Here is a 49,527-nt window from a genome sequence, read left to right on the forward strand (position 1 = left end):
ACGGGGGCATGCGAGGGTCCTGGCGGCTCATTGCAGGGTAAAACAGGTGTCATGCACGCGTTCGGGTTCATGACGGCTGGCCCCATTGTGGTCCCGAACGCCCTGGCGTGGAAGCCCCTGCGCTCCGGGCAGGCAGTCCTCCCCCTCAATCCTGCATGGGCCGCATGTTCAGCGCCATGCGCTGACGGCCTGAAGCCCCGTATGCAATAGTTGCGCCGCCCGTTCGGGGCTTGCGGCCTCCACATACACGCGCAGTTCCGGCGCGTTGCCTGATGGGCGGAGGTGAATGACCTCGCCCCCGTCAAAGGTCATGCGCAGGCCATCGGTTTCATCCACATGGTCCAGCGCGCCGCAGGCGCCGGTCAGGCCCAGCGCGTCCGCTCCCTGTACCGGGTCATGGCTCAGGGCGGCAATATGGGCGGCGCTCTGCGCGGTGGGCATGTCCTTTAGCCGGTCGCTCAGCGTAAAGCGGCGGGGCAGGGCGGCGACAAGTCCGGCCAGGTCCGTGCCCGCCTCGCGCGCGGCCACGAGCGCGCAGAGCATGGGCAGCACGGAATCCCGCGTGGGCAGGGCGGTGAGCGTGCGGCCGCCGCGCGTGACCGGGCTTGCCAGCAGGAAGCCGCCATTGGCCTCATACCCGACCGAGGGCTCATGCCCCGCCTGCGCGGCCTGCGTCATGGCCGCGACCACATAGGGCGAGCCGATGCGCGTGCGCTGCACCGTGTGGGCAAAGCCAGCCTGCTCCAGCGCCGTGTTGCTGCTGACCGGGGTGGCCACGGCACGTGCGGCCAGGAAACGGGCGGCCAGAATGCCCAGCACATCGCCGCGCAGCCACGCGCCATGCCGGTCGGCCAGCAGCGGGCGGTCGGAATCGCCATCGGTGGTCAGGATGGCATCGAGCGTGCCGTCGGCGGCCCATTGCCGGGCGAGGGCGGCATCCTCGGGGCGGACGGCTTCGGTATCGACGGGGATGAAACTGTCCATGCGGCCCAATGGCACGGCGGTGGCGCCAAGCGCCTCGACAATCTGCACCAGCACGTCGCGCCCCACGGCGGAATGCTGGTAGATGCCCAGTTTCAGCCCCGCCAGTGCATGGGCGCCAAAAAAGTCACGGTACCGGGCCACGAAGCCGGGCACCACATCGGTCACGGGCGGCAGGTCGGGGGGGGCGGTCAGCGTGCCCTGCGTATCGAACCAGCCTTCGGGCAGGCTTACGTCAAGCGCGCGCATTGCCGCCTCATCGGGCTTGAGGAACTCGCCATGCGCGCGGTTGAACTTGATGCCATTGCGATCCGCCGGGATATGGCTGCCCGTGACCATGAGCGAGGGCATGCCATGCGCGAACGCATGCAGGCACAGGGCCGGCGTGGGCACATAACCGCAAAAGACCGGCACGCCGCCCATGTAACGGATCGCGGCCGCACAGGCGCGCAGGATGCGCGGCGTGCTCGGGCGCAGGTCGCCTGCCACGGCCACCGATGTGCCGGGCGCGAACTCGCCCAGGGTGGCGAGGTGGCGCAGGTAGCCCACGGTATAGGCGAAGCAGACCGAATCCTTCATGGCGCTGACAAGGCCGCGCGCGCCGCTCGTGCCAAACGCGACACCGGAATGCTGCATCCACTGGGCTATCTTCATGGGTTCTTTCTCGCTCCTGGCCAATCCTGCGCGGGCTTTCGCGCCTGCCTGCACAACGCAGGCGCGCGGGCAGGCGTTTATACAAACAATCGTGCCCTGTCGCGGCAGGGGTCATGTTTGCCCCCGCCACGCGGGCCAGCGTGGGGCAGGGGCATGGCGCAAATAAGGCGGCCCGGACGCAGGGCATGAAGCGGGATATTGTATTTGTGGCTGGTCTGTACTGTGTTTTTTGGGTTTGTTCATAAAAGCATAATAAAAATGTATCGAAAACATAACACATGCAGGCGGGTGCGGCGGCTAGAGGAAGGGGAAGTGATTAAGGAACGATGAATATGGCCTGCCGGTGCGTTGCGTCATCATGATGGGCCCGTGTGTCATGGGTCCGTACATCGATTGCCCGCGGCCCCGGTTTTCGGGCCGGTGGGGCAGGCTGCCCTGCGCTTTGTGAACGCTGGCGCAGGCATGGCGCCCGCCGCTTTGAAATGGTTGTGGAACATTGCATGATGAACGATATCGCCGCCCCGCCAGCCCCTTCGGCCTTCATGACCATGGGCGATATCGCCTGCAAGGGGCCGGTCATCGGGCCGGATGCGCTGGGTGAGCGGCTGTTCGAGCTGTTTCACAATGACCCCGCGCTGATGCTCGTGGCGGTGGTGGACGGGCAAGGCACGCCGGTGGGGCTGGTGGAGCGGCAGGCCTTCTTCCTCAAGGTATCGGGCCGGTTTGGCCATGCGCTGTTCAACCGCCGCCCCGTGGCGCTGCTGATGGATGACCGCCCGGTCATGATCGATGCCGATATCCCCGCCGCCGAGTTCACGGCGCGCGCGCTCATGACCCAGCCCTCCGACCTCATGCGCGGCTATATCGTGACAAAGGCGGGGCGCTATCACGGCACCGGCTCGGCGCTGGACCTGATCAACGCCTCGCATTCCCACGCCGTGGCCTCCGCCTCGGGGCTGAAGGCGGCGGCGGAAGACCTGCGGCGGGCCAATAAGCGCATATTGCGTGACAAGCTGTTCATCGACACCATTGTCGAGAACATTCCCTCCGCCCTGATCGTGCGCTCCCTGCGCGATGACCACCCCGTTCTGGTCAACCGCGCCGCCGAGGAGATGATGGGCTGCACCCGCGACCTGCTGCTTGAGCGCAGGGTGGATGACGTGTTCGATGCGGACGAGATCGGCCATCTGCTGCTCAATCGTGCGGCAGGGCGCGCGCAGGCCGCCGAGCAGGTGCTGTGCGACCACCATGGCACGGCGCGCGCCATTGCCACCCGCCATGTCACCATTACCGATGAGCGTGGCGGCGCGCGGTGGGAGATGTGCGTGGCCGATGACGTGACCGAACAGCGCAGCGCCCAGCACCGCGTCGAGCAGCTTGCCCATTACGACCCGCTGACCGGGCTGGCCAACCGCGCCCTGTTCTCCGCCCGGCTCGAGGCCACCTGCACGCCCGGGCAGATGGCGACACTGCTGTGCATCGACCTTGATTACTTCAAGACCGTCAATGACGTGTACGGCCACGCGGCGGGCGATACGCTGCTGCGGCTGGTCTCCGCCCGCCTGCTGGCCTGCAGCCGCCCCGAAGACCTTGTGGCAAGGCTGGGCGGCGACGAGTTTGCCATCATCTGGCCCGATGTGCCCGACCCGGACGAACTGACCGGCCGCGCGCGCGAGATTGTCGAGACCGTCAGCAGACCCTACATCATTGACGGGCACCATATCGTCATAGGCGCCAGCATTGGTGCCGCGCTGTACCCGCAGGATGGCGAGAATGCCGAAATGCTGCTGCAACATGCCGATATTGCGCTGTACCGCGCCAAGTCGCTCGGGCGCAACGGCTTCCAGTTCTTCGATGCCGACCTGCGCGATGAAATCCAGACCCGCGCGCGCCTGGGCAACGAACTGCGCGCGGCCATTGCGCATGATGCGCTGACCCTGCATTTCCAGCCGCTCTATTCCATGCCGGCCAACCGCATCAGCGCGTGCGAGGCGCTGGTGCGCTGGCACCACCCCGAGCGCGGCATGATCCCGCCCGACCAGTTCGTGGGCCTGGCGGAAGAAAACGGCCTGATCCACGACCTTGGTGAATGGGTGCTGCGCGCCGCCTGCCGTGAGGCGGCGGGCTGGCCCGAGCAGGTGCGCATTGCGGTCAATGTCTCGCCCATCCAGTTGCGCAACCCGCGCTTCCTCAGCATTGTGGAAGGGGCCTTGGCGTGTTCCGGCCTTGCCCCCGCGCGGCTCGAGATCGAGATTACCGAGAACATTTTTGTGCAGAACAGCGCCACCAACCGCGACATCCTGCACCGGCTGGGCCAGATCGGGTGCAGCATCGTGCTGGATGATTTCGGCACCGGCTATTCCTCGCTGGGCTACCTGCGCTCGTTTCGCTTCCAGAAGATCAAGATCGACCGCTCCTTCGTGCAGGAACTGCCCGAGCGCGGGGCGGCAGGCATCATCCGCGCCATCATCAGCCTGGCGCAGAGCATGGACATCCCCATCACGGCGGAAGGGGTGGAAACACAAGACCAGTGGGCCCATCTCAACGAACTGGGCTGCAACCAGGTGCAGGGCTTCCTGCTTGGCCGCCCGCAGCCATCGGAGATGATCCGCCAGAGCATCCTGACCCATGCCTGAAGGCAGCGGCCGCGGGCAGGGGAGGCGTTGCTGGCGCAGATGTGAGCGGCGGTGCCCGTAGCGCCAGCCTGCATGGTCTTGCAACCGTAACGGAAAACACGTAAAGCTGCTGCCAGCATCAGGAGTTGGGGCGACGCCCAACGCCAACCTGCCGTTCCGGGCAAGGTGGCGCTCCCGCAAGGGAGGATGTGGCCAGGCCGGCAACCAAGCGGATCATGCCACGTAGCGCGTCATGCCCCTCGCAATTGAGGATGGACGTGGCAATGCCCATAAGAATACCCGATGACCTGCCTGCACGCGGCACGCTTGAAGCCGAGGGCGTGATGGTGATGGGCGAGACCGACGCCATACGGCAGGACATCCGCCCGCTGCGCATCGGCCTGCTCAACCTCATGCCCAACAAGATCCGCACCGAGACCCAGATCGCCCGCCTCATCGGGGCCACGCCGCTGCAGGTGGAACTCACGCTGGTACGTATGAGCGGGCATGTGCCGCGTAATGCTTCAGCCGATCATATGACCTCCTTCTACCGCGCGTGGGAGGATGTGCGCGGCGCGCGTTTCGATGGCTTCATCATCACCGGGGCCCCCGTCGAGCGCCTGCCCTTTGCCGAGGTGACATACTGGGATGAACTGCGCCGTGTGTTCGACTGGACCCGGACCAACGTGCACCGATGTTTCAACATCTGCTGGGCCGCCCAGGCCGCGGTGCACCACTTTCATGGCATGCCCAAGCACGCGCTGGCCCGCAAGGCGTTCGGGGTGTATGACCACCGCATCCTGGCACCGGCCTCGCCCTACCTGCAGGGCTTTGCCGATGACCTGTCCATTCCCGTCTCGCGCTGGACGGAGGTGCGGCGCGCCGACCTGCCGCGCCATGCCGGCATGACCGTTCTGGCCGAAAGCCCCGAGACCGGGCTGTGCCTGCTCGACGACCCGCGCCACCACGCGCTGCACATGTTCAACCACCTTGAATATGATTCCACCTCGCTGGCCGATGAATATTTCCGTGACCGCGCGCGTGGGCTCGACATCGCGGTGCCGCACAACTACTTCCCGCATGATGACCCGGCCCTGCGCCCCATCAACCGCTGGCGCGCGCATGCGCACCTGCTGGCAGGCAACTGGATCAACCAGATCTACCAGACCACGCCGTTCGATATCGCGCGCATCGGGCATGAAAGCCGCCATCCCGAACTGGTATGCGCCTGAGGGCACACGGATGCGTGATGGCGGCATGGCTGTTCGCGCAAACGTCAGGCCATAAGAAGAATGGCGTCGAGATGGGGTATTCTCCCCTGTCGCCGGAGATGCTAGGAAACAGGCAAGGCCATGATCCGCGGCTCTTTATTGCGGTAAAAAACCGACATAGTTACAGGCATGACATTGCATGGCATGAAGATCGGCTTTCTGTTCAATCACGACTGTATCCACCAGGTTTCGCATACGGCGCCCATCATCTGCCAGCTTGTCGCGTTGGGGCAGGATGTGACGGTCATTACCTCATCGGTGGAGCAGGAGGCCCATGTGCGCCGCACGGTGGCAGGCTGCGCGCAGAATGTAACCTTCGTGCGCATCGACATCAGCCTGCTCGCGCGTGCCATCAATGTGGTGGCCCGTTCCTTCCTGCCGTTCCGCCGCATTGCCAACCTGCGCGAGAATATCCGCCTGTTCTCCCGCTTTGACGCGCTGGTGGTGCCCGAGACCACATCCGCCCTGCTCAAGAGCCATTTCCGGCTTGATATCAAGCTGATCTACTTCCCCCACGGCGCGGGCGACCGCTCCATCGGGTTTCGCGACGTCACGCGGTTTTTCGACCTGGTGCTGCTGCCCGGTGAAAAGACGCGCGAGCGCATGCAGGCCGGCAACCTGATCCGCCCCGATGCGCATGCCGTGGTGGGCTACCCCAAATTCGACATCGTTGACCTGTCCAGGCGCCCCCGGTTCTTTGATAATGACCGCCCGACCGTGCTGTACAACCCGCATTTCGATCCGGTCCTGTCCTCATGGTGGGACATGGGGCTGGAGGTGCTGGACTGGTTTGCGCGGCAGGATGACTACAACCTGATCTTCGCTCCCCATGTCATGCTGTTCAGGCGCAACCTGCATACATCGGTCGAGCACCGCAGGCTGCGGCTGCGGCGGATGATACCGCACAAGATCCGCAACCTGTCACATATCCTGATCGATACCGGCAGCCCGAACTCGGTCGACATGTCCTACGTGCGCGGGGCCGACATCTACCTTGGCGATGTCAGCAGCCAGATCTACGAATGGATCTACCAGCCGCGACCATGCATCTTCCTCAATTCGCACCGGGCGCAATGGCGCGACAATCCCAGCTATGCCCACTGGAACATGGGGCAGGTGATCGACCGGGTGGACCAGTTGCCCCATGCGCTCGCCGTGGCGCAGGCGCAGCAGGCGCTTTACGGGCCACGCCAGCAGGCGGCATTTGCCGCCACGTTCCACACCGTGCCCAATGAGAGTGCGGCCAGCCGCGCCGCCCGGGACATTGTGTATTTCCTCTCGCATGGTAAAACATCCGCCGCCTGAAAGCCAAGAGAACCCATGACCATCGGTGTGGGAGGAGAGGGTCATGCGGATCGCCTATGTCATCAACACGTTCGAGGGCGGTGGCGCTGCCCTGCCCATACCCGATATCGTGGAGGTATGCCGCGCCAACGGGCACAGTGTTGATGTCGCTGCACTCTCCCCGCGCAATGGCCGCGCCATGCCCGCCCTGCGCAAGGCCGGGCTGAAGCCGGTGGTGCTGGCCCAGGATACATCATCCCACGCGCTGATGCTGCACCGGCTTGATGCCTGGGTGCGCGCGGTGCGCCCGACCCATATCTGGACATCGCTCACCCGCGCGACCCTGCTCGGGCAGCTTGTGGGGCTGCGCCAGGGCATTCCGGTGGTGAGCTGGCAGCATAACGCCTTTCTCAAGCCTGCCAACCTTGCGCTGCTGCGGCTCATGCGCAACCGCAGCCGGTTGTGGGTGGGCGATTCAGGCTACGTGACCGAACTGACCCGCCAGCGCCTCGGCCTGCCTGCCGATCGGGTCCTGTCATGGCCCATCTTCCGCATCGATCCTGATCTTGCACCGGCCGCGCCGTGGCAGCCGGGCGAGGGGGTGCGGATCGGTTCGCTGGGGCGGCTTGATCCCTCCAAGGGGTATGATGTGCTGTTCCGCGCGCTGCTGGCGCTGCGTGATGTGCCGGGCCTGCCGCCTTACACCGTCACCATAGGCGGCGAGGGGGCGGAGCAGGCGCGGCTGCAGGGCTTCTGCCAGCGCCACGGGCTGGATCAGGTGCATTTCGCGGGTTATGTCGAGGATACGGCAGCCTTCCTGCGGGGCTGCCATATGTATGTCCAGCCCTCGCGGCAGGAGGGGTTCTGCATCGCCGCCCACGAGGCCATGAACATGGGCCTGCCGGTGCTCGGCAGCGCCGTGGGCGAAATGACGCATTCCATTACCGAAGGGGTCAGCGGCTGGCATGTCCGCCCCCGCCGCCCGCACGAACTGGCTGGCAAGCTTGAACTGGCCCTGCGTCAGCCCGAACGCCTTGCCGCGATGGGGCAGGCGGCGCGGGCCTATGTGGCCGGGCATTTCAGCCCGGCGGCCTTCATGCAGGCCGGGAGCGCGGTGTTGCAGCGCATGGCGGCGCTGGCATAGCGCCGTCAACCGGCTAAAAGCGAAAAAGTAAACGTTTTTGGGTGCCGCCTTTGTTTCAAAAAGGCGGCGATCTTCTGAAGCTTTTTGAAAGAAGCTTCACCAAAAACTTCTTTCCCTCAGGGGCAGGGTGGTCAGAGGATCTCGTCCGGCGGGGTCTGCTTGGTCAACTGGTCATAGCGCAGCAGGGTGCCCAGCAGGTCTTCCATGGCTGAAAGCGGCAGCATGGTCGCGCCATCGCTCGGGGCCGTGTCGGGGTCGGGATGGGTCTCGATAAACAGGCCCGCCACGCCAATGGCCAGGGCCGCGCGCGCCAGGATGGGCGCGAACACCCGCTGCCCGCCCGAGGCCGAACCCAGGCCACCGGGCTGCTGAACCGAATGCGTGGCATCATAGATTACGGGATAGCCCGTGCCCGCCATGATGGGCAGGGCACGCATGTCGTTGACCAGCGTGTTGTAGCCAAACGACGTGCCACGCTCGCACAGCATGATGCGCGCATTACCGGTCGAGGCGACCTTGGCCGCCACGTTCGCCATGTCCCACGGGGCAAGGAACTGCCCCTTCTTGATGTTGATGGCGGCCCCCGTCTGGCCGGCTGCCAGCAAAAGGTCGGTCTGGCGGCACAGGAAAGCGGGGATCTGGAGCACATCGGCCACCTCGGCCACCGGCGCGCACTGGTCTGGCTGGTGCACGTCGGTCAGCACCGGCATGCCGAAACGCGCGCGCACCTGCGAGAGGATATCCAGCCCCTGCGCCATGCCCACGCCGCGCGCCCCGTTGATGGAGGTGCGGTTGGCCTTGTCGAACGAGCTTTTATAGATCAGCCCGATGCCAAGGCGCCTTGTCATGCCCTGCAGGGCATCGGCCACCTCGGTCGCATGCTGGGCGGACTCGATCTGGCACGGCCCCGCAATCAGCACGAACGGATGTTCGTTGCCGACCGTAAGCGTGCCGATATCGACCGTGGCGTGCGTTGTCATCGCTTGCTTGCCGCGTGTGCCACCGCAGCGGCGATGAAGCCGGAGAACAGCGGGTGCGGGTCAAACGGCTTGGACAGCAGCTCGGGGTGGTACTGCACCGCGATGAACCACGGGTGGTCAGGGTATTCCACCACCTCGGGCAGGATGCCGTCAGGCGACATGCCCGAAAAGCGCAGGCCGGTCTTCTCCAGTTGCTCGCGGTAATGTACGTTGACCTCGTAGCGGTGGCGATGGCGCTCGCGGATGTCGGTGCGGCCATAGGTCTCGGCTGCCCGTGAGCCTTCAGCGAGCTTGGCGGGGTAGGCGCCAAGGCGCATGGTGCCGCCAAGTTCGCCGCCTTCGCGCCGACGCAGCAGTTCGTTGCCGCGCGCCCATTCGGTCATCAGCCCCACCACCGGCTGGTCGGTCGGCCCGAATTCGGTCGAGGACGCATCGGTAATGCCCGCAAGGTTGCGCGCGCATTCCACCACCGCCATCTGCATGCCAAAACAGATGCCCATGAAGGGGATGTTGTTCTCACGCGCATAGCGCACGGCGCGGATCTTGCCTTCCGAGCCACGCTCGCCAAACCCTCCGGGCACCAGGATGGCGTCGCTGCGGGCCAGCATGTCCACCGCGTCATCCGGTTTCTCGAACGTCTCGGCCTCGACCCAGTTCAGCCGCACGCGCGCACGGTTGGCGATGCCGCCGTGCTGCAATGCCTCGATGAGCGATTTGTAGCTGTCGAGCAGGGCGGTGTATTTGCCCACCACCGTCACCACCACCTCGCGGTCGGGGTGGCGCACGGCGTCAACGATCTTCTCCCACCGCGACAGGTCGGGCGCCGTATCGGTCGGCAGGCCGAAATGGTGCAGCACCTCGGTGTCCATGCCCTCGGCATGGTACGAGATGGGGCAGGCATAGATCGTGTCCACATCGCGCGCGGCAATGACGGCCTGCGGGCGCACGTTGCAGAAATTGGCGATCTTGCGGCGCTCGTTCTCCGGTATTTCACGGTCCGAGCGGCAGACGAGCATCTGCGGCTGGATGCCCACGTTCTGCAGTTCCTTGACCGAATGCTGCGTGGGCTTGGTTTTCAGTTCACCCGCGGCCGCGATCCAGGGCAGCAGGGTGAGGTGGATGAACATCGTCTGGTCAGGTGCCAGGTCGTTGCGCAGCTGCCGGATGGATTCGAGGAAGGGCAGGCTTTCGATATCGCCCACCGTGCCACCGATCTCGACAAGCACGAAGTCGAGGTCCTCGGTATCCGCCACGATCGTTTCCTTGATCGAGTCGGTAATGTGGGGAATGACCTGCACGGTGGCACCAAGGTAATCGCCACGCCGCTCGCGCGCGATCACGCCGGAATAGATCTGCCCCGTGGTGGCATTATCCGCCTTGGTGGCGGGCACGCCGGTAAAGCGCTCGTAATGCCCGAGGTCGAGATCCGTCTCCGCACCGTCGTCGGTCACGAAGACCTCGCCGTGCTGGTAGGGGCTCATGGTCCCCGGATCGACATTGAGATAGGGGTCAAGCTTGCGCAAACGGACCCGATAGCCACGGGTCTGGAGCAGGGCAGCAAGGGCAGCCGAAGCGATGCCTTTGCCAAGGGAGGACACCACGCCGCCGGTGATGAATACAAACCGCGTCATGGATGGCCTTCCTACACTGCTTGCAGCCTACGCGCAAAGCCTACCTGCGGGCTGAGTGAAAAAATAAAAAGGCCCCCGTCCGCACGGAGCGGAGCGGGGGCCGTAGCCGTTGCCCCGAAGGGGCGGGCTTACTTGCCTGCGGGGGCCGATGTCGCGGGCGGCTGGGCCAGGATATCGTGGCCAACGCCGCTCGAGGCACCGCGGTTCATGACCGCGAGCGTGAGCGAGAGCACCATGAACGCCGTGCCGAGCACCGCGGTCGAGCGGGTGAGCAGCGTTGCCGTGCCGCGCCCGGACATGAAGGAGCCCATGCCCTGCGAGCCGCCGATTCCAAGCCCGCCACCCTCGCTGCGCTGGATCAGGATGGTGCCGATCAGCGCGATGGTGACGAACAGGTGCAGTAGAAGAAGAACTGTAATCATGCGTCTTTCCAGTAGATCCCCGCAGGCCGCGCGGCAATCACGATGCGCGGGCGGCGCGGACAAGCGGCACGAAGGACTCGGCCTTCAGGCTGGCATTGCCCACCAGCGCCCCGTCAACGTGTTCGACAGGCAGGATATCGGTGACATTGCGTGCGTTAACGGACCCACCATAAAGGATTCGGATCGTTTTGCCAGCTTCACCGAACTGCCGCACCAGTTCGGCGCGGATAAAGGCGGACATATCGGCAATATCCTGCTGCGATGCGGCCTGCCCGGTGCCGATGGCCCAGATCGGCTCATATGCCACGATGCCGGTAAAGCCCTGTGGCAGCGAGCCCTCGAGCTGCCAGCCCACGGTAGCCTGCGAATCCCCCGCTGAGCGCTGGTCGTCATTCTCGCCCACGCACACGATGGGGGTCAGGCCGGCGGCCATGGCGGCAACCGCCTTCTCGCGCACCGTCTCGTCAAGCTCATGGTGCTCGGCGCGGCGCTCGGAATGGCCAAGGATGACATATTCCACCCCGAGGTCGACCAGCATGGGGGCGGAAATATCACCCGTATGCGCGCCCGATGCATCCTTGTGGCAGTCCTGCGCGCCCAGCGCGATGCCTGCCGCCCTGAGCCCGGGCGCAAGGCGGGCAAGCTGCGTAAAGGGCGGGCAGACCACCACGTCGGCGCGGGTGGGCAGGGCGGCCAGTTCCGTGGCCAGCCCCGCTACCAGCGCGTCGGCTTCGGCGCTCAGGCCGTTCATCTTCCAGTTGCCAACAATGATCTGTTTCATGTTTCCCCTCCTGGCCATGGCCCGGTCGTGCGGCCTGCGGGCGGCACGGGGCATGGCGATGATGGCGCCAAGCCTACACCACGGCTGTCGCGGCGTTGCAACCCGCACGCACCGCGCAACCGGCCCGCATGCATGCTAGTGCTGGTCAAACCGCCCCCGTGACCGTATGGTGCCCGACCGGAAAACAGGGCCGCCCGCACGGCGTACGGGGTGCGCGGGTCTGATCCGTCCGCCTTTGTCTTGGTCCTGGTGCAGGGTTTTTCATGCTGTCTTTTCTGTATCGCGTGTTTGTCGATTCATGGGTGGGGCGTATCGTCGCCGGGCTGTTCTTCCTGGCCTTCATCGGGTTTGGCGTGGGCGACGTGCTGCTCAATATCGGCACCGAGCGTGCCGACGTGGCCGCCCGCGTGGGCAACCGCCCCATCTTGGTGCAGACCTACCAGAACGCATTGCAGACCGAGATGCCGCAGGTGGCGCAGTCCATGCACCTTGCCGACCCCTCGCAAATTCCCGCCGCCACGCGCGAGCAGGTGGCCCAGCAGGTGCTCGGTCGCCTCATGCTGCAGGCCGAGATTGCCGAGGCGGCTGACCGCCATGGCCTGATCGTGCCCGATTCCGTGGTGCGTGACGAGATCTTCTCCATCCCCGCCTTCAAGGGGCGTGACGGGCAGTTCGACCGCGCCCTGTTCAATGACCGCCTGCGCCGCACCGGCATGACCGAGGGCCGCCTGATCGAGCTGGTGCAGCAGGAGCAGGCCTCCCGCGTACTGCTCCAGCCGATTCGTGATGGCGTGGCCGCCCCCGATGTGATGGTGCGCCGCGTGTTCGACTTCGAGGCCCAGACCCGCACCATCGACCTCGTGCGCGTGCCCTTTGCCGGGCAGGCCGTAACCGCCACCCCCACCGCGGCCCAGCTGGCCCGCTACCAGGCCAACCACCCGTGGGAATTCACCGTGCCGGAATACCGTCATGCCCGCATCGTGGTGCTGTCGGCCGATACGATTGGCCAGCGGCTGGATGTGACCGATGCCGACCTGCACCAGGCCTATGAGGCGCAGGCCCAGACCTTCAACCAGCCCGAGCGGCGCAACGTGCAGATCGTGACCGTGCCGACCGAGGACCGCGCCAGGGCGCTCGCCGCACAGTGGACGGATGGCGGCGCCTGGGCGGGCGTGCAGAAAAACGCGGGCAAGGACGCGGCGGCGGTGGAACTGCCGGGCATCAAGATGAGCGACGTGCCCTCGGCCGATCTGGGCAAACAGATCTTCACTGCCCCCGCCGATGCAACGCAGGGCCCCATCAGGAGCGAAGGCGGCTGGGTGGTCTTTCGCGTCACCAGCATCGCTGCCGCCCATGTTACACCCTTTGATGAGGTGAAGCAGGCCCTGCACGACAGGCTGGCGCATGAACGCGCCCAGGCGCTGCTGCCTGACCGGGTGCAGAAGCTGCAGGATGCGATTGCAGGCGGCGGCCTTGATTCCATTCCAGCCGATCTTGGCGCCACCGCCGTTTCGGGTGATCTGGATGCGCAGGGCCAGACCCATGAGGGCACGCCCGCCCCCGTTCCCGGCAGCGATGCCGCGCGGCAGGCGATCATCGCGCGTGTGTTTTCGCAGGCCAAGGGCGCGAACCCCGAGCTGGTGCAGGGGCCTGATGGCGTGTGGTACGCCGTTGCGGTTGATGGCGTAACGGCGGGCCATGTGCAGACCCTGGCCGAGGCCGGGCCGAAGGTGGCCACCGCGTGGCAGGAAGCCGCGCGCCGGCACATGGCGGACCAGCAGGCCACCGCCTATTACACGCAGGCGGCGGCCCAGGGCGGGCTTGGCCATGTCAGCCCCGCCATTGCCGGGCTTGAGCACAGCCAGCCGATCTCGCCCATGCAGCCCGCGCCCGAAATCCCGCGTGAGGTGGCGGCCCTGATCTTCCGCCTGTCGCAGCCGGGGCAGAGTGTCATGACGCAGGCGGGCGATGCATATGTCGTGGCCACGCTGACCGCCATCAATCACCCCGATCCCGCCACCCAGAAAAACCTGTATGACCAGGTGCGTGCCGGGCTGGGCCAGTCGATGGGCGATGATATTGAAATGAGCTATGGCGCGGCGCTTGAGGGCATCGTCAAGCCCAAGCCCAATAACGGTGCCATTCAGGCGGTCATGGCGGAAGTGACCGGCCATCAGAATGCGGGAGCAGCACAGTGAGCGCACAGGCAGCCGCCCTTGGTTCCTCCCTCCATCAGGCTGATGGCGTGGCCATGCGTGATGCGGCGCTGGCCCGGCTGGGGGCGGGGCAGGCCAGTGTGGCGTGGCGCGTCGAGCCTGCCGACCTGCTCACGCCGGTCGCGGCCTTCCTGCGGCTGTCAAAACTGGCGCGCAGCCATGGCGGCGGCAATGGCGGGCATAACGCCTTCCTGCTCGAAAGTGTTGAAGGTGGCACCTCGCGCGGGCGCTATTCGGTCATCGGCCTGCTGCCCGACCTGATCTGGCGCTGCCATGATGGCCGGGCCAGCGTGTGCCACGACCCGGCAGCGCCCACCCACGTCTTCACGCCCGAGGCCGAGGCCCCGCTGGTCTCGCTGCGGCGCATCCTGCACGCAAGCCGCATCGACCTGCCCGAGGGCCTGCCGCCCATGACCGGCGGGGTGTTTGGCTATCTCGGCTATGACATGGTGCGCCAGGTCGAACACCTGCCCGACATGCCCGCCGATGACCTGAACCTGCCCGAGGGCATCCTGATCCGTCCCGGCCTGTTCGCCATATTCGATACCGTGCGTGACGAACTGCTGCTGGCAAGCCCGCTGCGCCCCCGGCCCGGTGTCACGCCCGAGGCGATATGGCAAGAAGGGCAGGCCCGCCTGCAGCAGGCCCGCGCGGCCCTGTCCACCCCGGTGGAACTGCCTGATGCGCCCACCGGCGCGATCGAGGCGCCGGTGCCGCAATCCACGCTGTCGCGTGAGGCGTTCTGCGATATCGTGCGCAGGCTGCAGGACTACATCGCGGCGGGGGACGCGTTCCAGATCGTGCCGAGCCAGCGCTTCAGTGCGCCCTTCACCCTGCCGCCCTTTGCACTGTACCGCGCGCTGCGGCGCATCAACCCCGCACCTTTCCTGTTCTATCTCGACCTGGACGGGTTCAGCCTTGTCGGCTCATCGCCCGAGATCCTGGTGCGCCTGCGCGAGGGCATGATGACCGTGCGCCCGCTCGCCGGTACCCGCCCGCGCGGCCGCACCACGGCAGAGGATCTGGCGCTGGAGGCGGAACTGCTGGCCGACCCCAAGGAACGCGCCGAGCACCTGATGCTGATCGACCTTGGCCGCAACGATGTGGGCCGGGTGTGCGAACTCGGTTCGGTCAGGGTGACCGAGAAGTTCGTGATCGAACGCTTCAGCCATGTCATGCATATCTCGTCCAACGTGGAGGGCACGCTGCGACCGGGGCTGGAGGCTCTTGATGCGCTGATGGCGGGTTTCCCCGCCGGCACGCTGACGGGTGCGCCCAAGATCCGCGCCATGGAAATCATTGATGAGGTGGAGCCGACGCGCCGGGCAACCTATGCCGGGTGCATCGGCTATTTCGGCCCCGATGGCGACATGGATACCTGCATCGGCCTGCGCATGGCGGTGGTCAAGGAGGGACGGATGTACGTGCAGGCGGGCTGCGGCGTGGTGGCCGACAGCGTGCCCGAGGCGGAATATGAGGAAACGCGCCAGAAAGCCCGCGCCCTGTTCCGCGCGGCGGAGGAGGCGGTGCGTTTTGCCACGGATGATGGCGCATAAGGCGATTTGATAGCAGGGGCGTACATGATAGGATGCGCCCAGACATGCCGGGGCAGGCCGCAGGGTTTGACCCGGCCCAGCGGAAAAGCCATGATACGCCCATGATCCTCCTGATCGACAATTATGACAGTTTCACGTTCAATCTTGTCCATTACCTCGGTGACCTGGGCGAGATGTGTGATGTGTACCGTAACGATGCCATCAGCGTGGAAGCGGCGCTTGCGCTCGGGCCCGAGGCCATTGTCATCTCGCCCGGCCCCTGTTCGCCCAATGAGGCCGGGATCTGCTGCGACCTGATCGCCGCCGCTGCGGGCAAGGTGCCGGTCTTTGGCGTCTGCCTTGGCCACCAGGCCATAGGCCAGGTGTTTGGCGGCAAGGTGGTGCGCGCGCCCACGCCCATGCATGGCAAGGTCTCGCCGGTCTATCATGATGGCACCGATATTTTCACCGGCCTGCCGGACCCCTTCAACGCCACCCGCTACCACAGCCTGACGGTCGACCCCGACAGCCTGCCCGATACGCTGGTGCCCACCGCCCATACATCCGATGGCGTGATCATGGGGCTGCGCCATGCCAGCCTGCCGATCTTTGGTGTGCAGTTCCACCCCGAGAGCATCGCCTCGGAATATGGCCACGAGATCATGGCCAATTTCCTGTCCATCGCGCGGGGCAGGAACACACCGCGCAAGGCCGCCTGAACCGGCATGGACAGCACAATGGACAACGCCCCCGACCCGCAGGCCGCGTTCAGGGATATTCTGGGCCGCGTGGTCGGGCAGGGGGCGGTGCCCCCTGAACTGGCGCAGGCGGGGCTGGCGCAGGTGCGTGCAGGGCAGGTGGCGGAAATTCCGGCGGTTGCCTTCCTCACCGGCCTGCGCCTGCGTGGCTTGCTGCATGCCGACCCGGTGGAACTTGAAGGTGTGCTGACCGGGCGCGCGGCTGATCCTTCTGCCGCTTCGGCCACGTTCCGCGCGATCGTGGATGCGGTGCTTGATGGCCGGGACCTGTCCCCCGAGATGGCGGATGAAGCCTTCGGGCTGGTCATGGATGGCGCGGTGGGCGAGGGAATGCTGGCTGCGTTCCTGACCGCGCTGCACATGCGCGGCGAGAGCGTGGTCGAGCTTGAAGCCGCCGTAAAGGCCATGCGCGCGCGCATGCTGGCCGTGCCCGGCCTGCCTGATGGCGCTTTGGATGTGTGTGGCACCGGCGGCGACGGGCTGGGCACGCTCAATGTCTCGACCGCCGTGGCCTTTGTGCTGGCAGCCCTTGACGTACCTGTGGTCAAGCATGGCAACCGCGCCCTGTCATCACGTTCAGGGGCGACGGACGTGCTGCTGGAACTCGGCGTGCCGATGCCCGTTGAGGCTGGGCCGATCGGGCAGATGGTGGCAGCACATGGCGTGGCGTTCCTGGCCGCGACCAGCCACCATCCCGCCATGCGGCATGTGGGGGCCGTGCGCCGTGCGCTGGGGTTCCGCACCATTTTCAACCTTGTCGGTCCGCTTTCAAACCCCGCCAGGGTCAGGCGCCAGCTCCTGGGGGTGTTTGCGCCGCAATGGCTAGATGTCATGGTGCGCACCCTGCAGGCACTCGGCTCCGAGCGGGTCTGGGCGGTGAGCGGGGATTGCGGGCAGGGGCGCTTTATTGATGAACTGACCCTCGCTGGCTCCACCCAGGCCTGCGTGCTGGAAAATGGCCAGGTCCATACCCTGACCATCGAGCCCGAAAGGACCGGCCTGCAACCCGCTCCCATCGCGGCCATTGCCGGTGGCGCGCCTGCCCATAACGCCGCCGCCCTGCGCGCGCTGGCAGCAGGCGGGCGCGGTGCCTACCGCGATACCGTGCTGCTCAATGCAGGCGTGGCATTGCATGTGGCGGGGCGAGGGGACAATATCATGCACGGTGGCGTGATTGACTATGCCGCCCTGCAGGAGAACATCCGCCTGGCTGCGGATGTGCTCGATAATGGTGCGGTTGCGGCCGTGCTGGAGGCTGTCCGGCTATTCCGGGCAGACGGGCCAAACAGAGTAACAGGGTAAAACATGAACGACACGCCAATGACCCCCCCCCAGACAGGCAGTGTCCAGCCCGTGGATGTGGACAGCATCCCCGATGTTCTGGAACGTATCTGTGCACGGACCCGGGTGGACGTGGCGCAGCGTGCCAAGGTCATGCCGCTGAAGGAAATCACCGCCCGCGCGCGTGAGGTGAACACGCCCCCGCGCGGCTTTGGCCAGGCGCTGAAGCAGAAGACCGCCGACCACCAGATCGGCCTGATCGCGGAAATCAAGAAGGCCTCGCCTTCCGCCGGTATCCTGCGCCCCGACTACGAGCCCACCGTCATTGCCGAAGCCTATGAGGCGGCGGGGGCTGCGTGCATTTCCGTTTTGACCGAGGGCTCATGCTTCCATGGCAGCGCCGAGGACCTGACCCGCGTGCGTGAGGCGTGCAAGCTGCCCATCCTGCGCAAGGACTTCATCATCGACCCGTGGCAGGTGCATGAAAGCCGCCTGATGGGGGCGGACTGCATCCTGCTCATCATGGCCATCCTGACCGATGCCGAAGCCGCCGAACTGCTCGACATCGCCCGTGGCCTCGACATGGACGTGCTGGTCGAAGTGCATGATGAGGGCGAACTCAACCGCGCGCTGGCCCTCGATACCTCGCTGATCGGGATCAACAACCGCAACCTCAAGACCCTCCAGACCGATATCGAGACCACCTGCCGCCTGGCCCCGCTGGTGCCACCCGACCGGATCATCGTCTCCGAAAGCGGCATCCGCACGCATGCGGATGTGATGAAGCTCAACGCCGTGGGCGCATCGGGCTTTCTGGTGGGCGAGAGCCTGCTGCGCCATGAGGACGTGGGCGCTGCCGTGCATGCCCTGCTCGGCACCACCGCCCCGGCCAGTCCCGATGCGGGCAAGGCCGCACCACCCGCCGAGAGCACGCCATGACCACACCCCGCCTGTCACACCTCGATGCGGCGGGGCACGCGGTCATGGTCGATGTCTCGGCCAAGCCTGACACGCGGCGCGAGGCCGTGGCGCATGGCCATATAAAAATGCGTGCCCAAACGCTGGGCCTGATCCTTGCAGGCGCCATGCCCAAGGGCGACGTGCTGGCCACGGCGCGCATTGCGGGCATCATGGCGGCCAAGAAAACGGCGGATCTGATCCCGCTGTGCCACCCGCTGGCCATTTCCTCCGTCAAGGTGGCGCTTGCGCCGGACGCGGCGGGCGAGGGGATCGACATTACCGCGCGCGTGCGCACCACGGGGCCGACCGGAGTGGAGATGGAGGCGCTGACGGCAGCCTCCGTCGCGGCACTGACGCTGTATGACATGTGCAAGGCCGTGGAGCGCGACATGGAGATCGGTCAGATTCATGTGATCCATAAATCCGGCGGCGCGTCTGGCACTTATGACCGTGCATCAGGTTCCTGATGCCACCGGCAGAACACTGTAATCGCAACGGCTGCCCTACCCCGTGCGGATGGCGGCACGGGCACCATCAACCAAGGACGTTCGATGAGTAACGAGACCGATCCCGGCCTGGGGGGCGGCCATAACAGCCGCGCCATGACCGAAGCCGACCTGAAGCATGCCTATTACCAGATGGTGCTGATCCGGCGCTTCGAGGAGCGTTCGGGCCAGCTTTACGGCATGGGGCTGATTGGCGGGTTCTGCCACCTGTATATCGGGCAGGAAGCCGTCGTGGTCGGGATCCAGATGGAACTCAAGCAGGGTGACAAGATCATCACCTCCTACCGCGACCACGGCCAGATGCTGGCCGCCGGCATGGACCCGCGCGGGGTGATGGCCGAACTGACCGGACGTGAGGGAGGCTACTCCCACGGCAAGGGCGGGTCGATGCACATGTTCTCGAGCGAGAAGCACTTCTATGGCGGCCACGGCATCGTGGGCGCGCAGGTCTCGCTGGGCATCGGGCTGGCATTCGCCAACAAGTATCGCGGCACGGACGAGGTCTCGGTCACGTATTATGGCGAGGGGGCGTCCAACCAGGGCCAGGTTTACGAGAGCTTCAACCTCGCCGCCCTGCACAAGCTGCCCTGCCTGTTCGTGCTCGAGAACAACCGCTACGGCATGGGCACCAGCGTGGAGCGGGCCTCGGCCTCCAAGGCGCTGTGGCGCAATGGCGAGCCGTGGGGCATTCCGGGCATGTATGTCGATGGCATGGACGTGCAGGCCGTGCGCGCGGCAGCGGCCGAGGCCGTGGCCCATTGCCGCGCGGGCAAGGGGCCGGTGCTGCTCGAGGTCGATACCTACCGCTACCGTGGCCACTCCATGTCTGACCCGGCAAAATACCGCCAGCGCGCGGAAGTGGATGAAATCCGCAAGAACCACGACCCCATCGACCGCGTGCGCCGCGAACTGCTGGCCATGGGCGTGGAAGAAAACGAACTGAAAGCCATGGACGAACAGGTCAAGGCCGTCGTGACCGATGCTGCGGAGTTTGCCCAGACCAGTCCCGAGCCCGACCCCTCGGAACTGTGGACGGACATACTGGTGGAAAGCTGATCTAGAGATGGCAACAGAGATACTCATGCCCGCCCTTTCTCCGACCATGAAGGAGGGGAAGGTGGCCCGCTGGCTGCGCAAGCCCGGTGACGCGATTGCCGCAGGCGACGTGATTGCCGAAATCGAGACCGACAAGGCCACGATGGAAGTCGAGGCCGTGGATGAAGGCACCCTTGGCCAGATCCTGGTGCCCGAAGGCACCGAGAATGTCGCGGTCAACACGCCCATCGCCGTGTTGCTGGCCGAAGGCGAAGATGCATCCGCCATGCCGGCTGCGGCCCCGACCGCGGCTGCAAGGCCCGCGGTGGCCCAGCCCTCCTGCGCGCCGTCCGTGGCCCCGCCCGTTGCGGCCCCCGTTGCCCCGCAGCCCGAAAAGGACTGGGGCGAGACCACCGAGATCACCGTGCGCGAGGCGCTGCGTGATGCCATGGCCGCCGAACTCGCGCGTGATGAGGACGTGTTCCTGATCGGCGAGGAAGTGGCCCAGTACCAGGGGGCCTACAAGGTCTCGCAGGGGCTGCTCGACCAGTTTGGCGAGAAGCGGGTGATCGACACCCCCATTACCGAGCAGGGCTTTACCGGCATGGCCATTGGCGCGGCCCTGACCGGGCTCAAGCCGATTGTCGAGTTCATGACCATGAACTTCGCCATGCAGGCCATTGACCAGATCATCAACTCGGCGGCCAAGACGCGCTACATGTCGGGCGGGCAGATGTCGTGCCCCATCGTGTTCCGTGGCCCCAACGGGGCGGCGGCCCGCGTGGGGGCGCAGCATTCGCAGTGCTATGCCAGTTGGTACGGCCATGTGCCGGGGCTGAAGGTGGTCGCCCCCTGGTCGGCAGCCGATGCCAAGGGCCTGCTGCGCGCGGCCATCCGCGACCCCAACCCGGTCGTGTTCCTTGAAAACGAGATCCTGTACGGCCAGCGCTTTCCCTGCCCGGTGGATGAGGACTTCATCCTGCCCATCGGCAAGGCCAAGGTGGAGCGTGAGGGGCGTGACGTAACCATCGTCACCTTCTCGATCATGGTGGGCGTGGCCCTTGAGGCTGCGGCCAGACTGGCCGAGCAGGGCATCGAGGCGGAGGTGATCAACCTGCGCACCATCCGCCCGCTCGATACCCAGACCGTGGTGGACAGCGTGAAGAAGACCAGCCGCCTTGTTACGGTGGAAGAAGGCTGGCCGTTCGCGGGCATCGGCGCGGAAGTGGCCATGCAGGTGATCGAGCATGCGTTCGACTACCTTGATGCGCCGCCGGTGCGCGTGGCGGGGGCTGACGTGCCCATGCCGTTCGCCGCCAACCTTGAAAAGCTGGCCCTGCCCAATGCGGACTGGATCATCAATGCCGTCCGGCAGGTTGTGTGAGGGGAACGCACGATGTCCATCAACATCCTGATGCCAGCCCTTTCGCCCACCATGAAGGAAGGCACGCTGGCCCGCTGGCTCAAGGCGGAGGGCGACACGATTGCCGCAGGCGACGTGATTGCCGAGATCGAGACCGACAAGGCCACGATGGAAGTCGAGGCCGTGGATGAAGGCATTCTGGGCCGCATCCTGATCGCGGGCGGCACGCATGGCATTGCCGTCAACACGCCCATCGCCATCCTGGTGGCCGAGGGTGAAAGCGTGCCGGAGGCGGCAGCCGCGCCGGTTGCGCCGGTCGCGGCACCCACGCCGTCCGCCCCGGCGGCGCCGATGCCTGCCGCCGCACCGGCTGCCATGCCTGTTGCAAAAGGCACGCGCGTCTTTGCCTCGCCACTGGCCCGCCGCATTGCGGGGCAGAAGGGTATCGACCTTGCCAGCCTCAAGGGCAGCGGCCCCAACGGGCGCATCGTGCGCCGTGATGTGGAGCAGGCCGCCACGGCCCCCGCGCCAAAGGCCGCAGCGCCTGCGGCTTTGGTGGAAGAAGCGGGCTTCGAGAGCATTCCGCACAGCACCATGCGCAAGGTCATTGCGCGCAGGCTGACGGAATCCAAGTCCACCGTGCCGCATTTCTATGTGGAAATGGACGTGGAACTCGATGCGCTGCTGGCACTGCGCAGCCAGATGAACGCGGCCTCGCCTGATGAAGGGCCGGGGGCGTACAAGATTTCCGTCAACGACATGCTCATCAAGGCGGCGGCGGTCACGCTGCGCCGGGTGCCGCAGGTCAATGTCTCCTTCACCGAGGAGGCCATGCGGGTCTATGAGGACGTGGACATCTCGGTCGCCGTCTCCATCCCCGATGGGCTGATCACGCCCATCGTGCGCAAGGCGGATACCAAGAGCCTGCGCCAGATCAGCCTCGAGACGCGTGACCTCGTGGCGCGCGCGCGCGCAGGCAAGCTCAAGCCCGAGGAATTCCAGGGCGGCACCTTCTCCATCTCCAATATGGGGATGTACGGGGTCAAGGCGTTCTCGGCCATTCTCAACCCGCCGCAGGCCGCCATCCTGGCCATTGCGGCAGGCGAGCGCAGGCCGGTGGTCAAGGGCAACGAGATCACCATCGCCACCGTCATGACTGTCACGCTCTCGGTCGATCATCGCGTGGTCGATGGCGCGCTGGCGGCGCAATGGGTATCGGCCTTCCGCAAGGTGGTCGAAAACCCCATGAGCCTTGTGGTCTGAGGGAGCGCGTTCAATGAGCACCACACAGTTTGATGTGATTGTTATTGGCGGCGGCCCCGGCGGGTATGTCGCGGCCATCCGCGCGGCCCAACTGAAGCTGAAGGTCGCGGTGGTGGAAGCCTCGGCCCTTGGCGGCATCTGCCTCAACTGGGGCTGCATTCCCACCAAGGCGCTGCTGCGCGCCTCCGAGATCAACCACCTGCTGCACAATCTGGGCGAATTCGGCTTTGCGGCCGATAACGTGCGCTTTGACTTTGACAAGGTGGTCAAGCGCTCGCGTGCCGTCTCGGCGCAGCTTTCGGCCGGTGTCGCCCACCTGCTTAAAAAGCACAAGGTCACGGTCATCAGCGGCTTTGGCAAACTGGCAGGCACGGCAGGGGCGAACCGCAAGGTCTCGGTCAGCGTGGACGGCAAGGAGACCACCGTGCTGACCGCGCCGAACGTGATCGTGGCCACGGGTGCGCGTGCCCGCGTGCTGCCGGGGCTGGAGCCTGACGGCAGGCTGGTCTGGTCCTACCGCGAGGCCATGGTGCCCAAGGCCATGCCGCGCAGCCTGCTGGTGATCGGCTCGGGCGCGATTGGCGTGGAGTTCGCCTCCTTCTACCGCAACATGGGTGCGGAGGTGACCATTGTGGAAGTGGCCGAGCGCATCCTGCCGGTGGAAGATGCCGAGATCAGCGCCTTTGCGCGCAAGGCGCTGGAAAAGCAGGGCATGAAGATCCTGACCGGGGCAAAGCTGGGCAGGATCAGCAAGGGCGATAATTCGGTCACGGTCGAGGTCACCGCGGGCGGCAAGACCACGCCCATCACGGTCGAGCGCGTGATCTCGGCGGTGGGCATTGTGGGCAATGTGGAGAATATCGGCCTTGAGGGCACCTCCATCAAGGTGGACCGCACCCACATCACGGTCGATCCCTACTGCCGCACGGGCGAGAAGGGCGTGTTCGCCATTGGCGACATCGCGGCCCCTCCCTGGCTTGCCCACAAGGCCAGCCATGAGGGCGTGATGGTGGCCGAACTGATCGCGGGCCGCGAAGTCCACCCGATCAGCCCCATGAACATTCCCGGCTGCACCTATTGCCGCCCGCAGGTGGCCTCCGTCGGCCTGACCGAGGAGAAGGCGAAGGCGGCAGGCTACAAGATCCGCGTGGGCCGCTTCCCCTTCATCGGCAATGGCAAGGCGATTGCGATGGGCGAGCCCGAGGGCATGGTCAAGACCATCTTTGATGACGCCACCGGCGAACTACTCGGCGCGCACATGGTTGGCGCGGAAGTGACCGAGATGATCCAGGGCTACGTGATCGCCCGCACGGGTGAACTGACCGATGGGGAACTCAAGGAAACGGTCTTCCCGCATCCCACCATATCGGAGACCATGCACGAGGCCGTGCTGGCGGCGTATGACGGGGCGCTGCATATCTGACCCCCGCTGAAAGCTGGGGGCAGGGGCCATACCGCACCCTGATCGTGCGGTTGTGATCCTGCGCCCGGCCCAGGGCGGCAAGAATGCTTGACGTCATGCTGCAGGCGTTTCACTTCTGGTTATCTGCCTGTTTACGGGATTTTTTGCATCATGTCCGTGCGTTTGATGATCGACCACCGCAAGAAGGGTGAAGCCACGCTGCGCCATCCAGAAAAGGCGCACAGGCCCGATAACCCGATCGCCCGCAAGCCAGAGTGGATCCGCGTGCGGGCACCCAACCACCCCACCTATCACGAGACGCGCAAGCTCATGCGCGACAACAGCCTCGTGACCGTGTGCGAGGAGGCGGCCTGCCCCAATATTGGCGAATGCTGGTCACAGCGCCACGCCACCATGATGATCATGGGCGAGATCTGCACCCGCGCCTGCGCGTTCTGCAATGTCACCACCGGCCTGCCCAACGCGCTTGACGGGGATGAACCCGCGCGCGTGGCCGATGCGGTGGCAAAACTCGGCCTGCGGCACGTGGTCATTACATCGGTGGATCGTGATGACCTGCCAGATGGGGGTGCGCATCACTTCGCCCGCGTGATCGGCGCGATCCGGGCCAGCGCGCCCGATACCACCATCGAGATCCTCACACCTGACTTCCTGCGCAAGCCCGGCGCGCTTGAGGTGGTGGTCCGCGCCCGGCCCGATGTGTTCAACCATAACCTCGAGACCGTGCCCCGGCTGTACACCACCATCCGCCCCGGCGCGCGGTACTACCAGTCGATGCGCCTGCTCGATGACGTGAAGCGGATGGACCCCTCCATCTTCACAAAATCGGGATTGATGCTGGGCCTGGGCGAGGAACGGCCTGAAATCCTGCAGGTCATGGATGACCTGCGTATTGCGGACGTTGATTTCATCACCCTGGGGCAATATCTCCAGCCTACGGTCAAGCATGCCGCGGTGGCCCGGTTTGTAACGCCTGAGGAATTCGCTGATTATGCGGGCATGGCCCGGGTGAAGGGCTTCCTGCAGGTCAGTTCCTCGCCGCTGACCCGGTCGTCGTATCATGCGGATTCAGATTTTGCGCAGCTACGCGCCGCCCGTGAGCAACGCCTGAAGGCAGAGCGTGGCGCAATGGAGATCAAGTAGATGCCCACCCATGCCGAACGTCGGCTCATTGCCTATTCGCCCAGCCAGCTTTTTGATCTGGTGGCCGACGTCGGGAAATACCCCCAGTTCCTGCCATGGTGCACCAGTGCGCGCGTGCGCACGCGCACCGCAACCGAACTGGTGGCGGACCTGACCATCGGCTTTGGCCCCTTTCGCGAGACATTTACCAGCCGTGTCCTGCTTGAGGCGCCCAACACCATCCGCGTCAGCTACGAGGAGGGGCCGTTCCGTTACCTCAACAACGTCTGGACCTTCACGCCCGAGCCGCGTGGCTGCCTGGTCGATTTCTTTGTGGATTTCGAGTTCAAGTCCCGCCTGTTGCAGGCGGCGATCGGGGTGGTGTTCAACGAGGCCGTGCGCCTCATGGTCTCGGCCTTCATCCGGCGTGCGCGTGATATCTATGGCCCGCCGCCTGTTGCAGCCCCCGCGCAGGTGAGCGCCGCCAAGGCAGGCAACGCCTGATCCCCCCGTATCGACCACAGGGAAAGACTTCATGAACAGGATTCTCCGCGCCCTTATCGGGGCGGCAGTTATGTGCGCGGCCCCGCTGGCGCATGCAGCCTCACCCGCGCCGCACAAGGTGGAAACACCCGCGCCCGGCAGCAATGCCGAGACCGCCGACCTGAACGAGCAGAGCCTGCAAAAGGCCCGTGCATCCCTTCAGGCGCCCGCTCAGGCGGCATCTGCAGGCCACCCCGTGCAGGCTCAGGGCACGGGCCAGACGGCAAGCCCCATCCGCGTGCCGGAAACCGGCAGCACGGTGGCCGGATACTAGATCGCTCCTGAATGTCCTGAAAACAGAAGGAAGTTTCTGGGTGTCGCCCTTTTTCAAAAAAGCGATGTCTTTCAAAGCTTTTTGAAAGAAGCTTCATCAAAAACTTTTATGATTTCAGGGCTTTATTGAGTCTGCCTTTTTTGAAAAAAGGTGGCACCTGAAAACGTCCGTTACCGTGTTGACCCGTTATTCCGCCGCCAGTCGGCCCGCATGGTCAAGCAGCAGGCCAAGGGCCGCGCGCACGGCCTGGGTGCGGATATCCCACCGCTCGCCTGCAAAATTATGTGAGACCGTATGCACCGTGCCGCCACCGGCCACGGCAAACCAGACCAGCCCCACCGGCTTGCCCGGCGTGGCCCCGCCCGGGCCTGCAATGCCGGTAATGGCGACCGACAGGTTGGCATCGGGCGCATGGCCAAGCGCACCCTGCGCCATGGCGGCGGCGACCTCGCGGCTGACCGCGCCGTAGTCTTCCAGCAGTTTCAGCGGCACGCCCAGTGCATGGTGCTTCATGCTGTTGGAGTAGGTGACAAAACCACCGCATACGACATCCGACGCGCCGGCGGCTTCGGTCAGGGCAGCGGCCAGCAGGCCGCCGGTGCAGCTTTCCGCCGTGACAACACGCTGGCCTGCGGCACGCAGGCGGGCCAGGGCATCGGGCATGCGGCCCAGAAAGGTGTCAGGTAACATCCGCAGCGTTCTCCTCATTGTGGGGTGTCAACGCATCAGGCAAGGCAACGGATGCCTGCCAGGATCGCAGCCGCCATGAGGCCAGCCACCACGTCATCGCCCATGATGCCCAGCGCATCATGCCTGCGGTCGAACCAGCCCACCGGGCCAGGCTTGGTAATGTCGAACAGGCGGAACAGGGCAAAGGCCAGCGCCAGCCACAGCCCATCAGCCCAGCGCAGGCCATCGAGCGGCAGCGGGGCGAGGGGGAACATGGCAATCCACATGCCCGCCACCTCGTCAATCACGATCCAGCCGTGATCTTCCCCGCCTGAGGCAAGCTGTGTGGCGCGGTAGCCCACAAAGGTTACCACCAGCACGGCCAGCGCCATCCATAGCCACTGCCCCAGCAGCGGCACGCCCACGATCAGGGCGGCAAGCGAGCCCACCGTGCCCGGCGCGCGCGGTGCAAAGCCCGTGCCGCAGAAACTGGCAATGAAGCGGGCGGGAGAAAATGCCATCAGCCTGCTCCCAGCGCCGGGTCGGTGGCCTGGTAGATGGCCATGTTTTCCTCCACCCGTTCTACGTAATTGCGTGTCTCGCCAAAGGGGATGCTCTCGATCCAGTCCAGCATGGCATCGGGCACCGGGGTGTCGCGCGCCGGGTTGCCCAGGGTGAGCAGCCAGCCATCGGTGCGGTGCGGGCCAGCGTTATAGGCTGCGGCCACGTAGGGCACGGCGCCACCCACGCGCCGGGCGATATCGGCCAGGTAGGCAGCACCTAGCTGCATGTTCAGGTCCGGGTTGGTCAGGCTGGCGGCGCTGACATTCACGTTCAGGCCCGCCTTGCGCGCGACCTCACGCGCAGTGGGCACGAGCAGCTGCATCAGGCCAACCGCGTGGGCGGGGCTGACCACGCCTGCGTCAAACCCGCTTTCCTGCCGGGTGATGGCCAGTTCCACATCGGGCGGCAGGGTGCTCGTGGGGGGGGCGCAGGCGCGGGGCCAGCCCTCATGCACCAGTGTCAGCCCGTCCCTGCCTGCAAGCCGGGCCACCATCACGGCGGCATCGGGCATGCCAAGGCGGGTGGCCATGCGGGCTGCGAGCACGTGGGTGACGGGGCTGGTCGCCTGCGCATCGAGGGCCAGGACAAAGTCACGCGCATGGTGGCGGTCGTTCCATGCGACGAGGATCTCGGCCGCACGGGCAAGGTCGGTGGTGTCGAACCGCACGGAATCGGCCACGCTGGGGGTAGGTTCGCTCTCGCGCAGCAGGTGCGCGCGGATCTGGCGGCCTGCCTGCTCGGGGGTGATGAGCTGGTTGGCGCGGTTGCCTGCCAGCCATTCAATGGCCATCTGGCCGTAAAAGGTGTTGGCAAGGGCGGCTGCCTGCATCCACTGCGCGCGCGCCGGGGCATGGCGCCCGCGTGCCCAGAGCGCGCGCCCCGTCCAGAACAGCCCCCGGCTGCGGGTAATGACCGGCACCGCCTGCGCCAGCGGGGCGAAATCGGCCTGCGCATGTTCGGCATCATGCAGGTATTCCAGCCGGATCCAGCCTGCGAGGAACAGGGCGTCATAATGGTTGGCCGCGCCGATATCCGCCGTGTCGCTGGCCACGAACAGCGCATCATCCACCCGGTGGGCCAGCAGCAGGTCACGCGCCAGCCCGTCACGCTCGCGCCAGAATACGGTAGCGATCGCGGGGGCCTGCTGCTTTTCGGTATCCACGCCACGGGCGCGCCACAGTTCAAGCGCCTCATCCAGCCGTTGGGCGTGGTGCAGCCAGCGTAACTGGTCCAGCACCAGCGCGCCATCGGCCTGCTGCTCGGGCGGCAGGGCGCTCAGGGTATCTTGCGCCTGCGGGTCATTGCGGCGAAATGCCAGGCGCGCGCGGGCCACGGGCTGCTGCGTGGCTTCAAGCAGCGCCACCTGCCGGGTCGCGGCATCGACCCTGCCCGCGCGTTCCTGCCGGTCAAAGCGCTGCCAGTGGTCCTGGGGGGTCAACTGAGGGCCGAAGCCCGCCAGCAGGGCCTGTGCATCGGTGGGGCTGTCGGCGCGGTTGATCCATGTATCCCGCGCCCAGGCCGCCAGTTTCTCGGGGGCGGGGCTGGCATGGGCGCAGCGCAGCAGGGCGTGCACATCGGTCAGCGGCAGGCGGGGGCACAGCGCGCCGGCCACCGCATCATCCGCTTCGCCCGCCAGCGCCTGCTGGTAGTGCGCGAGCAGCAGGCCACGCTGGGGCCATGCGGGGTTTTCGTTCAGGAAGGTGGCATATTCCTCCGCCGTGCCGCCCGCGCCTGAAAGCAGGCGCAGATAGACCAGCAGCTTGGCCGCGATGGGGTCATCATCGGCATTGCCCGTGGCAGCCTGTCGCGGCGTGGGCCAGTCGCCTTCAGCCGGTGTGGTGGCGGCGGGGGCAGGGGTGGCCAGCCCGGCCATGACGGTGGCAAGGCAGGCCGCCCGGCCCCATTGGCGCAGGCATGCGGGGCGCAGGGCGGGGAGGCGTGGCATCAGCCGCCATGCCCCACATGCGCCCAGACCTCGCCGCCGCCCTTGACGATCAGTTCAATGGCCACGGCGAGCACCACCAGCAGCCCCACCCATGAAATCCATTTGTACCGCTCCAGCAGCCTGGCAATGAGCGAGGCCGCCACCGCCATCAGCACCACCGATATGACCAGCCCGCTCACCAGCACGCCCATATGCTCGCCCGCAGCCCCCGCCACGGCCAGCACGTTGTCCAGGCTCATGGACAGGTCAGCCACGATGATGCGGATGATGGCGTTACGCAGGGAACCGGGGGCGGGGGTATCCGTTTCGGCCTCGGCACCGCCGCGCATCTCGCGGAACATGCGCCAGCACACCCACATCAGCAGGAGGCCGCCCGCCAGTGTCAGCCCGATGATGGCCAGCAGCCTGACCGCCACGAGCGCCAGGCCGATGCGGATGACCGCAGCACCCAGCACGCCGCACAATATGGCGATTCGGCGTGACTGCTGTGGCAGGTTGCGCACCGCCATGCCCACCACGATGGCGTTATCGCCCGCCAGGGTCACGTCGATCAGGATAACCTGGGCCAGTGCGTAAAGGGAAGACGGGGAAAAAATGGCAGACATGGGCAGATGGATTCCTGAAGACAAGGTCGTGCCGCCGCAGGGCGGGGCGGGCGTGGCAGGTGCTTTATGCCGCCGCGCGCGGGCAACATGCAATCATGCCTGTCATGACAGATTGTATGCCACGGGCGGAACGTGGCGTGAATATAAGGGAGACGCACGCGCCAGAATTGGCTAGGAAGGCGGCCTGATCCTGAATGTGTCGCTTTGAGCCAAGGAAGCCCGAGAACATGGTACCGCGCTATACCCGCCCCGTCATGGCCGCCATCTGGTCCCCCGAGAACCGCTACCGCATCTGGTTCGAGATCGAGGCCCTCGCCTGCGAGGCGATGGCGCAATACGGTGCGATTCCGCCCGAGGCCGCAAAGACCATCCGCGAAAAGGGCGATGCCGCCATGGCCGCCTTCTCGCAGGCCGACCTCGACCGCATTGACGAGATCGAGGCCGAAACCCGCCACGATGTCATCGCCTTCCTGACCTGGCTGGCGGAAAAGGTCGGCCCGGACAGCCGCTTCGTGCATCTGGGCATGACCTCGTCGGATGTGCTCGACACCTGCCTGTCGGTGCAGATGGTGCAGGCGACCGACCTGCTCCTGCAGGATGTCGATGCCGTGCTGGCCGCACTCAAGCGCCGTGCATTCGAGCATAAATATACGCTCACCATCGGCCGCAGCCATGGCATCCATGCCGAGCCGACCTCATTTGGCCTCAAGATCGCGGGCCATTATGCCGAGTTCGCCCGCAACCGCGCGCGCCTTGTCCGCGCGCGTGAGGAAATTGCCGTCTGCGCCATTTCCGGTGCGGTGGGCACCTACGCCCATATCGACCCCCGCGTTGAGGACTACGTGGCCGAAAAGCTGGGCCTCAGGCCCGAGGGCGTGTCCACCCAGGTTATTCCGCGTGACCGGCATGCGGCCTATTTCTGCGCGCTTGCGGTCATTGCCAGCGGCATCGAGCGGCTGGCCACCGAGGTGCGCCACCTCCAGCGCTCGGAAGTGCGCGAGGCGGAAGAGTTCTTCCACAAGGGGCAGAAGGGCTCCTCGGCCATGCCGCACAAGCGCAACCCCGTGCTGTCGGAAAACCTGACCGGGTTGGCCCGCCTCGTGCGCTCGCATGTCATTCCCGCACTCGAGAACGTGGCGCTGTGGCACGAGCGTGACATCAGCCACTCCTCCGTCGAGCGCAACATCTGCCCCGATGGCACGATCGGCCTCGACTTCGCGCTCATGCGCCTGGCGGGCATGATGGAAAAGCTGGTGGTCTACCCTGGCCAGATGCAGGCCAATATCGAAAGCCTTGGCGGCGTGGTGCATTCGGGCGAAGTGCTGCTGGCCCTTGCGCGCGCGGGCATCCTGCGTGAGGATGCGTACCGCATCGTCCAGCGCAACGCCATGGAAACATGGACGAAGCTGGGGCAGAAGGACGCGAAGACCTTCCGCGAGAACCTGGCCGCCGACCCCGAGGTTGCAGGCCGCGTGCCGGCGGAAGTGCTCGATGCGGCGATGGACAGCAATGCCCATCTGGGCAGGATCGACCACACCTTCACCCGCGTGTTCGGTGAGGCAGGCCCCGCACGGAGCTGATGCCCCGTGCCCTGACGGAAAACAGCAGCAGGATATCGAGGCGTGTGCACAGTCGTCATTTCCCACGATCCGGATCAGGACTGGCCGCTGCTCATGGCGGCCAACCGTGACGAACGCCTCGACCGGCCCTGGCTGCCGCCGGGGCGGCACTGGGCTGACCAGCCCAACGTCATCGGCGGGCAGGACCAGGTGGCCGGTGGCTCGTGGCTCACGCTCAATGATGCGGGCGTGGTCGCGGGCATCATGAACCGCGTGGGCAGCCTCGGCCCCATGCCGGGCAAGAACTCGCGGGGCGCGCTGCCGCTGCTGGCCGGCCGGTTTGATACGGCGCGGGCGGCGGCCGACCACATCGCCACCATCGATGCGGGCGCATGGCGCTCGTTCAACATGATCGTGGCCGACCGGGCGGAGGCCTTCTTCATCCGTGGCCCCGGCTATGGCCAGCCGCAGGTCGAGCTGCTCGCCCCCGGCGTGCACATGGTCGCCACCACCGACCCCGATGACATGGGCATGCCGCGCATCGCCCGCCACCTGCCGCGCTTTCGGGCAGCCCTCCGGCCCGTGCCGCCGGAATGGACCACCTGGACCACGCTGCTCGCCGACCGCTCGCTGCCCGCGGGCAGTGAACTCAACATCCCGCCGCGCTCGGGCTTTGGCACGTGCAGTTCATCGGCCATCGGGGTGGCAAAAGATGGCCGCCGGTCATGGTTTTTTGCCGCAGGCGCGCCTGACCGCGTGGGCTACCGGCCCATCGACCCGGGCACGCCACAGCCACCGGCTTAAGGTAAATATGGTATCTTCCCGCCCGGAACGCTGCTATGGCATGCGGACCATTGGGGATCATGCCGCAAACAGATCCTGCAGATCAGGGGAGGGGCCGCTCCCGGCCCGTCCCCACAGCGTTATGTGAAGGACGAGTATGGGCCGCCGCCGCCAGCTTTACGAAGGAAAAGCCAAGATCCTTTTCGAGGGGCCCGAGCCGGGCACGCTCGTGCAGTATTTCAAGGATGACGCCAGCGCCGGTAACGGCGCGAAAAAGGGCATCATCACCGGCAAGGGGGTGCTGAACAACCGTATCAGCGAACACCTGATGCTGCGCCTGCACGATATCGGGATTCCCACCCATTTCATCCGCCGCCTCAACATGCGCGAGCAACTGATCCGCGAAGTCGAGATCATTCCGCTCGAGGTCGTGGTGCGCAACGTGGCGGCGGGCTCGCTGTCCAAGCGGCTGGGCATTCAGGAAGGCACGCGCCTGCCGCGCCCCATCATCGAGTTCTATTACAAGAACGACGCCCTGAACGACCCGATGGTGAGCGAGGAGCACATCACCGCATTCGGCTGGGCCTGCCCGCACGACATGGAAGACATCGTGGCGCTGAGCATGCGCATCAACGACTTCCTGTGCGGCCTGTTCATGGGCATCGGCATCATCCTTGTCGATTTCAAGCTGGAATTCGGCCGCCTGTTCGAGGGCGACAACATGCGCATCGTCCTGGCGGATGAAATCTCGCCCGATAACTGCCGCCTGTGGGATGCCAAGACCAGCGAGAAGCTGGACAAGGACCGTTTCCGCAAGGACATGGGCAAGGTTGAAGAAGCTTATCAGGAAGTTGCGATGCGCCTGGGCATCCTGCCCGAGGCCACGAATTCCGACATGAAGGGACCGGAGGTAATGCAATGAAGGTGCGCGTGACCGTCATGCTGAAGGAAGGCGTGCTCGACCCGCAGGGCAAGGCCGTGGAACATGCGCTGCATGTGCTCGATTTTGGCAATGTGGGCGAGGTGCGCATTGGCCGCGTGATCGAGCTTGAGATCGATGAGACCGACCGCGAGCGCGCCCGCGCGCAGGCCGATGCCATGGCGCGCGCCCTGCTGGCCAATCTCGTGATCGAGGATTTCACAACGGAGGTCGTTGGATGAAGATCGCCCGCCTTCTTGCCCTTGGCTGCGTCCTGGCCGTGGGCCTGCCCGCGGCCCATGCCTCTGCCCAGCGTGTCTCGCGCCTTGATGGCGCGCGCCTTGGCTCGCTGTGCACCAAGCCCGCAGGCACCGGCATCTGTGATGCCTACATCTCCGGCATTGCGGATTCGGTAACGCTTGCGCACCTGTTCGAGCGCAATGCGGAAAAGGACGGCAAGGACGTCCCGGCCTTCTGCATCGCATCTGCCACGCCCACGGCGGACATGCGCGGCAAGGTCGTAAGCTGGATGAAGGACCACCGCGATGACCTCAGCCGCCCGGCGGGCGAGGTCGTGTTCACCGCGCTGCATGAATCCTATCCCTGCGGCGGCGGCAAATGAAGGCGGCGATTGTAGTTTTTCCCGGTACCAACCGGGAGCGTGACATGGCGATTGCGCTGCGCAGCGTGACCGGGCAGGCCCCGGCCATGGTCTGGCACCGTGATACGGCCCTGCCCGAAGGGCTGGACCTCGTGGTGCTGCCCGGCGGCTTCAGCTATGGCGATTACCTGCGCTGTGGCGCCATGGCGGCGCATGCGCCGATCATGGCGGCCATCCGCGAATTCGCGGCAAAAGGCGGCCATATCCTGGGCGTGTGCAACGGCTTCCAGATCCTGACCGAGGCGCAGCTCCTGCCCGGCGCGCTGCTGCGCAACGCAGCGCTGCGCTTCCTCTCGCAGGACTGTTTCTTGCGCGTGGAGCGCAATGACACGCCGTTCACGCGGCATTGGGCCAAGGGCGATGTGTACCGCACCCCCATGGCGCATGGCGATGGCAATTACATTGCCGAGGCCGAGACCATCCGCATGCTTGAAGATACCGGGCGCGTGGCCTTCCGCTACGTGGCGGAAAACGGGCGGCTTGATGCAGGCGACCCGCAGCTCAACCCCAATGGCTCGATGAACGCCATTGCCGGCGTGTTCAGCGAGAACCTGCGCATCTGCGGCATGATGCCCCACCCGGAGGATCTGGTTGATCCGCTGATGGGCGGCGAGGATGGCAAACCCCTGTTTACGGGACTTGTGGAGGCTCTGGTCGGATGAGTGCAAAGTTACCGCGCACCGTTGATGAGGCACTGGCGCGCGAATTCGGCCTGACGGCGGAAGAATACGGCAATGTCCTGTCCATCATGGGCCGCACGCCCACGTTTACGGAGCTGGGCATCTTCTCGGTGATGTGGTCCGAGCACTGCTCGTACAAATCATCGCGCGCCTATCTCAAGACCCTGCCCACCACCGCGCCATGGGTCATCCATGGCCCCGGCGAGAACGCGGGCGTGGTTGATATCGGGAACGGGCTGGCGGCCATCTTCAAGATGGAGAGCCACAACCACCCCTCCTTCATCGAACCCTATCAGGGCGCTGCCACCGGCGTGGGCGGCATCCTGCGTGATGTGTTCACCATGGGCGCGCGGCCTGTGGCCAACCTCAACGCCCTGCGCTTTGGCAACCCCAACAACCCGCAGACCCGCCGCATCGTTGATGGCGTGGTGCGCGGCGTGGGCGGCTACGGCAACTGCGTGGGCGTGCCCACGGTGGGCGGCGAAATCAACTTCCACCCCGCCTATGACGGCAACCCGCTGGTCAATGCCATGACCGTGGGCGTGGCGCGGCAGGACCGCATCTTCCTCTCGGCTGCGGCAGGTGTTGGCAACCCGGTGATCTATGTCGGCTCCAAGACGGGGCGCGATGGCATCCATGGGGCCACCATGTCGTCCTCCGAGTTTGACGAGGATGCGCTGGCCAAGCGCCCGACCGTGCAGGTGGGTGACCCGTTTGTTGAAAAGCTGCTGATCGAGGCCTGCCTGGAACTGATGGCGACCGACGCCATCGTGGCCATTCAGGACATGGGGGCGGCCGGGCTTACCTCCTCCGCCGTGGAAATGGCGGGCAAGGGCGGCGTTGGCATCGACCTCGACCTTGACCATGTGCCCCAGCGCGAGCGCGGCATGACGGCGTATGAGATGATGCTGTCCGAGAGCCAGGAGCGCATGCTGATCGTGCTGCGCCCCGACCGCACCGAGCAGGCCCGCGCCATCTTTGACAAGTGGGAACTCGACTTTGCCGTGATCGGCCACCTGACCGACACCGGCAATATCGTCATCCGCCACAAGGGTGAAGTCGAAGCCGAGATTCCGCTGGCCCCGCTGGCTGACCAGGCCCCGGTCTACCGTCGCCCCACGGCACCGGCGCAAAAGCCGCAGCCGATGGAGCCGATCATCGACCCCGTGGGCGTGGAGCAGGCGCTGATCCGGCTGATCGGCTGCCCCGACCTTGCCTCGCGCGCATGGGTGTACAACCAGTATGACAGCACGGTGGGCGGCCAGACGGTACGCAGGCCCGGGGCGGCGGATGCCGCCATCGTCAAGGTGGAAGACACCGAGATCGGCCTGGCGCTGACCACCGACTGCACGCCGCGCTACTGCCGCGCCAACGCCAGGCTTGGCGGCGCGCAGGCCGTGGCGGAAGCCTGGCGCAACATCACGGCCACGGGTGCCCGCCCGCTGGCGGTGACCGACAACCTCAACTTCGGCTCGCCTGAAAAGCCGGAGGTGATGGGCCAGTTCGTCGATGCCATCGCAGGCATGGGCGAGGCGTGCCGTGCGCTCGACTTCCCGGTCGTGAGTGGCAATGTCTCGCTGTATAACGAGACGCGGGCGCCCGATGGCACATCACAGTCCATCCTGCCCACGCCAGCCATTGGCGGCCTTGGCGTGCTGGAGAACGTGCGCCAGGCGGTGGGGCTGGGCATGCCTGATGGGCTTGATGTCATGCTGCTCGGCGAGACGAAGGGCCAGTTGGGCCAGTCGATCTGGCTGCGTGAGATCCTTGGCGCGCAGGATGGCGAGCCGCCTGAACTCGACCTTGCCGCCGAACGGCGCAATGGCGATTTCGTGCGCGGGCTGATCCTTGATGGCACGATCGCCGCCTGCCACGATGTGGCTGATGGTGGCGTGCTGGTGGCCGTGACCGAGATGGTGATGGCAGGGCAGGCGGGCTGCGTGCTCGAGGCCCCGCAATCGGGCATGCGCCCCGAGGCCTTCTGGTTTGGCGAGGACCAGTCGCGCTACATCGTGGCCGTGCGTGACGGGCAGGCGCTTGCCACCCTTGCGGCACAGGCAGGGGTGCCATGCCGCAGGCTGGGCCGCTCGGGCGGCGAGGGTTTGACATTGCCCAGCGGGTCCACAATATCCAAGGCGCGTCTGCTCGCGGTGCATTCCGAATTCTTTCCGCGACTGATGGACCGATAGGGCAGGAGTTTTAAGCCACATGGCAATGACGGCACAGGAAATCGAGACCTACATCCGCGAGGCCCTGCCTGATGCAAAGATCACGATCGATGATCTGGCAGGCGATGGCGACCACTATGCCTGCCGCGTGGTGAGCGAGGCCTTTCGTGGCCTGCCCCGCGTGCGGCAGCACCAACTGGTCTATAACGCGTTGCAGGGGCATATGGGCGGCAAGCTGCATGCGCTCGCCCTCCAGACCCAGACGCCCGACTGACCAGAAGCGATATCCTTACCCCCAAAGCAGGAAACAAGATTATGGCCGAAACAATCGCACAGCGCATCCAGGCGCAGATCGATGCCAACCCCGTCATGCTGTACATGAAGGGCGATGCCAACTTCCCGCAATGCGGCTTCTCCGCGCGCGTGGTGCAGGTGCTCAAGCACCTTGGCGTGCCGTTCAAGACCGAGAACGTGCTGGCTGACCCCGAACTGCGCCAGGGCATCAAGGACTTCTCGAACTGGCCCACCGTGCCGCAGCTTTACGTCAAGGGCGAGTTCATTGGCGGCTGCGATATCGTGACCGAGATGTACCAGACCGGCGAGCTTGAAAAGCTCCTGACCGAGAAGGGCATTGCCACCGCCGCTGCCTGATCCGGGCGGCCCGAAGGCAGTAAAAATGGCGGGCGGGGCAGAAATGTTCCGCCCGCTGTGTATTTGGGGCATAACATCACTTGCGTCATGCCACCGCTTTCGCCTAGCTTTCCTTGGCATTTGAAAAAAACAAGGGGGCCTGATGCGCTACACTGACTTGCGTTCTGCTACAATGCTGCTGCTTGGCGCAGGTCTGATTGGAAGCATCGCCACCCCCGCCCATGCCCGCACCCATGCGGTAACCGAGAGCGAGGCCGACCGGCTGACGCTTGGCGCGCTGATCGCGCCGCCGCCGCCTCCGGTGCGTCATGCCACTTACCGCCACGCAACGGGCAGGGGCCATGGCGCACCTGTAGTGCTGGCGGCGCATCATGGCAGCACCGCCCATACGCAGCACACGATGGTGCATACCATCGTCTATCACCCGCATGGCGGTGTCACGCACCACATCCATCCCGCACCTATGCGCCATCGCGCCTGAGAGCCTGCCTGAAAACAGGCTGCCGAAGACATGGTAAAGCGTTTTGGGGTGCCGCCTTTTTTTGAATAAAGGCGGCATTCTTTATGCTGCCGGGACTGCCCGTGCTCAGTACTGCCTGAAGGCGTCCGGTATCCATTCAATCACATTGCCCGGCAGCACCGCGCAGAGATCGAGGCGCATGCTGTCATAGACCCAGTGCGGATTGGCAGCGCAGAGCGCCGTGGCCGCATTCATGATGCGCCTGACCTGCGCAGGCCGGATCGATTCGCCTGCCGCCAGCAGCGAGGGGCGGGCCTTGACCTCGATAAAGGCCAGGCAGCCCGCACGCAGGGCCACGATATCAACTTCCCCCCAGCGCGTGCGGGCGCGGTGTAGCAGCACTTGCCAGCCTTTCGCCCGCAGATCGGCCATGGCGGCCTGTTCGGCGGCCAGGCCATCGGCAAAGGCGCGCCTGCCACGGCGCTGGCGATGAAGGGCTGGCGGGCGTGCTGTCATGCCCTGTTTTTTACAGGTTTTCTCCAGTGCCGGTCCAGCAGCCATCCGGCTACAGGCATCAAAGCCTGCCGCCTTTTTGGCAGAAGGCATCAGGCTGAAACTTTTGTTATTATTTATCAATAGTTTGTTTGAAAAATTTTCAGCCCACCGGGTCGTGGCTGTGTAAAACCCGGTGGGTAGGATAAGAGCATGTAGGGACATGACCGGGCTGGAGCAGGATGAGGTGACATGATCTTTTATTCCCTGACCATATGGGATCTGGCCCTGCTTGTGCTGCGGCTGGGCATTCTCGTGCCGGTCGTGATTCATGTGCTCCTGACCAAGCGCGATGTCGGGGCCTCGATCGGCTGGATTGGCGTGACCGTGCTCATGCCGCTGACCGGCGGCATCCTCTATCTCATGTTCGGCATCAACCGCGTGCACCGGCGCGCGCGGCGCATGGCGGGGCAGCACCCGTGGCGCAGCCGCACCATGTCCTCGCAGTGGCGGTGTGATGAGAAGGGCGCCTTCGCCCCGCTCGGCTCCATGGTGGGCAAGCTGACCGGCCGCCCGCTGCTGGGCGGCAACGCCATCGAGCCGATGCATGATGGCGATGCGGTCTATCCGCGCATGCTGGCCGCCATCAACGCAGCCGAGCGCAGCGTGCTGCTGTGCTCCTATATCTTCCGCGCCGACAGCATCGGCCGCCAGTTCTGCGATGCGCTGATAAAGGCCCACGGGCGGGGCGTGGAAGTGCGCGTGCTGGTCGATGGCGTGGGGTCGGGCTATTTCAATTGCGGGGTGGCCCGCATCCTGCACCGCGCCGGCGTGCCGGTGGGGCAGTTCATGCATTCCATGCTGCCGTGGCGCATGCCGTTCATCAACATGCGCGACCACAAGAAGATTCTGGTAACAGACGGGCTGACCGGCTTCATGGGGGGGCTGAACATCGGTGAGGAAAACATCGCTGCCTCCCACCCCGCGCATTTGGTATCGGACACGCATTTCCAGATCAGGGGCCCGGTCGTGCACCAGTTGAGCGAGGCCTTCGCGCGCGACTGGGCCTTTACCATGGGCGAGGAACTGACGGCGGACACCTTCTTTCCGCCCCAGCCCTGCTGTGGCGAAATGCCCAGCCGCATCGTAACGGCCGGACCAGACATGGATCTGGAAAAGATCGAGTACACCATGCTCCAGGCCTTCACCATGGCGCGGCACAGCATCAGGCTCATGACGCCGTATTTTTTGCCCGATGACCGGTTCCTGACCGAACTGGAACTGGCCTCGCTGCGCGGCATCGAGGTGGATATCGTGGTGCCCGCGCACAGCAACCACACCCTGCTGGACTGGGCGCGGGCGGCCAACCTGCCGCGCTTTCTGGATTCAGGGTGCCGGATCTGGATGGCGCGGCCGCCTTTCAACCATTCCAAGCTCATGGTGGTGGACCGGCACTGGTCGTTCGTGGGCAGTTCCAACCTTGATGTGCGCAGCCTGCGCCTGAACTTCGAGATCAACCTCGAAACCTATGATGACGCGCTGGCGGGCGCGCTTGATGATTTCATCGCCAGCCATCGCCATATCAGGCTCACGCACCATGATCTTGACCGACGCCCGTTCCCGCGCAAGCTGCGCGATGCGGCGGCCCGCCTCATGCTGCCCTACCTGTAGGCGCGGCTGCCCGCGGGGCGCAGCGTGACCGAGATGGGCCGGTGGTCGGAGGCATAGTTCTCGATCACGTGCCGCTCGGTGCAGGTCAGGCCGCGCACGAGGCAGCGGTCGAGGCGGATGGGCAGCATGTCGGCCATGCGGTGGGTGGGCGCGCGTGGCCCCACATCCTGAAAATGGCGGATCAGCGCCGGGCCGACCTGGTTGAAATCCCCCAATATGGCGGCCTGATGCGGCAGGAGCTGCACCACCCGGCGCAACTGGCGGCGGTTGAGCAATTGCCCGTGCGAAAGATGCACGTTGGCCACGACAAGCGACCGGCACTCGATCACCTGCGCCACCCGGCGGATGAGCGTGCCCGCGGGCAGGGTGCAGGTCAGCGGCTGGCGGCGATAGGGCCACGGGCTCCAGCACGCCAGCCCGTGAATGCGCCCGGGCAGGGGCGCGCGCGCGTAATGGCCGCCGATCAGGGTGGGCAGGGTGTCGATTTCCACCGTGGCCTCCTGCATGAGCAGGAGGTCCGGGCGCTCGGCGTGGATCAGGTTGATCACGTCGCGCACTGTCGCGCCAATGCGGCGCAGCAGGTTCCAGCTGATGATCTTGACCCCATCTCCCTCACGCGCGGGGGGCGTCAGGTCCAGCCGGGGCGGCGTGCCGTGGCGCGGCTGGACGGAAGGCAGGCGGAGATAGGGGCGGGCAAGGGTCATGGTTCGATAAACGGCTCGCGGATGTCATCAGGAACGGGATTGCGGCTACGGGCATCACCCGCCGCGAATTCGGCGGTGAGCGTATAGCCCACGCCAATCAGCACGGGACCAAGGAAAATGCCCAGCCCCCCGAAGGTCAGCACCCCGCCGAGCACGCCAAGCACCGTCAGCAGGTAGGGCATCTGCGCGCCACGGGCGATGAACATGGGGCGGATGATGTGGTCGGCGCCCGATACGATAATGGTGCCATACAGCAGCAGGAAGATGCCCCAGCCGGGATGATGGGTGATGAGCAGGAAAAGGGCGGCGGGAATCCAGATCAGCGGCGCGCCGATGGGCAGCACGGCCACGAAGGCGGTAACCGCGCCCAGCAGCACCGGGCTGGAAATGCCCGCGATGGCAAACCCGATTCCGGTCAGGATGCCCTGGATGATGGCCGTGCCCAGAATGCCGTAGACCGTGCCGCGTATGGTGCGCCCCACGATGCCCAGAATCCGGTCGGCATACACGCCCGCGATGCGCCTGACCACGGCCACGAACGTGTTGCCAAGCGCATCACCGCCCAGCCAGAAGAAGAAGGAGATGAACAGCGCCATGGCCAGGTGCGCCAGCCCGCTGGCAAGCTGCATCATGGCATTGAGGATCGACTGCCCGATGCGCCCGGCATAGGGGCGCACGACCTGGTCTATGCTGCCGACATCGGCTGACCATTTCTGCCATTTTTCAACGATTTCGGGGCCGAAATGCGGAATATGGGCAAGGCGCGCGGGCAGCGGCGGCAGGTGCAGCGCGCCGATGGCGTCGACCATGTACTGCAACGTTGCGGGCACATCGGCAATGCTGCTCGACACCACGATGGCCAGCGGCACCACCAGCACCAGCGCGCACAGCAGCGTCATGGCCAGGGCCGCGGGCAGCAGCGCCATGTGGGCGCGCAGCCGCATGAAGACCGGCCAGGTGGAAAAGGTCAGGATCGCGGCCCACAGCAGGGCGGTAAGGAAGGGATAGAGGATGAGAACGCAGCCGAATGCGATCCCCCCCAGCATCAATCCCATCATAATACGTTCGACCATATCGGTGGCCTATCCCCTCCTGCCATGAAACGAAAGACAAATGTTCAGCACTTTCACTCCCGTGCTGTATGCTGCACCTTATTGCCGAACACGCAATTCCTTGAAGACCGGGAGAAGGTATGCATCCGCTGATCTCAGCCAGTGATCTGGCACAGGCCATCCACAATGGTGGTGACATTCTTGTGCTCGATGCCTCCATGGCGCTACCGGGGCAGGCCTTCGACCCGCAGCAACGCTTTGCCAACGCGCATATAGCCGGTGCGGTGCGCTTTGATATCGATACTTTTTCTGACCCGGAGTCTCCCCTGCCGCATACCATTCCCGGGCAGGCCCGCTTCACACGCCTCGCCACCGAGCGCGGCATGGCCAATACCAGGCACATCGTTTTCTATGATCAGGATGGCATGGCGTGCGCCGCGCGCGCATGGTGGCTCACGCGGCTGTTCGGCCATGAAAACGTGCAGGTGCTCGAAGGCGGCCTGCCCGCATGGAAAAGCGCAGGCCTGCCGCTGGAAAGCGGGCCGGACCTGACCACGCCCGCCCCCTTCATCAGCCGCCCGCGCTATGATCGGCTGCATGGCACGGGCGATGTGCTCGACATCGTGCACGGGCGCATACCCGGGCTGATCCTTGATGCCCGCAGCCGTGGCCGCTTTGAAGGGCGCGACCCCGAGCCGCGCGCAGGCATTGAATCGGGCCACATGCCCGGTGCGCGCAGCCTGCCTTATGGCGAACTGCTTGATGATAACGGCCGTTTCCTGCCCGTTGAGGCGCTGAAGGCAAAATTCGAGACACTGGGCGTAACCGACAGCACCCCCGTCACCTGCTCATGCGGCAGTGGCATGACCGCGTGCATGATCGCGCTCGGGCTGGTCTGCGCGCAGATGGGGGCTGGCGAGCCGGTGGTGTATGACGGCTCATGGGCGGAATGGGCCTCGACGCCTGATGCCCCCATCGTGTGCGGCGCGTAAGGGCGGACAGGCAGCATGACCGATCCGATGGCCCTTGTGCCCCCAGACCTGCTTGAACGCGTGCTGCGTGGCTGGCGCGACCTCTCGCCCCGGCTCGTACCCCTTGGCCGTGACCGGCCGGAAGGGGAGCAGGGCATATTCGTCAACCCGCCCGCCACGCGCGGGTCCACCGTCCTGTTCTCCAGCGTCGGGGCCATGGAGCAGGCGGGCCATGGGCGTTATGGCGATGAACTGATCTACGGCGCCATGGGCACGCCGATTGGCCACCGGCTGGAGCAGGCCATTGCCACCATCGAGGGCGGCACGCATGCGCAACTCGTGCCCTCGGGGCTGGCCGCCTGCGCGCTGCCGTTCCTGGCCTATGCAAAAGCGGGCGAGCACTGCCTGCTTGCGGATTCCGTCTACGGCCCCACCCGCCGCTTTGCCGAGAAGGTGCTGCGCCGCTTTGGCGTGGAGATCACCTACTTCCCCCCCACCGCGACCGAGGCCGAACTGCGCGGCCTGATCCAGCCCAATACCCGTATCATCTTTGCCGAAAGCCCGGGCAGCCATTCCTTCGAGGTGCAGGACGTGCCGATGCTTGGCCGCCTTGCGGCCCAGATCGGCGCGCGCCTGATCGTGGACAATACATGGGGCATCGGCCTGTTCAGCCCGTTTCAGCATGGGGCGCATGCGTCGGTGCAGGCGCTGAGCAAGTACCCCTCCGGTCATTCCGATCTCATTCTCGGCGCGGTCACGGTGGCGAGCGAGGCTGACTGGCGCCCCCTGCGTGATGCCGCCATCCAGGCAGGGCAGGTGGCAGGCCCCGATGACTGCGCACTGACCCTGCGCGGCCTGCGCACCATGGGCGTGCGCCAGATGCAGCAGGCCGCAACCGCGCTGGCCGTGGCGCTGTGGCTTGAGGGCCGCCCCGAGGTGGCGCGCGTGCTGCATCCGGCCCTGCCATCATGCCCCGGCCATGAATACTGGAAGCGTGATTTTACCGGCGCGTCCTCGCTGTTTGGCGTGGTGTTCGATGCCGCGTTCACCACCGAGGACATGGTGGCGATGATCGACGGGCTTTCCCTGTTCGGCATCGGCGCCTCATGGGGAGGGTATGAAAGCCTGGTGCTGCCCACCACGGGCGGGATTTCGCGGCAGTGCCCGTCCGTGACGCAGGCCGGGCCAACGTGCCGCCTGCATATCGGGCTGGAAGCGGCCGAGGCACTGGTGGCCGACCTGGCCCGTGGGCTTGATGGCATGTCTGCTGCCCGCCACGGGCACGGTCCAGCCTGATGCAGATCAAGGCTGATCCGCCGCCACGGTGAAACAGTCATGCCCCGGATGTCGCCTCCGCCGCCCTGACGGGGCTGGCGGGCGGCAAGGTGCAATACCGGCCCGCTCAGGGCAGTGAAACTGAAGGTGCAAGATGGTTGGCAAGATGAAGGCGGCAGTCGTGCGGGAATTCGGCAAGCCGCTGACGATCGAGGAACTCGATATTCCGCAGATCAACGCAAACCAGATTCTGGTCAAGGTCGATGCCTGCGGCGTCTGCCATACCGATCTGCACGCAGCACGCGGCGACTGGCCCACCAAGCCCAGGCCCCCTTTCATCCCCGGCCATGAGGGGATTGGCCATGTGGTCGAGGTTGGCAGCAACGTCAACTGGGTCAAGACCGGCGACGTGGTGGGCGTGCCGTGGCTGTATTCCGCCTGCGGGCATTGCGAGCACTGCCTGGGCGGGTGGGAGACGCTGTGCGAAAAGCAGGAGGATACCGGCTATTCGGTCAATGGCTGCTTTGCCGAATATGTGGTGGCCGACCCCAATTACGTCGCCCACCTGCCCAAGGACATTGACCCGATCAAGACCGCCCCGGTGCTGTGCGCGGGCCTGACCGTGTACAAGGGCCTGAAGATGACCGATACGCGGGCCGGGGAGTGGGTGGCCATTTCTGGCGCGGGGGGGCTTGGGCAGATGGCCATCCAGTATGCCGTGGCCATGGGGCTGAACGTGGCCGCCGTTGACATCAGCGATGAAAAACTGGCCGAGGCCCGCAAGCTTGGCGCGCGCGTGACCGTCAATGCGCTCAGGGAAGACCCGGTCGCCACCATCCGCGCCCAGACGGGCGGCACGCACGGCGTGCTGGTCACGGCGGTGTCGGACAAGGCCTTCAGCCAGGCCGTGGGCTATGCGCGGCGCGGGGGCACGGTAGTGCTCAACGGCCTGCCGCCCGGTGATTTTCCACTTTCCATCTTTGACATGGTCATGAACGGCACCACGGTGCGCGGCTCGATCGTGGGCACGCGGCTCGACATGATCGAGGCGATGTCCTTCTTCACCGATGGCAAGGTGACCACCGTGGTCAGCCCCGACCGGCTGGAAAACATCAACACCATTTTCGATAATCTCGAACATGGCCGGGTAGCCGGGCGCGTGGTGCTTGACTTCCGTAACGGGGCGTAAGGCAACCCGGACCGTTTTGGGGCGTTTGGATCAATGACAGGGCAGGGTGCCCCCCTGCGGGCGCCTTGCCGCAACAGGAAACGGACGGACAGGTAAGGACATCATGAAAAAGACAGTGATTGCGGCAGTGCTGTGTGCAACCGGCCTGAACGTGGCGATGCTTGCGCCAGCACTGGCTGATTCGTGCGATGGCGTGACCGACCATGCCGAATGCGAAGTGCGGCTCAAGGCGCACGATACCAAGGAAGGCACGCGCCATACGGCGCACAAGGCCCACGAAAAGGCCGAGGAAGGCACCGATAGCGCCAAGGACTGGGGCGATCGCACCGGCAAGAAGCTGGACAAGTGGGGCCATGACACCAAGGGCGACATGAGCCAGTTCTTTACGGGTCACCGCTGAGGCGCGCGCGCTGAAACAGCGCATTGATGCAAAAAATCTTGATGCTGCCTTTTTTAAATAAAAGGCGGCATTTTTTATGCGTAGATCGTGATGTGCCTGGCCTGTGGCCCTTGATGCTCCATCAGGACCATTCCCCGCCTGCGCATTTTATAAAAACACAGTGACAGTATCCAAACTGACATCAAGGCTTTTATCAAAATCACAGGAAAAGAAATTCACGCCGATGGAGGGTGCGCAGAAGCCGACATCTGTCATTTCTGTTTTGATGCCCTTGTGATTCAATTCATCGTAGACATTTTTCATTTTGGCATTGAACAGGTTGGTATCGTCATAGAATAATCCGAATTCATCAAATGGCTCATATGGTATTCTGAATTCGACTGTGGCTATGGTATAGTCTTTTTTAAATTCAATTTTCAGATGTGCGCCGAATATATAGGCGACAATGCCTATTGTTTTTGATTTTATTAATCCGCGCATGCTATTTATTGCAAATGAGTCGGCTATATGGATCAGATCAATATTTCTAGGAATATCCACAAAGTCCTGCCGTGGCGAATTTGCAGGATATCGAGGTACCTGCATTATTTTTTCAAAAGGGAAAAGCTCCATAATAAAAATTTTCCATCTTACGTAAATTTCATGTAAAATATATCATTACATGCCAAAGCGATGTGTAAACACCTTGCCATTAAAACTATGCGTGCAGCACGCGCAGGTAGGTTTCAGGCTGTTCTCGTCCAGACCCGGATCAACAGCGGACAGAATGCCATCTTCATCCACAAACAGACCACTGAAATAAGAGTTCTCACTTGCCACGAAATAGGCGCGCCTGTCGGCCTCGCAGGTTGCGACCATCCAGGATAGCGGCTCGACGTCGTCCAGCCGTGCACAGGCTTCCTTGAAGACGCCATCCCATTTCTGCCCTATGCGGGATAATAAAAACCGGAACAGTGGCGTATAATCGCGTCCATGTCGCTGCCCACCATGCATGGACGCCTGCAGGGACGGGTTATCCAGGGCTTTCTTTGCATGGCGCTCCCAGCGGAATTTTTTACCAGAACCATGATGTACGCCATGCGTCCTGGTATTGACCTTTCTGTAGAGTGGTCCGGGCGTTCCACGCATCTGTATCTCCCAACGGGCGGCATATGAAAAAGGGGAAGCGTTGCGCACGCTTCCCCTTGCCGGCTTGATTGCGGCAGTCATCAGGAATGATGGTGATCAGCCGCCTCATGCTCGCGCCAGCCGCTTTCAATCGCGTGCAGGAAGGTCTTGAAGTGCTTCTTCACCTCATCGGGCGAGGCCTTTTCCATCACGTCCTTCTTCGCTGCCGTCAGGGTGGCGGCGGCATGGATGAGGGCAGCGTGGATAACGTCGGTCGGTTCTTTGCTCATGGAATTCTCTCCGTTACGTGATGCGTCACGATGGAATAGGACCTCCGCGCTGGCAACCATGCCCCCTGCATGACAGCCGTTCCCTTCCTGGCCCTTGATTTGGCGGGGGGCCATCACAGGGGCATTACGGGCCGGGAATGATCGTGTGAGAAGGTGATTTTATAATACAGAGGGTAAACAGGCATATCGATTTCAGGCGGTGTTATGATTCTGCCGCCAGTTTTTATGAAGATGCCTCTGGCGTGGAAAGGAGCCGCCCCGATCCGTGGCGGCAGCCGGGAAAAACAAGCAGGCCCGGTCCCTTGCCGTGGAACTTCAGGCCCGCCCTTCCGTTGCCCTGGTCAGACACAGACCAGATGGGATATCCGATGTTTTCAAGGCTTACCGCACTGACCCTTGCCACCACGGCAGTACTTGCCCTGCCGGTTGCCGCCCGGGCCGAGCCGGGGGGGTGCGTCAAGGGCGCTGTAGCCGGGGGCGTGGCCGGGCATTTTATTGGCAGTGGTCATGGCAAGGGGGGTGCTGCGGCGGGTTGTGCCGCAGGCATGGTGCGCCGGCATAATGCGCGCAAGGCCGAGCGGGAAGGGGCTGCGGCCCAGAACCAGCAGCCCGAGGGCGGCCAGCCCGGCGGCAATGGCGCGCCGCCGCCCCCGCCCACCAATGGCAGCAGCGAATAAGACCGGCGCCGCACGCCGTCAGGGTACCGCCCTGACGGAGGAGGCCCCCATGGCCCACGCGTAACACATGGTCAACTGGTTGCGCGGGTCGGGGTTGATGCCAACGAAGATGATGTCCTTGTGCACGTAAAGCAGCTTGTGCCGTGGCCCCATCGTGACCTGATGCAGCACGACCGGCTGGTCACGCGCCACCTGCGCGCGCGTGCTCACAGCCCAGTCGTGGCTGATGCGGGCCAGCAGCGTCAGGTCGGGTATGACAATGGCCAGATGCATGACCGCAAGCCCTGCGCAGGCCCCGGCCATGACCCGGTTGAAAACCACGCCCACCGGGCATGAAAACAGCAGGCAGGCCAGATAGCACACCAAAAACACGCTGGCGGGATACGACACGCGGGCCGCCAGCGCCTGGCGGGGAAAGATGAGCAGCAGCAGCATGTAGGCCAGCGCGAGGGCCGCAAACATCCAGTCCCGCCCGCAGCGCAGGCAGGCAGGAAAATGCAGTTGCCGCCTGCCCATAAACAGGCCCACGCCAATCAGCAGCACGAAGGGCACCCAGAACGGGTCGAACAGGCTGCCCAGATTGCCAATCAGCGCATCAAGCCGGTCGGGTGGCGAGCTGGGTGTCATCAGCCGTTCGCGCACGTAGTTGCCGGGTGCGATGCCCAGCGTGAACGTGCCCAGCGCGTGGCTTGCCGCCAGTGCCCAGGGCACCGGGCGGCTGTTTTTCCACGCCCATGCAGCCCACCCCAGCACGAACAGCGCCATCAGCAGCGAGATTGATTCCATGGCCGTGGCGATCAGGAACACCACCGCGTACTGCGCCACGGTCATGCGCGCCCGCCCCGCCAGCACGCGCGAGAGGATCCACATCTCGCCTGCAACCGCCCACAGGTAGCCAATGGCGCCGGTTTTCCATAAAGCCACCTCGGCTATGGTGCGGGGCAGCCACCACAGCATCAGAAAAACCAGCAGGCACTGCACAAACCCGGTGCGCGCCGAAGGGGCGGGCTCATGCCCCGCCTCGCGCCTGCACATATGCACCACCACATGCACTAAAAACACGAATACGCCCGCATTCACCACGGCAAAGGCGACCAGCGAGCCATAATGATGCAGGTCGAGGATGAAAAAGGTGACAAGGGTGATGAACCACCGCCCGGTCCAGAAAAAATAGTTGCCCCACACGATATGGAAGATCATGCGCGGGCTGAACGGGATGGTGCGGCAGTAATCATCGGCCCAGAGCGGCGTGACCCAGTTGGCCCACAACAGGAACGCGAAGCACAGGCCAAGGGCCAGTTTCTCGCCAGGCAGGAAGCGGCGCGGTAAAGGTGCAGATGCCAATCGCCACCCCGATCAGGAACCGCCCGAGCAGGATCTGCCCGATCAGCCCGGCCGTGGCGCAGAGCAGCGCGCCTGCGCCGATCAGCAACGTGGCGGTGCCCAGCGCCAGCCTGCGGCCAAAGCGGCGCGAGAACACCCCCGCCCCGAGCGAGCCGAGCAGCGCGCCGATCATCAGCACCGACACGATCCATTCCTGCGCGCGCGCACCGGCATGAAAATCGTGGCCGATAAAGCCCAGTGCCTCGGCAATCAGCCCGGTATCAAGGCCAACGAGCAGGCCCGCCATGGCCGTGGTCAGCGCCGCGCGCACCCCCGTGGCACCCGGCGGGGAGGCCTGCGGCGGGCATGGCGTGGCGATGGGCGAAGAGACGGGCTGTAACACGTGGCTTGATCCCCTGCGCTGCGGCGCCATCGGGATCGAGTGCGCCGCTCACCCTTCCTTCATAGGCGTGGCGCCAGTCCTTTATCCATGACACAACCCCGCCTGGAGGCGCATTATGGGTCATCATTTTCGCGTATGCGCCATGCCGTGTTACGCACGCAGGCCCCGACACCGCAAAAAGACCCCGCCCCATGACCGCAAGCCCTGCGCAGGCCCCGGCCATGACCCGGTTGAAAACCACGCCCACCGGGCATGAAAACAGCAGGC

The 49,527-nt window shown here is 65.0% G+C and carries 49 protein-coding genes, 1 pseudogene and 1 riboswitch; of the genes and pseudogenes, 33 read left to right on the forward strand and 17 right to left on the reverse strand.

The features are described from left to right. Positions 1-168: 168 nt before the first annotated feature. Positions 169-1,617: a phosphomannomutase gene (locus HNW77_RS09955; RefSeq protein ID WP_172157341.1), complete on the reverse strand. Its 1,449-nt coding sequence runs from the start codon at positions 1,615-1,617 to the stop codon at positions 169-171. 518 nt (positions 1,618-2,135) lie between these two features. Between HNW77_RS09955 and HNW77_RS09960 the strand changes: the two genes are divergently transcribed. The 4 genes from HNW77_RS09960 to HNW77_RS09975 all read left to right on the forward strand — a co-directional run bounded on the left by HNW77_RS09960 (position 2,136) and on the right by HNW77_RS09975 (position 7,949). Next, positions 2,136-4,271, forward strand: coding sequence for a putative bifunctional diguanylate cyclase/phosphodiesterase (locus HNW77_RS09960; protein ID WP_241694390.1), 2,136 nt, complete (start codon positions 2,136-2,138; stop codon positions 4,269-4,271). Positions 4,272-4,381: 110 nt separating this feature from the next. Next, a riboswitch (SAM-I-IV-variant riboswitch) is annotated at positions 4,382-4,489 on the forward strand. Positions 4,490-4,534: 45 nt separating this feature from the next. Then, the gene (locus HNW77_RS09965; protein ID WP_172157286.1) at positions 4,535-5,482 is read left to right on the forward strand and encodes a homoserine O-succinyltransferase; all 948 of its coding nucleotides are present in this window, start codon (positions 4,535-4,537) and stop codon (positions 5,480-5,482) included. A 183-nt stretch (positions 5,483-5,665) separates the two neighbouring features. Further along, entirely contained in the window at positions 5,666-6,826 is a 1,161-nt protein-coding gene (locus HNW77_RS09970) for a hypothetical protein (RefSeq protein ID WP_241694391.1), read from the forward strand. A 43-nt stretch (positions 6,827-6,869) separates the two neighbouring features. After that, a complete protein-coding gene (locus tag HNW77_RS09975; protein WP_172157288.1) occupies positions 6,870-7,949 on the forward strand; it encodes a glycosyltransferase family 4 protein in 1,080 nt (359 codons plus the stop codon). 131 nt (positions 7,950-8,080) lie between these two features. Here HNW77_RS09975 and kdsA read toward each other — a convergent pair whose 3' ends face one another. The 4 genes from kdsA to tpiA all read right to left on the reverse strand — a co-directional run bounded on the left by kdsA (position 8,081) and on the right by tpiA (position 11,763). Then, positions 8,081-8,929: a 3-deoxy-8-phosphooctulonate synthase gene (kdsA, locus tag HNW77_RS09980; RefSeq protein WP_172157289.1), complete on the reverse strand. Its 849-nt coding sequence runs from the start codon at positions 8,927-8,929 to the stop codon at positions 8,081-8,083. Continuing rightward, complete coding sequence (locus HNW77_RS09985; protein WP_172157290.1) at positions 8,926-10,560, reverse strand: CTP synthase; 1,635 nt, start codon at positions 10,558-10,560, stop codon at positions 8,926-8,928. Before HNW77_RS09985 ends, kdsA begins: the two co-directional genes overlap by 4 nt. Positions 10,561-10,688: 128 nt before the next feature. Then, positions 10,689-10,982 (reverse strand): preprotein translocase subunit SecG, encoded by a 294-nt coding sequence (gene secG / locus HNW77_RS09990; protein ID WP_110569213.1) that lies wholly within the window; start codon positions 10,980-10,982, stop codon positions 10,689-10,691. 37 nt (positions 10,983-11,019) lie between these two features. Beyond that, positions 11,020-11,763: a triose-phosphate isomerase gene (gene tpiA, locus HNW77_RS09995; protein ID WP_172157291.1), complete on the reverse strand. Its 744-nt coding sequence runs from the start codon at positions 11,761-11,763 to the stop codon at positions 11,020-11,022. Positions 11,764-12,026: 263 nt separating this feature from the next. On the opposite strand from tpiA, the gene HNW77_RS10000 reads away from it, so the two are divergent. The 13 genes from HNW77_RS10000 to HNW77_RS10060 all read left to right on the forward strand — a co-directional run bounded on the left by HNW77_RS10000 (position 12,027) and on the right by HNW77_RS10060 (position 26,042). Next, positions 12,027-13,961 carry a peptidylprolyl isomerase gene (locus tag HNW77_RS10000; RefSeq protein WP_172157292.1) on the forward strand — a complete coding sequence of 645 codons (1,935 nt, stop codon included), beginning with the start codon at positions 12,027-12,029 and terminating at the stop codon, positions 13,959-13,961. 53 nt (positions 13,962-14,014) lie between these two features. Then, a complete protein-coding gene (gene trpE, locus HNW77_RS10005; RefSeq protein WP_172157345.1) occupies positions 14,015-15,535 on the forward strand; it encodes an anthranilate synthase component I in 1,521 nt (506 codons plus the stop codon). A 101-nt stretch (positions 15,536-15,636) separates the two neighbouring features. Then, on the forward strand, positions 15,637-16,233 hold the full coding sequence (locus HNW77_RS10010) for an anthranilate synthase component II (RefSeq protein ID WP_172157347.1): 597 nt from the start codon (positions 15,637-15,639) through the stop codon (positions 16,231-16,233). 6 nt (positions 16,234-16,239) lie between these two features. Next, positions 16,240-17,574, forward strand: coding sequence for an anthranilate phosphoribosyltransferase (gene trpD / locus HNW77_RS10015; RefSeq protein ID WP_172157293.1), 1,335 nt, complete (start codon positions 16,240-16,242; stop codon positions 17,572-17,574). 18 nt (positions 17,575-17,592) lie between these two features. Continuing rightward, positions 17,593-18,492, forward strand: coding sequence for an indole-3-glycerol phosphate synthase TrpC (gene trpC / locus HNW77_RS10020; RefSeq protein ID WP_172157349.1), 900 nt, complete (start codon positions 17,593-17,595; stop codon positions 18,490-18,492). Further along, positions 18,489-18,980 (forward strand): cyclic pyranopterin monophosphate synthase MoaC, encoded by a 492-nt coding sequence (gene moaC / locus HNW77_RS10025; protein ID WP_172157295.1) that lies wholly within the window; start codon positions 18,489-18,491, stop codon positions 18,978-18,980. Before trpC ends, moaC begins: the two co-directional genes overlap by 4 nt. A 135-nt stretch (positions 18,981-19,115) precedes the next feature. Continuing rightward, a complete protein-coding gene (pdhA, locus tag HNW77_RS10030; protein WP_241694392.1) occupies positions 19,116-20,075 on the forward strand; it encodes a pyruvate dehydrogenase (acetyl-transferring) E1 component subunit alpha in 960 nt (319 codons plus the stop codon). Positions 20,076-20,082: 7 nt separating this feature from the next. Then, the gene (locus tag HNW77_RS10035; RefSeq protein WP_172157299.1) at positions 20,083-21,438 is read left to right on the forward strand and encodes a pyruvate dehydrogenase complex E1 component subunit beta; all 1,356 of its coding nucleotides are present in this window, start codon (positions 20,083-20,085) and stop codon (positions 21,436-21,438) included. A 12-nt stretch (positions 21,439-21,450) separates the two neighbouring features. After that, positions 21,451-22,680, forward strand: a complete 1,230-nt coding sequence (locus HNW77_RS10040) for a pyruvate dehydrogenase complex dihydrolipoamide acetyltransferase (protein WP_172157301.1) — start codon at positions 21,451-21,453, stop codon at positions 22,678-22,680. Between the two features lie 13 nt (positions 22,681-22,693). Continuing rightward, positions 22,694-24,103 carry a dihydrolipoyl dehydrogenase gene (gene lpdA / locus HNW77_RS10045; protein ID WP_172157303.1) on the forward strand — a complete coding sequence of 470 codons (1,410 nt, stop codon included), beginning with the start codon at positions 22,694-22,696 and terminating at the stop codon, positions 24,101-24,103. Positions 24,104-24,253: 150 nt separating this feature from the next. Further along, entirely contained in the window at positions 24,254-25,246 is a 993-nt protein-coding gene (lipA, locus tag HNW77_RS10050) for a lipoyl synthase (protein ID WP_172157305.1), read from the forward strand. Further along, positions 25,247-25,729: a type II toxin-antitoxin system RatA family toxin gene (locus tag HNW77_RS10055; RefSeq protein ID WP_172157307.1), complete on the forward strand. Its 483-nt coding sequence runs from the start codon at positions 25,247-25,249 to the stop codon at positions 25,727-25,729. It abuts the gene before it with no gap. 31 nt (positions 25,730-25,760) lie between these two features. Beyond that, positions 25,761-26,042, forward strand: coding sequence for a hypothetical protein (locus HNW77_RS10060; protein ID WP_172157309.1), 282 nt, complete (start codon positions 25,761-25,763; stop codon positions 26,040-26,042). A gap of 186 nt (positions 26,043-26,228) precedes the next feature. Here the strand turns inward: HNW77_RS10060 and HNW77_RS10065 are convergent, their stop codons facing one another. From HNW77_RS10065 to HNW77_RS10080, 4 genes are read right to left on the reverse strand one after another with little or no spacing between them, the layout of a single operon-like run. Next, entirely contained in the window at positions 26,229-26,732 is a 504-nt protein-coding gene (locus tag HNW77_RS10065; RefSeq protein WP_172157311.1) for a CinA family protein, read from the reverse strand. Between the two features lie 35 nt (positions 26,733-26,767). Then, positions 26,768-27,232, reverse strand: coding sequence for a phosphatidylglycerophosphatase A family protein (locus tag HNW77_RS10070; protein ID WP_130731688.1), 465 nt, complete (start codon positions 27,230-27,232; stop codon positions 26,768-26,770). Beyond that, positions 27,232-29,220 (reverse strand): lytic transglycosylase domain-containing protein, encoded by a 1,989-nt coding sequence (locus HNW77_RS10075; protein ID WP_172157313.1) that lies wholly within the window; start codon positions 29,218-29,220, stop codon positions 27,232-27,234. Before HNW77_RS10075 ends, HNW77_RS10070 begins: the two co-directional genes overlap by 1 nt. After that, positions 29,220-29,825, reverse strand: a complete 606-nt coding sequence (locus tag HNW77_RS10080) for a YjbE family putative metal transport protein (protein WP_172157315.1) — start codon at positions 29,823-29,825, stop codon at positions 29,220-29,222. Before HNW77_RS10080 ends, HNW77_RS10075 begins: the two co-directional genes overlap by 1 nt. Before the next feature lie 227 nt (positions 29,826-30,052). Between HNW77_RS10080 and purB the strand changes: the two genes are divergently transcribed. From purB to HNW77_RS10130, 10 genes are all read left to right on the forward strand, one after another. Further along, entirely contained in the window at positions 30,053-31,405 is a 1,353-nt protein-coding gene (gene purB / locus HNW77_RS10085; protein WP_172157317.1) for an adenylosuccinate lyase, read from the forward strand. Between the two features lie 42 nt (positions 31,406-31,447). Continuing rightward, on the forward strand, positions 31,448-32,188 hold the full coding sequence (locus tag HNW77_RS10090; RefSeq protein ID WP_172157319.1) for an NRDE family protein: 741 nt from the start codon (positions 31,448-31,450) through the stop codon (positions 32,186-32,188). A gap of 136 nt (positions 32,189-32,324) precedes the next feature. After that, the gene (gene purC / locus HNW77_RS10095; RefSeq protein WP_130731683.1) at positions 32,325-33,089 is read left to right on the forward strand and encodes a phosphoribosylaminoimidazolesuccinocarboxamide synthase; all 765 of its coding nucleotides are present in this window, start codon (positions 32,325-32,327) and stop codon (positions 33,087-33,089) included. Beyond that, the gene (gene purS / locus HNW77_RS10100) at positions 33,086-33,328 is read left to right on the forward strand and encodes a phosphoribosylformylglycinamidine synthase subunit PurS (protein ID WP_110569194.1); all 243 of its coding nucleotides are present in this window, start codon (positions 33,086-33,088) and stop codon (positions 33,326-33,328) included. Before purC ends, purS begins: the two co-directional genes overlap by 4 nt. Next, a complete protein-coding gene (locus HNW77_RS10105; protein ID WP_172157320.1) occupies positions 33,325-33,708 on the forward strand; it encodes a Rap1a/Tai family immunity protein in 384 nt (127 codons plus the stop codon). Before purS ends, HNW77_RS10105 begins: the two co-directional genes overlap by 4 nt. Next, on the forward strand, positions 33,705-34,409 hold the full coding sequence (purQ, locus tag HNW77_RS10110; protein WP_172157321.1) for a phosphoribosylformylglycinamidine synthase subunit PurQ: 705 nt from the start codon (positions 33,705-33,707) through the stop codon (positions 34,407-34,409). The genes HNW77_RS10105 and purQ overlap by 4 nt, the downstream gene beginning before the upstream one ends. Then, positions 34,406-36,616, forward strand: a complete 2,211-nt coding sequence (purL, locus tag HNW77_RS10115) for a phosphoribosylformylglycinamidine synthase subunit PurL (protein ID WP_172157322.1) — start codon at positions 34,406-34,408, stop codon at positions 36,614-36,616. The genes purQ and purL overlap by 4 nt, the downstream gene beginning before the upstream one ends. A 19-nt stretch (positions 36,617-36,635) precedes the next feature. Beyond that, positions 36,636-36,869 carry a BolA family protein gene (locus HNW77_RS10120; RefSeq protein WP_010514265.1) on the forward strand — a complete coding sequence of 78 codons (234 nt, stop codon included), beginning with the start codon at positions 36,636-36,638 and terminating at the stop codon, positions 36,867-36,869. Between the two features lie 41 nt (positions 36,870-36,910). Further along, positions 36,911-37,246 carry a Grx4 family monothiol glutaredoxin gene (gene grxD / locus HNW77_RS10125; RefSeq protein ID WP_159262530.1) on the forward strand — a complete coding sequence of 112 codons (336 nt, stop codon included), beginning with the start codon at positions 36,911-36,913 and terminating at the stop codon, positions 37,244-37,246. A 142-nt stretch (positions 37,247-37,388) separates the two neighbouring features. After that, a complete protein-coding gene (locus HNW77_RS10130; RefSeq protein WP_172157323.1) occupies positions 37,389-37,727 on the forward strand; it encodes a hypothetical protein in 339 nt (112 codons plus the stop codon). Positions 37,728-37,832: 105 nt separating this feature from the next. Here HNW77_RS10130 and HNW77_RS10135 read toward each other — a convergent pair whose 3' ends face one another. After that, complete coding sequence (locus HNW77_RS10135; protein ID WP_172157324.1) at positions 37,833-38,222, reverse strand: YraN family protein; 390 nt, start codon at positions 38,220-38,222, stop codon at positions 37,833-37,835. Positions 38,223-38,450: 228 nt separating this feature from the next. Here HNW77_RS10135 and cls point away from each other — a divergent pair, with 228 nt between their 5' ends. Then, positions 38,451-39,869: a cardiolipin synthase gene (gene cls / locus HNW77_RS10140; protein ID WP_172157325.1), complete on the forward strand. Its 1,419-nt coding sequence runs from the start codon at positions 38,451-38,453 to the stop codon at positions 39,867-39,869. Here cls and HNW77_RS10145 read toward each other — a convergent pair. Both HNW77_RS10145 and HNW77_RS10150 read right to left on the reverse strand, forming a co-directional pair. Beyond that, a complete protein-coding gene (locus tag HNW77_RS10145; protein ID WP_172157326.1) occupies positions 39,860-40,573 on the reverse strand; it encodes an endonuclease/exonuclease/phosphatase family protein in 714 nt (237 codons plus the stop codon). The genes cls and HNW77_RS10145 overlap by 10 nt on opposite strands. After that, entirely contained in the window at positions 40,570-41,646 is a 1,077-nt protein-coding gene (locus HNW77_RS10150; protein ID WP_172157327.1) for an AI-2E family transporter, read from the reverse strand. The genes HNW77_RS10145 and HNW77_RS10150 overlap by 4 nt, the downstream gene beginning before the upstream one ends. Positions 41,647-41,765: 119 nt before the next feature. Between HNW77_RS10150 and HNW77_RS10155 the strand changes: the two genes are divergently transcribed. The 4 genes from HNW77_RS10155 (at position 41,766) to HNW77_RS10170 (ending at position 45,460) form a co-directional block, all read left to right on the forward strand. Beyond that, entirely contained in the window at positions 41,766-42,617 is an 852-nt protein-coding gene (locus HNW77_RS10155; protein WP_172157328.1) for a sulfurtransferase, read from the forward strand. A gap of 15 nt (positions 42,618-42,632) precedes the next feature. Beyond that, a complete protein-coding gene (gene metC, locus HNW77_RS10160) occupies positions 42,633-43,892 on the forward strand; it encodes a cystathionine beta-lyase (protein WP_172157329.1) in 1,260 nt (419 codons plus the stop codon). 133 nt (positions 43,893-44,025) lie between these two features. Beyond that, entirely contained in the window at positions 44,026-45,060 is a 1,035-nt protein-coding gene (adhP, locus tag HNW77_RS10165; protein ID WP_172157331.1) for an alcohol dehydrogenase AdhP, read from the forward strand. 103 nt (positions 45,061-45,163) lie between these two features. Further along, positions 45,164-45,460, forward strand: coding sequence for a hypothetical protein (locus tag HNW77_RS10170; RefSeq protein ID WP_172157333.1), 297 nt, complete (start codon positions 45,164-45,166; stop codon positions 45,458-45,460). A gap of 147 nt (positions 45,461-45,607) precedes the next feature. Here HNW77_RS10170 and HNW77_RS10175 read toward each other — a convergent pair whose 3' ends face one another. The 3 genes from HNW77_RS10175 to HNW77_RS10185 are packed head-to-tail and all read right to left on the reverse strand — an operon-like array spanning position 45,608 to position 46,857. After that, the gene (locus HNW77_RS10175) at positions 45,608-46,072 is read right to left on the reverse strand and encodes a hypothetical protein (RefSeq protein WP_172157335.1); all 465 of its coding nucleotides are present in this window, start codon (positions 46,070-46,072) and stop codon (positions 45,608-45,610) included. 45 nt (positions 46,073-46,117) lie between these two features. Beyond that, positions 46,118-46,669: a hypothetical protein gene (locus tag HNW77_RS10180; RefSeq protein ID WP_196781836.1), complete on the reverse strand. Its 552-nt coding sequence runs from the start codon at positions 46,667-46,669 to the stop codon at positions 46,118-46,120. Next, positions 46,669-46,857 carry a hypothetical protein gene (locus HNW77_RS10185; protein WP_078527645.1) on the reverse strand — a complete coding sequence of 63 codons (189 nt, stop codon included), beginning with the start codon at positions 46,855-46,857 and terminating at the stop codon, positions 46,669-46,671. Before HNW77_RS10185 ends, HNW77_RS10180 begins: the two co-directional genes overlap by 1 nt. Before the next feature lie 368 nt (positions 46,858-47,225). Here HNW77_RS10185 and HNW77_RS10190 point away from each other — a divergent pair, with 368 nt between their 5' ends. Continuing rightward, a complete protein-coding gene (locus HNW77_RS10190) occupies positions 47,226-47,534 on the forward strand; it encodes a hypothetical protein (protein ID WP_172157337.1) in 309 nt (102 codons plus the stop codon). Positions 47,535-47,552: 18 nt separating this feature from the next. On the opposite strand, the gene HNW77_RS10195 is transcribed toward HNW77_RS10190, so the two are convergent. Both HNW77_RS10195 and HNW77_RS18160 read right to left on the reverse strand, forming a co-directional pair. After that, positions 47,553-48,878 carry a DUF6056 family protein gene (locus tag HNW77_RS10195; protein WP_172157339.1) on the reverse strand — a complete coding sequence of 442 codons (1,326 nt, stop codon included), beginning with the start codon at positions 48,876-48,878 and terminating at the stop codon, positions 47,553-47,555. After that, positions 48,850-49,290: pseudogene (locus tag HNW77_RS18160) on the reverse strand (MFS transporter); the annotation flags it as partial. The pseudogene HNW77_RS18160 and the gene HNW77_RS10195, both read right to left, overlap by 29 nt. Between the last annotated feature and the right edge of the window lie 237 nt (positions 49,291-49,527).

This window comes from Komagataeibacter melomenusus, assembly GCF_013155395.1.
Classification (GTDB): Bacteria; Pseudomonadota; Alphaproteobacteria; order Acetobacterales; family Acetobacteraceae; genus Komagataeibacter; species Komagataeibacter melomenusus.

Bases quoted from the DNA above. Each gene is read 5' to 3' on its own strand.
- HNW77_RS10035 (WP_172157299.1), top strand. From the start codon at position 20,083: ATGGCAACAGAGATACTCATGCCCGCCCTTTCTCCGACCATGAAGGAG.
- HNW77_RS10155 (WP_172157328.1), top strand. From the start codon at position 41,766: ATGCATCCGCTGATCTCAGCCAGTGATCTGGCACAGGCCATCCACAAT.
- HNW77_RS10105 (WP_172157320.1), top strand. From the start codon at position 33,325: ATGAAGATCGCCCGCCTTCTTGCCCTTGGCTGCGTCCTGGCCGTGGGC.
- secG (WP_110569213.1), bottom strand. From the start codon at position 10,982: ATGATTACAGTTCTTCTTCTACTGCACCTGTTCGTCACCATCGCGCTG.
- HNW77_RS09960 (WP_241694390.1), top strand. From the start codon at position 2,136: ATGATGAACGATATCGCCGCCCCGCCAGCCCCTTCGGCCTTCATGACC.
- trpE (WP_172157345.1), top strand. From the start codon at position 14,015: ATGCGTGATGCGGCGCTGGCCCGGCTGGGGGCGGGGCAGGCCAGTGTG.
- HNW77_RS09955 (WP_172157341.1), bottom strand. From the start codon at position 1,617: ATGCAGCATTCCGGTGTCGCGTTTGGCACGAGCGGCGCGCGCGGCCTT.
- HNW77_RS10120 (WP_010514265.1), top strand. From the start codon at position 36,636: ATGGCAATGACGGCACAGGAAATCGAGACCTACATCCGCGAGGCCCTG.
- purQ (WP_172157321.1), top strand. From the start codon at position 33,705: ATGAAGGCGGCGATTGTAGTTTTTCCCGGTACCAACCGGGAGCGTGAC.
- HNW77_RS10170 (WP_172157333.1), top strand. From the start codon at position 45,164: ATGAAAAAGACAGTGATTGCGGCAGTGCTGTGTGCAACCGGCCTGAAC.
- purB (WP_172157317.1), top strand. From the start codon at position 30,053: ATGGTACCGCGCTATACCCGCCCCGTCATGGCCGCCATCTGGTCCCCC.
- HNW77_RS09970 (WP_241694391.1), top strand. From the start codon at position 5,666: ATGAAGATCGGCTTTCTGTTCAATCACGACTGTATCCACCAGGTTTCG.
- HNW77_RS10040 (WP_172157301.1), top strand. From the start codon at position 21,451: ATGTCCATCAACATCCTGATGCCAGCCCTTTCGCCCACCATGAAGGAA.
- HNW77_RS10130 (WP_172157323.1), top strand. From the start codon at position 37,389: ATGCGCTACACTGACTTGCGTTCTGCTACAATGCTGCTGCTTGGCGCA.
- HNW77_RS09965 (WP_172157286.1), top strand. From the start codon at position 4,535: ATGCCCATAAGAATACCCGATGACCTGCCTGCACGCGGCACGCTTGAA.
- HNW77_RS09985 (WP_172157290.1), bottom strand. From the start codon at position 10,560: ATGACGCGGTTTGTATTCATCACCGGCGGCGTGGTGTCCTCCCTTGGC.
- HNW77_RS10010 (WP_172157347.1), top strand. From the start codon at position 15,637: ATGATCCTCCTGATCGACAATTATGACAGTTTCACGTTCAATCTTGTC.
- HNW77_RS10060 (WP_172157309.1), top strand. From the start codon at position 25,761: ATGAACAGGATTCTCCGCGCCCTTATCGGGGCGGCAGTTATGTGCGCG.
- purS (WP_110569194.1), top strand. From the start codon at position 33,086: ATGAAGGTGCGCGTGACCGTCATGCTGAAGGAAGGCGTGCTCGACCCG.
- grxD (WP_159262530.1), top strand. From the start codon at position 36,911: ATGGCCGAAACAATCGCACAGCGCATCCAGGCGCAGATCGATGCCAAC.
- HNW77_RS10075 (WP_172157313.1), bottom strand. From the start codon at position 29,220: ATGCCACGCCTCCCCGCCCTGCGCCCCGCATGCCTGCGCCAATGGGGC.
- HNW77_RS10180 (WP_196781836.1), bottom strand. From the start codon at position 46,669: ATGACTGCCGCAATCAAGCCGGCAAGGGGAAGCGTGCGCAACGCTTCC.
- HNW77_RS10065 (WP_172157311.1), bottom strand. From the start codon at position 26,732: ATGTTACCTGACACCTTTCTGGGCCGCATGCCCGATGCCCTGGCCCGC.
- HNW77_RS10145 (WP_172157326.1), bottom strand. From the start codon at position 40,573: ATGACCCTTGCCCGCCCCTATCTCCGCCTGCCTTCCGTCCAGCCGCGC.
- trpD (WP_172157293.1), top strand. From the start codon at position 16,240: ATGGACAGCACAATGGACAACGCCCCCGACCCGCAGGCCGCGTTCAGG.
- pdhA (WP_241694392.1), top strand. From the start codon at position 19,116: ATGACCGAAGCCGACCTGAAGCATGCCTATTACCAGATGGTGCTGATC.
- cls (WP_172157325.1), top strand. From the start codon at position 38,451: ATGATCTTTTATTCCCTGACCATATGGGATCTGGCCCTGCTTGTGCTG.
- HNW77_RS09975 (WP_172157288.1), top strand. From the start codon at position 6,870: ATGCGGATCGCCTATGTCATCAACACGTTCGAGGGCGGTGGCGCTGCC.
- tpiA (WP_172157291.1), bottom strand. From the start codon at position 11,763: ATGAAACAGATCATTGTTGGCAACTGGAAGATGAACGGCCTGAGCGCC.
- HNW77_RS10070 (WP_130731688.1), bottom strand. From the start codon at position 27,232: ATGGCATTTTCTCCCGCCCGCTTCATTGCCAGTTTCTGCGGCACGGGC.
- HNW77_RS10185 (WP_078527645.1), bottom strand. From the start codon at position 46,857: ATGAGCAAAGAACCGACCGACGTTATCCACGCTGCCCTCATCCATGCC.
- HNW77_RS10000 (WP_172157292.1), top strand. From the start codon at position 12,027: ATGCTGTCTTTTCTGTATCGCGTGTTTGTCGATTCATGGGTGGGGCGT.
- HNW77_RS10175 (WP_172157335.1), bottom strand. From the start codon at position 46,072: ATGGAGCTTTTCCCTTTTGAAAAAATAATGCAGGTACCTCGATATCCT.
- adhP (WP_172157331.1), top strand. From the start codon at position 44,026: ATGGTTGGCAAGATGAAGGCGGCAGTCGTGCGGGAATTCGGCAAGCCG.
- HNW77_RS10055 (WP_172157307.1), top strand. From the start codon at position 25,247: ATGCCCACCCATGCCGAACGTCGGCTCATTGCCTATTCGCCCAGCCAG.
- HNW77_RS10190 (WP_172157337.1), top strand. From the start codon at position 47,226: ATGTTTTCAAGGCTTACCGCACTGACCCTTGCCACCACGGCAGTACTT.
- metC (WP_172157329.1), top strand. From the start codon at position 42,633: ATGACCGATCCGATGGCCCTTGTGCCCCCAGACCTGCTTGAACGCGTG.
- kdsA (WP_172157289.1), bottom strand. From the start codon at position 8,929: ATGACAACGCACGCCACGGTCGATATCGGCACGCTTACGGTCGGCAAC.
- HNW77_RS10080 (WP_172157315.1), bottom strand. From the start codon at position 29,825: ATGTCTGCCATTTTTTCCCCGTCTTCCCTTTACGCACTGGCCCAGGTT.
- HNW77_RS10135 (WP_172157324.1), bottom strand. From the start codon at position 38,222: ATGACAGCACGCCCGCCAGCCCTTCATCGCCAGCGCCGTGGCAGGCGC.
- purL (WP_172157322.1), top strand. From the start codon at position 34,406: ATGAGTGCAAAGTTACCGCGCACCGTTGATGAGGCACTGGCGCGCGAA.
- lipA (WP_172157305.1), top strand. From the start codon at position 24,254: ATGTCCGTGCGTTTGATGATCGACCACCGCAAGAAGGGTGAAGCCACG.
- lpdA (WP_172157303.1), top strand. From the start codon at position 22,694: ATGAGCACCACACAGTTTGATGTGATTGTTATTGGCGGCGGCCCCGGC.
- moaC (WP_172157295.1), top strand. From the start codon at position 18,489: ATGACCACACCCCGCCTGTCACACCTCGATGCGGCGGGGCACGCGGTC.
- HNW77_RS10150 (WP_172157327.1), bottom strand. From the start codon at position 41,646: ATGGTCGAACGTATTATGATGGGATTGATGCTGGGGGGGATCGCATTC.
- trpC (WP_172157349.1), top strand. From the start codon at position 17,593: ATGACCCCCCCCCAGACAGGCAGTGTCCAGCCCGTGGATGTGGACAGC.
- purC (WP_130731683.1), top strand. From the start codon at position 32,325: ATGGGCCGCCGCCGCCAGCTTTACGAAGGAAAAGCCAAGATCCTTTTC.